The 57671-nt window shown below is 41.4% G+C and carries 53 protein-coding genes, 14 tRNA genes, 3 rRNA genes and 3 pseudogenes (1 of these 73 only partly in view); 58 read left to right on the top strand and 15 right to left on the bottom strand.

The features are described from left to right. From ndoA to QFZ72_RS00545, 10 genes are all read left to right on the top strand, one after another. On the top strand, positions 1-322 hold the 3' portion of the coding sequence (gene ndoA, locus QFZ72_RS00590; protein ID WP_029286376.1) for a type II toxin-antitoxin system endoribonuclease NdoA. It extends 29 nt beyond the left edge of the window; only the last 322 of its 351 coding nucleotides appear in the window; its start codon lies beyond the left edge, outside the window; it ends in the stop codon at positions 320-322. Positions 323-462: 140 nt separating this feature from the next. Then, positions 463-1299: an STAS domain-containing protein gene (locus QFZ72_RS00585; protein ID WP_307428195.1), complete on the top strand. Its 837-nt coding sequence runs from the start codon at positions 463-465 to the stop codon at positions 1297-1299. Continuing rightward, positions 1296-1661: an STAS domain-containing protein gene (locus QFZ72_RS00580; protein WP_307428193.1), complete on the top strand. Its 366-nt coding sequence runs from the start codon at positions 1296-1298 to the stop codon at positions 1659-1661. Before QFZ72_RS00585 ends, QFZ72_RS00580 begins: the two co-directional genes overlap by 4 nt. Before the next feature lie 2 nt (positions 1662-1663). Further along, the gene (locus QFZ72_RS00575; protein WP_070878720.1) at positions 1664-2065 is read left to right on the top strand and encodes an anti-sigma regulatory factor; all 402 of its coding nucleotides are present in this window, start codon (positions 1664-1666) and stop codon (positions 2063-2065) included. Between the two features lie 11 nt (positions 2066-2076). Further along, positions 2077-3087, top strand: a complete 1011-nt coding sequence (locus tag QFZ72_RS00570) for a PP2C family protein-serine/threonine phosphatase (protein WP_307428191.1) — start codon at positions 2077-2079, stop codon at positions 3085-3087. Between the two features lie 62 nt (positions 3088-3149). Continuing rightward, on the top strand, positions 3150-3482 hold the full coding sequence (locus QFZ72_RS00565) for an anti-sigma factor antagonist (protein WP_307428189.1): 333 nt from the start codon (positions 3150-3152) through the stop codon (positions 3480-3482). After that, complete coding sequence (gene rsbW, locus QFZ72_RS00560; RefSeq protein WP_307428187.1) at positions 3479-3961, top strand: anti-sigma B factor RsbW; 483 nt, start codon at positions 3479-3481, stop codon at positions 3959-3961. The genes QFZ72_RS00565 and rsbW overlap by 4 nt, the downstream gene beginning before the upstream one ends. Continuing rightward, positions 3927-4715: an RNA polymerase sigma factor SigB gene (gene sigB, locus QFZ72_RS00555; RefSeq protein ID WP_070878724.1), complete on the top strand. Its 789-nt coding sequence runs from the start codon at positions 3927-3929 to the stop codon at positions 4713-4715. Before rsbW ends, sigB begins: the two co-directional genes overlap by 35 nt. Beyond that, a complete protein-coding gene (locus QFZ72_RS00550; RefSeq protein ID WP_307428182.1) occupies positions 4715-5314 on the top strand; it encodes a PP2C family serine/threonine-protein phosphatase in 600 nt (199 codons plus the stop codon). The genes sigB and QFZ72_RS00550 overlap by 1 nt, the downstream gene beginning before the upstream one ends. An 87-nt stretch (positions 5315-5401) precedes the next feature. Continuing rightward, positions 5402-7564, top strand: a complete 2163-nt coding sequence (locus QFZ72_RS00545; RefSeq protein ID WP_307428180.1) for a Tex family protein — start codon at positions 5402-5404, stop codon at positions 7562-7564. A 195-nt stretch (positions 7565-7759) separates the two neighbouring features. Here QFZ72_RS00545 and cmpA read toward each other — a convergent pair whose 3' ends face one another. After that, entirely contained in the window at positions 7760-7873 is a 114-nt protein-coding gene (gene cmpA / locus QFZ72_RS00540) for a cortex morphogenetic protein CmpA (protein WP_087946367.1), read from the bottom strand. Positions 7874-7976: 103 nt separating this feature from the next. On the opposite strand from cmpA, the gene QFZ72_RS00535 reads away from it, so the two are divergent. From QFZ72_RS00535 to tsaD, 23 genes are all read left to right on the top strand, one after another. Beyond that, on the top strand, positions 7977-8423 hold the full coding sequence (locus QFZ72_RS00535; protein ID WP_307428176.1) for a SprT family protein: 447 nt from the start codon (positions 7977-7979) through the stop codon (positions 8421-8423). 142 nt (positions 8424-8565) lie between these two features. Further along, positions 8566-8640: transfer RNA gene (locus tag QFZ72_RS00530), tRNA-Asn, on the top strand. Between the two features lie 6 nt (positions 8641-8646). Beyond that, a tRNA-Ser gene (locus QFZ72_RS00525) sits at positions 8647-8737 on the top strand. A 17-nt stretch (positions 8738-8754) separates the two neighbouring features. Then, a tRNA-Glu gene (locus tag QFZ72_RS00520) sits at positions 8755-8826 on the top strand. 26 nt (positions 8827-8852) lie between these two features. After that, positions 8853-8928, top strand: a tRNA-Val gene (locus tag QFZ72_RS00515). 8 nt (positions 8929-8936) lie between these two features. Then, positions 8937-9012: transfer RNA gene (locus QFZ72_RS00510), tRNA-Asp, on the top strand. Between the two features lie 6 nt (positions 9013-9018). Beyond that, positions 9019-9093: transfer RNA gene (locus QFZ72_RS00505), tRNA-Gln, on the top strand. A 28-nt stretch (positions 9094-9121) separates the two neighbouring features. Next, positions 9122-9197 (top strand) — tRNA-Lys (locus tag QFZ72_RS00500). Between the two features lie 15 nt (positions 9198-9212). Beyond that, positions 9213-9296: transfer RNA gene (locus QFZ72_RS00495), tRNA-Leu, on the top strand. 18 nt (positions 9297-9314) lie between these two features. Beyond that, positions 9315-9400, top strand: a tRNA-Leu gene (locus QFZ72_RS00490). An 88-nt stretch (positions 9401-9488) separates the two neighbouring features. Beyond that, positions 9489-9565 (top strand) — tRNA-Arg (locus tag QFZ72_RS00485). 18 nt (positions 9566-9583) lie between these two features. Then, positions 9584-9660 (top strand) — tRNA-Pro (locus tag QFZ72_RS00480). 14 nt (positions 9661-9674) lie between these two features. Further along, a tRNA-Gly gene (locus QFZ72_RS00475) sits at positions 9675-9748 on the top strand. A gap of 93 nt (positions 9749-9841) precedes the next feature. Beyond that, positions 9842-11379 (top strand): 16S ribosomal RNA (locus QFZ72_RS00470). Positions 11380-11612: 233 nt separating this feature from the next. Beyond that, positions 11613-14543 (top strand): 23S ribosomal RNA (locus tag QFZ72_RS00465). 92 nt (positions 14544-14635) lie between these two features. Continuing rightward, positions 14636-14751 (top strand): 5S ribosomal RNA (rrf, locus tag QFZ72_RS00460). Together the 16S, 23S and 5S rRNA genes with 14 tRNA genes alongside form the textbook arrangement of a ribosomal RNA operon. A 24-nt stretch (positions 14752-14775) precedes the next feature. Further along, positions 14776-14852 (top strand) — tRNA-Met (locus tag QFZ72_RS00455). 3 nt (positions 14853-14855) lie between these two features. Next, positions 14856-14931 (top strand) — tRNA-Asp (locus QFZ72_RS00450). A gap of 275 nt (positions 14932-15206) precedes the next feature. Continuing rightward, complete coding sequence (thiL, locus tag QFZ72_RS00445) at positions 15207-16190, top strand: thiamine-phosphate kinase (RefSeq protein ID WP_307428172.1); 984 nt, start codon at positions 15207-15209, stop codon at positions 16188-16190. A 9-nt stretch (positions 16191-16199) separates the two neighbouring features. Further along, entirely contained in the window at positions 16200-16673 is a 474-nt protein-coding gene (gene tsaE / locus QFZ72_RS00440; RefSeq protein ID WP_307428169.1) for a tRNA (adenosine(37)-N6)-threonylcarbamoyltransferase complex ATPase subunit type 1 TsaE, read from the top strand. Further along, a complete protein-coding gene (gene tsaB / locus QFZ72_RS00435) occupies positions 16654-17343 on the top strand; it encodes a tRNA (adenosine(37)-N6)-threonylcarbamoyltransferase complex dimerization subunit type 1 TsaB (RefSeq protein ID WP_307428165.1) in 690 nt (229 codons plus the stop codon). Before tsaE ends, tsaB begins: the two co-directional genes overlap by 20 nt. A gap of 13 nt (positions 17344-17356) precedes the next feature. Further along, complete coding sequence (gene rimI, locus QFZ72_RS00430) at positions 17357-17818, top strand: ribosomal protein S18-alanine N-acetyltransferase (RefSeq protein WP_307428161.1); 462 nt, start codon at positions 17357-17359, stop codon at positions 17816-17818. Continuing rightward, positions 17815-18834 (top strand): tRNA (adenosine(37)-N6)-threonylcarbamoyltransferase complex transferase subunit TsaD, encoded by a 1020-nt coding sequence (gene tsaD / locus QFZ72_RS00425; RefSeq protein WP_307428158.1) that lies wholly within the window; start codon positions 17815-17817, stop codon positions 18832-18834. The genes rimI and tsaD overlap by 4 nt, the downstream gene beginning before the upstream one ends. Positions 18835-19068: 234 nt before the next feature. On the opposite strand, the gene QFZ72_RS00420 is transcribed toward tsaD, so the two are convergent. Next, the gene (locus tag QFZ72_RS00420; RefSeq protein ID WP_307428155.1) at positions 19069-20985 is read right to left on the bottom strand and encodes an ABC-F family ATP-binding cassette domain-containing protein; all 1917 of its coding nucleotides are present in this window, start codon (positions 20983-20985) and stop codon (positions 19069-19071) included. A 153-nt stretch (positions 20986-21138) separates the two neighbouring features. Here QFZ72_RS00420 and moaC point away from each other — a divergent pair, with 153 nt between their 5' ends. Genes moaC through tatC form a run of 4 tightly spaced genes read left to right on the top strand, consistent with a single transcriptional unit; the run spans position 21139 to position 23254 of the window. Further along, positions 21139-21654 (top strand): cyclic pyranopterin monophosphate synthase MoaC, encoded by a 516-nt coding sequence (gene moaC, locus QFZ72_RS00415; protein WP_307428152.1) that lies wholly within the window; start codon positions 21139-21141, stop codon positions 21652-21654. Next, positions 21651-22292 (top strand): redox-sensing transcriptional repressor Rex, encoded by a 642-nt coding sequence (locus QFZ72_RS00410; RefSeq protein WP_223439035.1) that lies wholly within the window; start codon positions 21651-21653, stop codon positions 22290-22292. Before moaC ends, QFZ72_RS00410 begins: the two co-directional genes overlap by 4 nt. Before the next feature lie 17 nt (positions 22293-22309). Beyond that, positions 22310-22486, top strand: a complete 177-nt coding sequence (locus QFZ72_RS00405; protein ID WP_223439036.1) for a twin-arginine translocase TatA/TatE family subunit — start codon at positions 22310-22312, stop codon at positions 22484-22486. An 18-nt stretch (positions 22487-22504) separates the two neighbouring features. Then, a complete protein-coding gene (gene tatC / locus QFZ72_RS00400) occupies positions 22505-23254 on the top strand; it encodes a twin-arginine translocase subunit TatC (RefSeq protein ID WP_307428144.1) in 750 nt (249 codons plus the stop codon). A gap of 26 nt (positions 23255-23280) precedes the next feature. Here tatC and QFZ72_RS00395 read toward each other — a convergent pair whose 3' ends face one another. Then, entirely contained in the window at positions 23281-23478 is a 198-nt protein-coding gene (locus QFZ72_RS00395; RefSeq protein WP_307428140.1) for a YdiK family protein, read from the bottom strand. A 2-nt stretch (positions 23479-23480) separates the two neighbouring features. Further along, the gene (locus QFZ72_RS00390) at positions 23481-24212 is read right to left on the bottom strand and encodes a CPBP family intramembrane glutamic endopeptidase (protein ID WP_307428138.1); all 732 of its coding nucleotides are present in this window, start codon (positions 24210-24212) and stop codon (positions 23481-23483) included. Between the two features lie 295 nt (positions 24213-24507). Between QFZ72_RS00390 and groES the strand changes: the two genes are divergently transcribed. Both groES and groL read left to right on the top strand, forming a co-directional pair. Further along, positions 24508-24792 (top strand): co-chaperone GroES, encoded by a 285-nt coding sequence (groES, locus tag QFZ72_RS00385; protein WP_133313877.1) that lies wholly within the window; start codon positions 24508-24510, stop codon positions 24790-24792. Positions 24793-24845: 53 nt separating this feature from the next. Then, on the top strand, positions 24846-26474 hold the full coding sequence (gene groL / locus QFZ72_RS00380) for a chaperonin GroEL (protein ID WP_307428133.1): 1629 nt from the start codon (positions 24846-24848) through the stop codon (positions 26472-26474). A 104-nt stretch (positions 26475-26578) separates the two neighbouring features. Here the strand turns inward: groL and QFZ72_RS00375 are convergent, their stop codons facing one another. Together QFZ72_RS00375 and QFZ72_RS00370 are read right to left on the bottom strand one after the other, a co-directional pair. Then, positions 26579-27739 carry a site-specific integrase gene (locus QFZ72_RS00375; protein ID WP_307428130.1) on the bottom strand — a complete coding sequence of 387 codons (1161 nt, stop codon included), beginning with the start codon at positions 27737-27739 and terminating at the stop codon, positions 26579-26581. A gap of 18 nt (positions 27740-27757) precedes the next feature. Continuing rightward, positions 27758-28240 carry a helix-turn-helix domain-containing protein gene (locus QFZ72_RS00370; RefSeq protein WP_307428127.1) on the bottom strand — a complete coding sequence of 161 codons (483 nt, stop codon included), beginning with the start codon at positions 28238-28240 and terminating at the stop codon, positions 27758-27760. 203 nt (positions 28241-28443) lie between these two features. Between QFZ72_RS00370 and QFZ72_RS00365 the strand changes: the two genes are divergently transcribed. The 3 genes from QFZ72_RS00365 (at position 28444) to QFZ72_RS00355 (ending at position 32194) form a co-directional block, all read left to right on the top strand. Next, positions 28444-28746, top strand: a complete 303-nt coding sequence (locus tag QFZ72_RS00365; protein ID WP_307428124.1) for a MerR family transcriptional regulator — start codon at positions 28444-28446, stop codon at positions 28744-28746. Between the two features lie 156 nt (positions 28747-28902). Then, on the top strand, positions 28903-31317 hold the full coding sequence (locus tag QFZ72_RS00360; protein ID WP_307428122.1) for a DUF927 domain-containing protein: 2415 nt from the start codon (positions 28903-28905) through the stop codon (positions 31315-31317). Positions 31318-31651: 334 nt separating this feature from the next. Then, on the top strand, positions 31652-32194 hold the full coding sequence (locus QFZ72_RS00355; RefSeq protein ID WP_307428119.1) for a hypothetical protein: 543 nt from the start codon (positions 31652-31654) through the stop codon (positions 32192-32194). Positions 32195-32790: 596 nt separating this feature from the next. Here QFZ72_RS00355 and QFZ72_RS00350 read toward each other — a convergent pair. Next, positions 32791-32931: pseudogene (locus QFZ72_RS00350) on the bottom strand (MocR-like pyridoxine biosynthesis transcription factor PdxR); the annotation flags it as partial. Between the two features lie 57 nt (positions 32932-32988). On the opposite strand from QFZ72_RS00350, the pseudogene QFZ72_RS29365 reads away from it, so the two are divergent. The 5 genes and pseudogenes from QFZ72_RS29365 to QFZ72_RS00330 form a co-directional block, all read left to right on the top strand. Continuing rightward, positions 32989-33111, top strand: a pseudogene (locus tag QFZ72_RS29365) (aminotransferase class I/II-fold pyridoxal phosphate-dependent enzyme); the annotation flags it as partial. Between the two features lie 769 nt (positions 33112-33880). Next, on the top strand, positions 33881-34885 hold the full coding sequence (locus QFZ72_RS00345; protein ID WP_307428116.1) for a LacI family DNA-binding transcriptional regulator: 1005 nt from the start codon (positions 33881-33883) through the stop codon (positions 34883-34885). A gap of 231 nt (positions 34886-35116) precedes the next feature. Next, complete coding sequence (locus QFZ72_RS00340) at positions 35117-36676, top strand: sugar ABC transporter ATP-binding protein (RefSeq protein WP_307428113.1); 1560 nt, start codon at positions 35117-35119, stop codon at positions 36674-36676. 1 nt (position 36677) lies between these two features. Further along, positions 36678-37661: an ABC transporter permease gene (locus tag QFZ72_RS00335; RefSeq protein WP_307428110.1), complete on the top strand. Its 984-nt coding sequence runs from the start codon at positions 36678-36680 to the stop codon at positions 37659-37661. A 105-nt stretch (positions 37662-37766) separates the two neighbouring features. Continuing rightward, positions 37767-38741, top strand: a complete 975-nt coding sequence (locus QFZ72_RS00330; RefSeq protein WP_307428108.1) for a sugar ABC transporter substrate-binding protein — start codon at positions 37767-37769, stop codon at positions 38739-38741. Positions 38742-39189: 448 nt separating this feature from the next. On the opposite strand, the gene QFZ72_RS00325 is transcribed toward QFZ72_RS00330, so the two are convergent. Beyond that, positions 39190-39372, bottom strand: a complete 183-nt coding sequence (locus QFZ72_RS00325) for a sugar phosphate isomerase family (protein ID WP_373464651.1) — start codon at positions 39370-39372, stop codon at positions 39190-39192. 199 nt (positions 39373-39571) lie between these two features. Between QFZ72_RS00325 and QFZ72_RS00320 the strand changes: the two genes are divergently transcribed. From QFZ72_RS00320 to QFZ72_RS00290, 7 genes are all read left to right on the top strand, one after another. After that, complete coding sequence (locus QFZ72_RS00320; RefSeq protein ID WP_307428105.1) at positions 39572-41032, top strand: CoA-acylating methylmalonate-semialdehyde dehydrogenase; 1461 nt, start codon at positions 39572-39574, stop codon at positions 41030-41032. A gap of 73 nt (positions 41033-41105) precedes the next feature. Further along, entirely contained in the window at positions 41106-41924 is an 819-nt protein-coding gene (iolB, locus tag QFZ72_RS00315) for a 5-deoxy-glucuronate isomerase (RefSeq protein WP_307428102.1), read from the top strand. Positions 41925-41949: 25 nt separating this feature from the next. Next, positions 41950-42933, top strand: a complete 984-nt coding sequence (gene iolC, locus QFZ72_RS00310) for a 5-dehydro-2-deoxygluconokinase (RefSeq protein ID WP_307428099.1) — start codon at positions 41950-41952, stop codon at positions 42931-42933. Positions 42934-42962: 29 nt separating this feature from the next. Further along, positions 42963-44873: a 3D-(3,5/4)-trihydroxycyclohexane-1,2-dione acylhydrolase (decyclizing) gene (iolD, locus tag QFZ72_RS00305; RefSeq protein ID WP_307428097.1), complete on the top strand. Its 1911-nt coding sequence runs from the start codon at positions 42963-42965 to the stop codon at positions 44871-44873. 16 nt (positions 44874-44889) lie between these two features. Beyond that, a complete protein-coding gene (gene iolE, locus QFZ72_RS00300) occupies positions 44890-45783 on the top strand; it encodes a myo-inosose-2 dehydratase (protein ID WP_307428094.1) in 894 nt (297 codons plus the stop codon). 63 nt (positions 45784-45846) lie between these two features. After that, positions 45847-46719: a class II fructose-1,6-bisphosphate aldolase gene (gene fba / locus QFZ72_RS00295; RefSeq protein ID WP_307428091.1), complete on the top strand. Its 873-nt coding sequence runs from the start codon at positions 45847-45849 to the stop codon at positions 46717-46719. Positions 46720-46732: 13 nt separating this feature from the next. Next, complete coding sequence (locus QFZ72_RS00290) at positions 46733-47122, top strand: tautomerase family protein (protein ID WP_307428088.1); 390 nt, start codon at positions 46733-46735, stop codon at positions 47120-47122. A gap of 258 nt (positions 47123-47380) precedes the next feature. Here QFZ72_RS00290 and QFZ72_RS00285 read toward each other — a convergent pair. The 5 genes and pseudogenes from QFZ72_RS00285 to QFZ72_RS00265 all read right to left on the bottom strand — a co-directional run. After that, positions 47381-47452: pseudogene (locus QFZ72_RS00285) on the bottom strand (recombinase family protein); the annotation flags it as partial. Between the two features lie 504 nt (positions 47453-47956). Beyond that, positions 47957-48286 (bottom strand): hypothetical protein, encoded by a 330-nt coding sequence (locus QFZ72_RS00280; protein ID WP_307428086.1) that lies wholly within the window; start codon positions 48284-48286, stop codon positions 47957-47959. Then, on the bottom strand, positions 48250-49077 hold the full coding sequence (locus QFZ72_RS00275) for a Gfo/Idh/MocA family protein (protein WP_307428083.1): 828 nt from the start codon (positions 49075-49077) through the stop codon (positions 48250-48252). Before QFZ72_RS00275 ends, QFZ72_RS00280 begins: the two co-directional genes overlap by 37 nt. A 109-nt stretch (positions 49078-49186) precedes the next feature. Further along, positions 49187-49603, bottom strand: a complete 417-nt coding sequence (locus QFZ72_RS00270; protein ID WP_307428079.1) for a MarR family winged helix-turn-helix transcriptional regulator — start codon at positions 49601-49603, stop codon at positions 49187-49189. A 183-nt stretch (positions 49604-49786) separates the two neighbouring features. After that, on the bottom strand, positions 49787-50143 hold the full coding sequence (locus QFZ72_RS00265) for a winged helix-turn-helix transcriptional regulator (RefSeq protein ID WP_307428076.1): 357 nt from the start codon (positions 50141-50143) through the stop codon (positions 49787-49789). Between the two features lie 204 nt (positions 50144-50347). On the opposite strand from QFZ72_RS00265, the gene QFZ72_RS00260 reads away from it, so the two are divergent. The 4 genes from QFZ72_RS00260 (at position 50348) to QFZ72_RS00245 (ending at position 54518) form a co-directional block, all read left to right on the top strand. Then, positions 50348-51022 (top strand): nitroreductase, encoded by a 675-nt coding sequence (locus QFZ72_RS00260; protein ID WP_307428074.1) that lies wholly within the window; start codon positions 50348-50350, stop codon positions 51020-51022. A gap of 280 nt (positions 51023-51302) precedes the next feature. Further along, positions 51303-52346, top strand: a complete 1044-nt coding sequence (locus QFZ72_RS00255) for an LLM class flavin-dependent oxidoreductase (RefSeq protein ID WP_307428072.1) — start codon at positions 51303-51305, stop codon at positions 52344-52346. 84 nt (positions 52347-52430) lie between these two features. After that, on the top strand, positions 52431-53582 hold the full coding sequence (locus QFZ72_RS00250; protein WP_307428069.1) for an NtaA/DmoA family FMN-dependent monooxygenase: 1152 nt from the start codon (positions 52431-52433) through the stop codon (positions 53580-53582). Positions 53583-53687: 105 nt separating this feature from the next. Further along, entirely contained in the window at positions 53688-54518 is an 831-nt protein-coding gene (locus QFZ72_RS00245; RefSeq protein WP_307428066.1) for an NAD(P)H-dependent flavin oxidoreductase, read from the top strand. A gap of 251 nt (positions 54519-54769) precedes the next feature. On the opposite strand, the gene QFZ72_RS00240 is transcribed toward QFZ72_RS00245, so the two are convergent. Both QFZ72_RS00240 and xylE read right to left on the bottom strand, forming a co-directional pair. Continuing rightward, complete coding sequence (locus QFZ72_RS00240) at positions 54770-55774, bottom strand: LacI family DNA-binding transcriptional regulator (RefSeq protein ID WP_307428063.1); 1005 nt, start codon at positions 55772-55774, stop codon at positions 54770-54772. 252 nt (positions 55775-56026) lie between these two features. After that, on the bottom strand, positions 56027-57454 hold the full coding sequence (gene xylE, locus QFZ72_RS00235; protein WP_307428061.1) for a D-xylose transporter XylE: 1428 nt from the start codon (positions 57452-57454) through the stop codon (positions 56027-56029). Positions 57455-57671 lie beyond the last annotated feature (217 nt).

The following is a 57671-nucleotide window of genomic DNA, read 5'->3' as shown; positions in this document are numbered from 1 at the left end:
TGCTGATTTATCACCCGTTGTTGGCTCTGAGCAAGGGGGCGTCCGTCCAGTGCTGATCATCCAGAATGATATCGGAAACAGGTTCAGTCCAACGGTCATCATAGCAGCTATTACTGCTCAAATTCAAAAGGCGAAATTGCCTACTCATGTAGAAATTGATTCCAAGCGTTATGGGTTTGAACGTGATTCTGTTATACTGTTAGAGCAGATTCGTACGATTGATAAACAGAGATTGACTGATAAGATTACACACTTAGATGATGAAATGATGGATAAAGTGGACGAAGCTCTGCAAATAAGCTTAGGACTCATTGATTTTTAAAACTGAAAAAAGGTATTTTTTAGGAAGTTGCTCCCGTTAAGCAACTTTTTTTTATTTTATTGACATAAATCGGTATAATGTAAAGTGGAATAACTTGTTTACTTTATTACCCATAAGGATAAGAGGGGGATAACTGGCACATGAAGGATGCATCTAATCCAGTACTCGATTTTGTTCTGGCTCATCAAAATGAGATCCTGAATGAATGGAAAGACAGTCTGAAAGATCTTGGAGATCAGAAGTACACTAACATCCTTTCAGATCAAGTATATTTAAATACTTGCAATGAATATCTTCAAATCTTAATCAGCTATATGAAAAAACCGGGAAGCGACCTGACTGAAAAGGTTTCTGACTATGCTCACAGGGTCGTTCAATTAGGCTGGAGCTTAAAGTATATATCTGAAGGATTAAAGGAGCTGTCTTTAATTATCTTTACAAAAATGACGGACGGCCTTCCAGAAGCTGAAAAAATGAAAATTGTGTGGGAGTTTGACAAGTCGCTTTCCCCTATTAATAATGAGTTAATTCATCAATATGCAGAATCATGGGAGCGGACAGTTTCTCTGCAGAAGATTGCCTTGCAGGAATTATCGGCACCGCTCATTCCGATTTTTGAAAACATTACAATTATGCCTTTAGTTGGTACAATTGATACAGAGAGAGCAAAGCAAATCATGGAGAACCTGCTTACAGGTGTTGTGAAGCACCGCGCGGAAGTGGTTTTAATTGATATTACAGGTGTTCCGGTTGTGGACACAATGGTTGCGCATCATATTATTCAGGCATCAGAAGCTGTCCGCTTAGTAGGAGCAAAATGCCTGCTTGTGGGAATCAGACCTGAGATTGCTCAGACAATTGTGAACCTTGGCATCGATTTAAGCCAGGTAATCACGAAGAACAGCCTTCAAAAAGGAATGGAAGCTGCACTTGAAATGACGAATCGACAAATAGTAGAAATGGGGGATTCGCAATGAGAACTCCAAGAATACCGATTTTAAAACTTTATAATTGTCTGCTTGTATCCATTCAGTGGGAACTTGATGATCAGACTGCCCTGCAATTTCAGGAAGATCTTCTTCATAAAATCCATGAGACGGGCGCAAGCGGTGTTGTCATAGATTTAACCTCCGTAGATGTAATTGATTCTTTTATCGCCAAGGTTTTAGGTGATGTTATCGGCATGTCGAAATTAATGGGAGCTAAAGTTGTTTTAACAGGCATTCAGCCTGCAGTAGCAATCACCCTCATTGAGCTTGGCATTCACCTTGCTGGTGTACAAACCGCGCTTGACCTGGAAAAAGGACTTGAAACATTACAACAGGAGCTGGGGGAATAAGCATGGATAACCAATCCTGTGTAAAAATCATTACGGAGTGGGACATTGTTGCTGCGCGGCAGCTTGGACGCAATGTTGCAAAAGAACTCGGGTTTGGTACTGTAGACCAAGCGAGGATTACAACAGCTATTTCCGAATTAGCCCGTAATATATATTTGTATGCTGGACAAGGTCAAATTTGCATTGAGCAGATCAGCGAATTCAGTAAAAAAGGTTTAAAAATAATAGCCATTGATAACGGACCAGGAATACCAGATATCCGAAAAGTGATGGAAGACGGCTTTTCAACATCTGGTGGGTTAGGAGCCGGATTGCCTGGAGTAAAACGCCTGATGGATGAATTCAGCATTAATACCGTTTTGGGAGAGGGAACGGATATCCAAGCAGTCAAATGGCTTCGCTAGGGGGAAGCTAGATGGATTTTAAGGAAGTCATTGAATCGAAATATCAGGAAATACTGAGTCATTATATGCAAGAATTAACAGAAACGGCTTTGTACCAGGGGCAAAAGTTCAGCAGAAAAGCGATTGAGGAACAAGTACCCCCTGAGGAAATTATCAGTCTTCACCGTAAAGTGCTCCAAGATTTATTTCCTGATGTACATCAAGATGTTTTGCACTCTTTGGACTTTCTATTAGAGGTCATGATGGGGTATGGACTGGCCTATCAGGAGCATCAAAGCCTGCGGGATCAGCAGCAGGAGATAAAGTCTGAGATTCAAGTAGCCTTGAATGTTCAGCAAATGCTTTTAGAAACGTCAGTGCCGACAGTTCCAAATCTTGATATTGGTGCAATCAGTGTTCCTGCAAAGCATATGAACGGGGATTACTATCATTTTGTTTATGATGAAGAAAGCGTAAGTATTGCCATAGCGGATGTAATCGGGAAAGGAATTCCCGCTGCACTCTGTATGTCTATGATTAAATATGCAATGGACAGCTTGCCGGAGTCCCGTAAATCTCCAAGCCGTGTTCTTGAAAATCTGAACAGGGTTGTTGAGCATAACGTAGACCCGAGCATGTTCATTACAATGTTTTACGGTATGTATGATACGGATACACATGAGTTTGTCTATGGATCAGCGGGCCACGAGCCTGGATTTTATTACAGTGCTAAAGAGGACCGTTTTCATGATATGAACACAAAAGGTCTGGTCCTTGGTATTGATCAATCCATAAAGTACAAGCAATACAGCAGAATCGTGGAAAAAGGCGATATGATTGTTTTGCTTTCCGATGGTGTAACCGAGTCAAAAACAAATGAAGAAGAGTTCATTGAACGTGATTTTATTACGGACCTCATTAAAAAATACAGTGATTTGAATGCTCAGGGTATTGTAGATAATATATATAAAGACTTTTTACAGATGCAGGACTTTGAACTGCGTGATGATTTTACGCTAATTATTTTAAAACGCGAGGTTTAACTTGTAAAAAAAGTGGGTATTTGTTTTACTAGCTTACAAGTAAACTTACTGGGGTGATATTGATGAATTTAAATATAAATGTTAATCGATCAGAGGAACATATTCAAATAGATTTAGCTGGAGAAATTGATGCATACACTGCGCCGAAATTAAGAGAAGAACTAATGCCGCTTGCAGAAGAGGGAAAACCTGTCATGATCGTAAGCCTTAAGGATGTCTCTTACATGGACAGTACAGGGCTTGGCGCTTTCGTTGGTTTGCTTAAAGCTGTGAGGAAAAATGAGGGCGATTTAAAACTTGTTAATTTATCCGCTCGTTTGGAAAGACTATTCAACATAACGGGTCTAAGTGATATTATTGACATTTCTTCTAAATCAGAAGGTGGGGTTCGATGAAACAGTTAGTGGATTACATCGAGGTGAAAATACCTGCTAAACCGGAATTTGTCGGCATTGTCCGTTTGACTCTTTCTGGTATCGCTAGCAGAATGGGTTACTCCTATGATGAAATTGAAGATTTAAAAATTGCGATCAGTGAAGCATGCACAAATGCTGTGCAGCACGCTTATGAGAAAATCGAAGGCGGAGAAGTCATGATCGGCTTTGGTCTTTACGATGACCGTCTTGAAGTAATGGTGTCAGACAGCGGTCAAAGCTTCAATTTTGAACAAAAGAAAAACGAACTGGGTCCTTATTCGGCTGCAAACCCTGTTGACCAACTTCCAGAAGGAGGGTTGGGGCTCTACTTGATGGAAACGCTTATGGATGAAGTTCATGTACAGATCGATTCCGGCGTTACCGTCTTTATGACAAAGTATTTAAACGGGGAGCGAGTAGAACATGACACAACCATCCAAAACTACGAAGCGAACTAAAGAAGAAATAAATGAATTGATTTTCGATTTTCAGCACAACCAAAATGAAGATGCTCAGCTTTTTCTTGTGGAATATTACAGCGGGCTAGTTGAAACACTGGCTAAGAAATATTCAAGAGGCAAAAGCTTTCATGAAGACTTAAAGCAGGTGGGCATGATTGGCTTGCTTGGGGCGATCCGCCGCTATGATCCTGAATTCGGAAAAACGTTTGAAGCCTTTGCCATTCCGACTGTCATCGGTGAGATCAAGCGATTCCTGCGCGATAAAACATGGAGTGTTCATGTTCCAAGAAGAATTAAAGAGCTTGGACCTAAAATAAAAATGGCTGTAGACGAATTAACAAATTCCCTTCAGCGCTCACCGCTTGTTCACGAAATAGCAGACTACCTTGAGGTGACAGAGGAAGAAGTGCTTGAGACGATGGAGATGGGCAAAAGCTATCAGGCTTTATCTGTCGATCATTCGATTGAGGCTGATTCCGACGGCAGCACAGTGACAATTCTTGATATCGTAGGATCAAAAGAAGAAGGATACGAGCAAGTGAATCAAAAGCTTATGCTTGAAAGTGTTCTTCACGTTCTGTCAGACCGTGAAAAAGAAATTATTCATCACACATATATTTTAAATAAGAGTCAAAAGGAAGCGGGAGAAATTCTTGGGATTTCTCAAATGCACGTATCTAGACTTCAAAGAAGAGCGATTACGAAGTTAAAAGAAGCACTTTCGGCTGACTTATCAATGGGGCAGCATTAATGATTCAAATTGAAGAAAACAATCGTGTCTATGCATATGCTTATCAAATGCAAAAAGAAGGTAAAACTTTATGCGGGGACAGTTTCTTAATTAAAGCAACTGAAGACTATTTCATATGTGCTGTTGCAGATGGTCTTGGCAGCGGTGAACGAGCTTATGAATCGTCTTCTGCCATTAAAGATGTCGTTGAGGAATTTCATGCAGAGGACGTTGGACTGCTGATCGAGAAATCAAATGAGGTATTAAAAAATAAACGCGGAGCAACTGTTGCTATTTTTAAAGCGTATTTTAAACAGAATCAATTAACATTCAGTTCTGTTGGAAATATCCGATTTGTCCTCTATTCTCCTTCAGGCACATTCGTCTATCCTCTTCCTGTTCTGGGCTATATGTCAGGTAAACCTCAGAAATTCCGTGTTCAATCCTTTCCATACGATATTGGTGCAAAATTCATTATCCATTCAGATGGACTTAACATTCCTGCTGTAAAATCACTGCTTAAGGATCACCGGACAATTGAAGATATTTCAAATCAGCTTGAACCTTATACTAAGTCAAGGGCGGATGATTTAACCTATGTAGTCGGTCAGCTATTCTAGTTGACGGCTTTTTTATTTTGATCATTTTTTAAAGTCCGTGTCTTTTGGTAAAATGTTTCTAAGTCTTTATTTTGGGGAGGTAAAAGAATGGCAGAGAAGACAGAGCGCATTATGAAAACAATCAGTGCGGATTTATCCATTACATATAAACAGGTATCGAATGTTATAGCTTTATTAGAAGATGGCAACACAGTTCCTTTCATTGCAAGATACAGAAAAGAACAGACAGGTGCATTAGATGAGGTGCAAATCCGTGATATCTCGGAAAAGTGGCAGTATACGCAAAACCTGGAATCAAGAAAGGAAGAAGTCATCCGTTTAATTGATGAACAGGGAAAGCTTACAGAAGAGCTTAAAAAAGAAATAGAAAATGCATTAAAACTTCAAAAGGTAGAAGACCTCTATCGTCCATATAAACAAAAACGAAGAACCAAAGCAACGGTTGCCAAAGAGAGAGGATTAGAACCTCTTGCAGAGTGGATAAAGGGACAGCCTTCTAAAGGGTCGCTCAAGGAAAAAGCGCTCGAGTATGTAAACGAGGACCAGGAGGTTTTGACTGCAGAAGATGCAATCGAAGGCGCAAAGGACATTTTAGCTGAGTGGATTTCAGATGAGCCTTCCTATCGTCAATGGATTCGTGAGCAAACCTTCCGAAAGGGAAAAATCATCACATCTTCAAAGGATGAAGAAAAAGATGAGAAGAAAGTGTATGAAATGTACTATGAGTACGAAGAGCCGATTCAAAAGGTTGTCCCGCACCGGGTCCTTGCAATGAATCGCGGGGAAAAAGAAGGAATCCTGAAAGTATCCATTCAGGCTCCGGCAGACCAGATCACTACCCATATTCAAAGAAATGAACTGAAAAATCAGCACACAGTGGTGAAGGGTGTCTATATTGAAGCAATTGAGGACTCCTATAAACGATTAATTCAGCCGTCAATTGAACGTGAAATCAGAAAAGAATTAATGGAGAAAGCGGATGATCGTGCGATTCATATTTTCTCTGAAAATCTGCGTAACCTTTTGCTTCAGCCGCCATTGAAAGGCCGTGTCGTATTAGGGATTGACCCTGCTTTCCGGACGGGATGTAAGCTTGCAGCTGTCGATGAGACCGGAAAAGTCCTTGAAATAGGTGTCATCTACCCTCATCCTCCGGTCAATAAAGCTAAAGAAGCAAAACAAAAATTAATCAATGTGATCAAAAAAAATAACATCGAGCTGATTGCGATTGGGAACGGAACGGCTTCAAGAGAGACAGAACAATTTGTTGCAGATCTCATTGATGAACTAAAATCAGATCTTGCCTACATCATCGTAAATGAAGCGGGGGCAAGTGTTTATTCTGCATCTGACCTTGCCCGCGAGGAATTTCCTGAGTTCCAAGTGGAAGAGCGAAGTGCAGTTTCCATCGCAAGAAGATTGCAGGATCCGCTTGCAGAGCTAGTTAAAATTGATCCTAAATCAGTAGGAGTAGGACAATACCAGCATGACGTCACACAGAAGAAGTTAAATGATTCTCTGACTTTCGTTGTTGAAACAGTTGTTAACCAGGTAGGAGTGAATGTCAACACAGCATCATCATCACTCCTGCAATATGTAGCCGGCTTGAGCAAAGCTGTTGCGGTCAACATTGTGAAGCAGCGGGATGAAATTGGAAAGTTCCAGGACAGGAAGCAATTAAAGAAAATACCTAGACTTGGGGCAAAAACGTTTGAACAATGCATAGGTTTCCTGAGAATACCTGACGGAAAACATCCGCTTGACTCAACAGGCATTCATCCTGAGAGCTACAAAGAGGTTGAAGAGCTCCTTAAAATGCTCGGACTAACCCTGAATGATGTCGGAACGGAGCAGCTAAGAGAAAAAATAGCGGATATTCATATTAAAGAAACCGCAGAAGCTATCGATCTTGGAGAGCTTACACTGAAAGATATTTGTGATTCTCTAGTTCGACCTGGACGCGACCCTCGTGATGAAATCGCCAAGCCGCTGCTTAAAAAGGGCGTCTTGAAACTCGAGGACCTTCAAACAGGAATGGAACTTCAGGGCACTGTGCGCAATGTTGTGGATTTTGGCGCTTTTGTTGACATCGGCGTAAAACAGGACGGGCTCGTTCATATTTCAAAGCTTAGAAACTCTTTTGTCAAACATCCTCTCGATGTAGTTTCAGTAGGTGACGTTGTTACGGTTTGGGTGGACTCTGTAGATGCACATAAAGGCCGTGTTGCCTTGACGATGATAAACAGTTAACGATAAACACTGCTTACGGGCAGTGTTCAAGTAGCTGTATATTTTAAATATAGAGTTCTGGGACCTTAAAAGGCGTTTTGGCTAAATGATTTCTCATTTTGGCTAATAAATCTCGAAAATCAGCTATAAAAGATGAAGTTTTCGCTAATAAAAGTCTGTTTTCCGCTAATTGAACTTAAAAAAACCCAACACTGCTCATGAGCAGTGTTTTTTTCTATAGAAATACCAGCATTGATTCAGCATTTTTATTTGATACCGATCCTTTTCATAAAAAGCACGCTGCATTTGGTTTTTTAACCATGAAGGCATTGCTCGTTCCTCCTTATTGTTTATAATGGAGTATGTGTATTACTAACTATATGCGGGCGCAAGATGTCCTGTTCGGAGATACAAACTATGCGGGGTGTAACCGATGAATGAAACAGAGCTTCAGGAACTGACAGAATCTATTTCAAAAACTTACTTTCACAAAAAGTTCCTACATAAAGCTTTCTTTAACAGCCGGCTGCGGACAACAGGCGGCAGATACCTTTTAAAAAGCCATAACATTGAGATTAACCCTAAGTATTTAGCTCAAGGATTAGAAGAAGTAATTGGCATAATCAAACATGAACTTTGCCACTATCATCTTCATTTAGAAGGCAGAGGATACAAACACCGTGATCCTGAATTTAGGGAGCTGCTTTCTAAAGTGGATGCGCCCAGATTCTGCAAACCTCTGCAGACGGCTGCCAGAATAAAGAAGACAATAGAGTATCAATGTACAGCCTGCATGTTCATTTACAAACGGCACAGAAGAATGGATACTTCCAAGTATGTATGCGGAAAGTGCGGCGGGAAAATAAAACTTGTTTCATAAATAAAAAAGGGGTTGACTCATTATACAAAGCTGTGATAAATTATAAAAGCCGTCGTAAGAGACGCAAATGATTATTAAAAAGAAGGCTTGACAGCTTGTACGAATCTTCATATAATTAAAGAAGTCTGTCATGACTAATTATTCCGCAGTAGCTCAGTGGTAGAGCTATCGGCTGTTAACCGATCGGTCGTAGGTTCGAGTCCTACCTGCGGAGCCATATTATGGGGAAGTACTCAAGTGGCTGAAGAGGCGCCCCTGCTAAGGGTGTAGGTCGCGTAAGCGGCGCGAGGGTTCAAATCCCTCCTTCTCCGCCATTATTTTTTTGTCTTTTGGCCCGTTGGTCAAGCGGTTAAGACACCGCCCTTTCACGGCGGTAACACGGGTTCGAATCCCGTACGGGTCATCGCTTTAAATGCATATAAATGATTGGGAGGATTAGCTCAGCTGGGAGAGCATCTGCCTTACAAGCAGAGGGTCGGCGGTTCGAGCCCGTCATCCTCCACCATCATATTTGGTCCCGTGGTGTAGCGGTTAACATGCCTGCCTGTCACGCAGGAGATCGCCGGTTCGATCCCGGTCGGGACCGCCATTTTATTGGGCTATAGCCAAGCGGTAAGGCAACGGACTTTGACTCCGTCATGCGCTGGTTCGAATCCAGCTAGCCCAGCCATTTGTATTTTAAATGCGAATATAATTAAGTGCCATTAGCTCAGTCGGTAGAGCATCTGACTTTTAATCAGAGGGTCGAAGGTTCGAGTCCTTCATGGCACACCATTTTAACTAATGTATGCGGGTGTGGCGGAATTGGCAGACGCGCTAGACTTAGGATCTAGTGTCTTTGACGTGGGGGTTCGAGTCCCTTCACCCGCACCATACATTTTTTATCTTTTCGCGGTCGTGGCGGAATGGCAGACGCGCTAGGTTGAGGGCCTAGTGGGGGCAACCCCGTGGAAGTTCGACTCTTCTCGGCCGCACCAAAAGAGTTTTAAAAAACCTCAAAAAAGTTGTTGACAAAAAGAACGCAACTTGGTATTATATTTAAGTCGCTTCATTACATTAATAAGTGCGCCCGTAGCTCAATTGGATAGAGCGTTTGACTACGGATCAAAAGGTTATGGGTTCGACTCCTATCGGGCGCGCCATTCTATATATAATGTGTCCGGGAAGTAGCTCAGCTTGGTAGAGCACTTGGTTTGGGACCAAGGGGTCGCAGGTTCGAATCCTGTCTTCCCGACCAGACAAATACTTTTCGCGGGTGTAGTTTAATGGTAAAACTCTAGCCTTCCAAGCTAATGTCGTGGGTTCGATTCCCATCACCCGCTCCAATTTTAAAAATGATCTTTGAAAACTAAACAAAACCAAAAGCGTACCAAACGTTTTAAATTTTTGAAGTCAGCAACAAATTGAGTCACAAATTTTCTTCGGAGAGTTTGATCCTGGCTCAGGACGAACGCTGGCGGCGTGCCTAATACATGCAAGTCGAGCGGACCTCTTAGGAGGTCAGCGGCGGACGGGTGAGTAACACGTGGGCAACCTGCCTGTAAGACTGGGATAACTCCGGGAAACCGGAGCTAATACCGGATAGTATCTTGAACCGCATGGTTCAAGTTGGAAAGACGGTTTCGGCTGTCACTTACAGATGGGCCCGCGGCGCATTAGCTAGTTGGTGAGGTAATGGCTCACCAAGGCAACGATGCGTAGCCGACCTGAGAGGGTGATCGGCCACACTGGGACTGAGACACGGCCCAGACTCCTACGGGAGGCAGCAGTAGGGAATCTTCCGCAATGGACGAAAGTCTGACGGAGCAACGCCGCGTGAGTGATGAAGGTTTTCGGATCGTAAAACTCTGTTGTTAGGGAAGAACAAGTGCGAGAGTAACTGCTCGCACCTTGACGGTACCTAACCAGAAAGCCACGGCTAACTACGTGCCAGCAGCCGCGGTAATACGTAGGTGGCAAGCGTTGTCCGGAATTATTGGGCGTAAAGCGCGCGCAGGCGGTTTCTTAAGTCTGATGTGAAAGCCCCCGGCTCAACCGGGGAGGGTCATTGGAAACTGGGAAACTTGAGTGCAGAAGAGGAGAGTGGAATTCCACGTGTAGCGGTGAAATGCGTAGAGATGTGGAGGAACACCAGTGGCGAAGGCGACTCTCTGGTCTGTAACTGACGCTGAGGCGCGAAAGCGTGGGGAGCGAACAGGATTAGATACCCTGGTAGTCCACGCCGTAAACGATGAGTGCTAAGTGTTAGAGGGTTTCCGCCCTTTAGTGCTGCAGCTAACGCATTAAGCACTCCGCCTGGGGAGTACGGTCGCAAGACTGAAACTCAAAGGAATTGACGGGGGCCCGCACAAGCGGTGGAGCATGTGGTTTAATTCGAAGCAACGCGAAGAACCTTACCAGGTCTTGACATCCTTTGCCACTTCTAGAGATAGAAGGTTCCCCTTCGGGGGACAAAGTGACAGGTGGTGCATGGTTGTCGTCAGCTCGTGTCGTGAGATGTTGGGTTAAGTCCCGCAACGAGCGCAACCCTTGATCTTAGTTGCCAGCATTCAGTTGGGCACTCTAAGGTGACTGCCGGTGACAAACCGGAGGAAGGTGGGGATGACGTCAAATCATCATGCCCCTTATGACCTGGGCTACACACGTGCTACAATGGATGGTACAAAGGGCTGCGAGACCGCGAGGTTTAGCCAATCCCATAAAACCATTCTCAGTTCGGATTGCAGGCTGCAACTCGCCTGCATGAAGCTGGAATCGCTAGTAATCGCGGATCAGCATGCCGCGGTGAATACGTTCCCGGGCCTTGTACACACCGCCCGTCACACCACGAGAGTTTGCAACACCCGAAGTCGGTGGGGTAACCGCAAGGAGCCAGCCGCCTAAGGTGGGGTAGATGATTGGGGTGAAGTCGTAACAAGGTAGCCGTATCGGAAGGTGCGGCTGGATCACCTCCTTTCTAAGGATATATGAGGACGCTTTTGGTTTTTGTTTGGTTTTGAGAGATCATTCTCTCTATGATAGAAGACAAATCATCTGATTTGTCGGTTGTTCTTTGAAAACTAGATAACGTAATTGATAACAAGTAATTCACTGAGATTTACGCTTACCATAATTAGTGATTTTCTAGACATTTATGTCTAAACAAACAACGAAATGCGAAACGCATCTGATGATGCGATTGACCATTTAGGTTAAGTTATGAAGGGCGCACGGTGGATGCCTTGGCACTAGGAGCCGATGAAGGACGGGACTAACACCGATATGCTTTGGGGAGCTGTAAGTAAGCTTTGATCCAGAGATTTCCGAATGGGGAAACCCACTGTTCGTAATGGAACAGTATCTTTATCTGAATACATAGGATAATGAAGGCAGACCCGGGGAACTGAAACATCTAAGTACCCGGAGGAAGAGAAAGCAAACGCGATTTCCCAAGTAGCGGCGAGCGAAACGGAATTAGCCCAAACCAAGAGGCTTGCCTCTTGGGGTTGTAGGACACTCTATACGGAGTTACAAAGGAACGGGGTAGATGAAGCGACCTGGAAAGGTCCGTCAGAGAAGGTAATAACCCTGTAGTCGAAACTTCGTTCCCTCCAGAGTGGATCCTGAGTACGGCGGGACACGAGAAATCCCGTCGGAAGCAGGGAGGACCATCTCCCAAGGCTAAATACTCCCTAGTGACCGATAGTGAACCAGTACCGTGAGGGAAAGGTGAAAAGCACCCCGGAAGGGGAGTGAAAAGATCCTGAAACCGTGTGCTTACAAGTAGTCAGAGCCCGTTAATGGGTGATGGCGTGCCTTTTGTAGAATGAACCGGCGAGTTACGATCCCGTGCAAGGTTAAGTTGATGAGACGGAGCCGCAGCGAAAGCGAGTCTGAATAGGGCGTTTCAGTACGTGGTCGTAGACCCGAAACCAGGTGATCTACCCATGTCCAGGGTGAAGTTCAGGTAACACTGAATGGAGGCCCGAACCCACGCACGTTGAAAAGTGCGGGGATGAGGTGTGGGTAGCGGAGAAATTCCAATCGAACCTGGAGATAGCTGGTTCTCTCCGAAATAGCTTTAGGGCTAGCCTCAAGTATGAGAGTCTTGGAGGTAGAGCACTGATTGGACTAGGGGCCCTCATCGGGTTACCGAATTCAGTCAAACTCCGAATGCCAAAGACTTGCTCCTTGGGAGTCAGACTGCGAGTGATAAGATCCGTAGTCAAGAGGGAAACAGCCCAGACCACCAGCTAAGGTCCCAAAGTATACGTTAAGTGGAAAAGGATGTGGAGTTGCTTAGACAACCAGGATGTTGGCTTAGAAGCAGCCACCATTTAAAGAGTGCGTAATAGCTCACTGGTCGAGTGACTCTGCGCCGAAAATGTACCGGGGCTAAACGTATCACCGAAGCTGTGGACTGTTCTTACGAACAGTGGTAGGAGAGCGTTCTAAGGGCGTTGAAGCTAGACCGTAAGGACTGGTGGAGCGCTTAGAAGTGAGAATGCCGGTATGAGTAGCGAAAGAGGGGTGAGAATCCCCTCCACCGAATGCCTAAGGTTTCCTGAGGAAGGCTCGTCCGCTCAGGGTTAGTCGGGACCTAAGCCGAGGCCGAAAGGCGTAGGCGATGGACAACAGGTTGATATTCCTGTACCACCTCCTCACCATTTGAGCAATGGGGGGACGCAGGAGGATAGGGCAAGCGCGCTGTTGGATATGCGCGTCCAAGCAGTTAGGCTGAGAAGTAGGCAAATCCGCTTCTCATATAAGGCTGAGCTGTGATGGCGAGGGAAATTTAGTACCGAAGTTCCTGATTCCACACTGCCAAGAAAAGCCTCTAGCGAGGTGAGAGGTGCCCGTACCGCAAACCGACACAGGTAGGCGAGGAGAGAATCCTAAGGTGAGCGAGAGAACTCTCGTTAAGGAACTCGGCAAAATGACCCCGTAACTTCGGGAGAAGGGGTGCTTTTTAGGGTTCATAGCCCTGAAAAGCCGCAGTGAATAGGCCCAGGCGACTGTTTAGCAAAAACACAGGTCTCTGCGAAGCCGCAAGGCGAAGTATAGGGGCTGACGCCTGCCCGGTGCTGGAAGGTTAAGAGGAGAGGTTAGCGCAAGCGAAGCTTTGAATTGAAGCCCCAGTAAACGGCGGCCGTAACTATAACGGTCCTAAGGTAGCGAAATTCCTTGTCGGGTAAGTTCCGACCCGCACGAAAGGCGTAACGATCTGGGCACTGTCTCAACGAGAGACTCGGTGAAATTATAGTACCTGTGAAGATGCAGGTTACCCGCGACAGGACGGAAAGACCCCGTGGAGCTTTACTGTAGCCTGATATTGAATTTTGGTACAGCTTGTACAGGATAGGTAGGAGCCTTGGAAGCCGGAGCGCCAGCTTCGGTGGAGGCATTGGTGGGATACTACCCTTGCTGTATTGAAATTCTAACCCACAGCCCTGATCGGGCTGGGAGACAGTGTCAGGTGGGCAGTTTGACTGGGGCGGTCGCCTCCTAAAATGTAACGGAGGCGCCCAAAGGTTCCCTCAGAATGGTTGGAAATCATTCGCAGAGTGTAAAGGCACAAGGGAGCTTGACTGCGAGACCTACAAGTCGAGCAGGGACGAAAGTCGGGCTTAGTGATCCGGTGGTTCCGCATGGAAGGGCCATCGCTCAACGGATAAAAGCTACCCCGGGGATAACAGGCTTATCTCCCCCAAGAGTCCACATCGACGGGGAGGTTTGGCACCTCGATGTCGGCTCATCGCATCCTGGGGCTGTAGTCGGTCCCAAGGGTTGGGCTGTTCGCCCATTAAAGCGGTACGCGAGCTGGGTTCAGAACGTCGTGAGACAGTTCGGTCCCTATCCGTCGTGGGCGCAGGAAATTTGAGAGGAGCTGTCCTTAGTACGAGAGGACCGGGATGGACGCACCGCTGGTGTACCAGTTGTCTTGCCAAAGGCATCGCTGGGTAGCTATGTGCGGAAGGGATAAGTGCTGAAAGCATCTAAGCATGAAGCCCCCCTCAAGATGAGATTTCCCATCACGCAAGTGAGTAAGAACCCTGAAAGATGATCAGGTTGATAGGTCTGAGGTGGAAGCGCGGTGACGTGTGGAGCTGACAGATACTAATCGTTCGAGGACTTAACCACAGTCTAATAAAGTGTATAACCTAAGTGAAACTTGTTATCAAACGTTATTTAGTTTTGAAAGAATAACATTCTTTCTAATCAATTGCATATTGTCTGGTGATGATGGCAAAGAGGTCACACCCGTTCCCATGCCGAACACGGAAGTTAAGCTCTTTAGCGCCGATGGTAGTTGGGGGTTTCCCCCTGTGAGAGTAGGACGTTGCCAGGCAGTATCAATTATTTATATTATTGTCGCGGGGTGGAGCAGTCTGGTAGCTCGTCGGGCTCATAACCCGAAGGTCGCAGGTTCAAATCCTGTCCCCGCAACCAAATGGTCCCGTGGTGTAGCGGTTAACATGCCTGCCTGTCACGCAGGAGATCGCCGGTTCGATCCCGGTCGGGACCGCCATTACTAAATAAACGACAACGAAACTACGTGTTTCGTTTTTTTTATGCATTTTTTAGGGTAGACTGTTAAAGAAACTTGGACAAACTAGTTAGATGCGATACACTTGATAACAGGGATCGATCCTTAGAGCTGCAGGGTTCTAAGGTTTTTTTATAAGGCTTTTCAGAACTGGTTTTAATTATTACTTACATAGTTTGAATGGAAGATTTTTTTCACAAGTAGCAGACTGTCCAAAGCTACATCTGACTTTTATGACAGAAAAGGCGGTGCAGCAAATGACCATTGAAGATGAATTTCATTTTATAGATAAAATTAAGCAAAGAAAGAATCGTCAGCCCCAATTGATAGAAGGCATAGGGGATGATGCTGCCCTTTATAAAGCAAAACCCGATTATTTGGAAATTGTTTGCGCAGATACAATGGTTGAAGGTGTTCATTTTCTGAAGGATGTCTCTTCCCCAATGGATATTGGCTATAAGGCTGTGGCTGTGAATATTAGTGACGTAGCAGCTATGGGCGGTGTTCCAAAGTACTATCTCGTTACCATTGCAGTGCCAAGAAACTGGTCTGAAGCAGAATTAGTGGAGATCTATGCAGGGATGGATGAGATTGCTTCTTTATACAATATGGATCTTATCGGAGGGGATACGGTTTCAACCTCAGATAAACTTGTTATTACCGTTACGGTTATTGGAGAAGTTCAGCAAGATAAACAGCGGTTAAGGAAGGATGCGCGTCCAGGTGATGCCGTTTTTGTAACAGGAACAGTTGGAGACTCAGCTGCAGGGCTGCAGATTCTGCTTGGGAACCTCTCAGTTGATGTAGACAATGATTCTGCATTTCTTGTGAATCGCCATAAGCGTCCAATGCCCCAAGTTAAAGCAGCGCAGCTCATGTCTTCTGCTGAGCGCATTTCATTGAACGATATCAGTGATGGTCTTGCAAGTGAACTAAATGAATTAAGCGAGGCAAGCTGTGTTAAAATGATCATAGAAAAAGACCGTGTTCCACTCAGTGATTCCCTGCGTTCTTTAAATTTTGAGCAGCATGATGAGTGGATTTTATATGGGGGAGAAGATTTTGAACTAGTAGGCACGGTTCCTCCCCAAGCATTTGACCTTCTACAAAAGAAGTGCAGCGATGAAGGGATTTCTTTAACGAAGATCGGGCATGTAGATGCAGGTTCATCCGAGGTCCTGCTAATCCATAATGGAAAGAAAACAAAGCTCAAAAAATCTGGATTTAATCATTTTAAGTAAGGTGAGTATATGACGAAGCATACAGTGAAAACAAATAGCCCTGATGAAACAACGAAACTTGCTGTCAGGCTAGGTGAACTTGTGAAGCCTGGAGATGTCATTACATTAGAAGGCGATTTGGGAGCCGGGAAAACTACGTTTACAAAGGGTTTAGCCAAAGGAATGGGGATCCGGAAAAACGTAAACAGCCCGACATTTACGATTATGAAGGAATACCGGGACGGGAGACTGCCACTTTATCATATGGACGTATACCGGATGGAAGACAGCCATGAGGACTTAGGTTTTGAGGAGTTTTTTGAAGGAGATGGCGTCACTGTTGTTGAATGGGCACATCTTATTCAGGAGCAGCTTCCTCCCGATCGTCTTGGTATTCGCATCCTTCGTGTGGACGACGAATCCCGTGAAATTATCTTTGTACCTATCGGGAATCACTATTTAGGTTTATATAAGGAGCTTATAGATGAAAGCAATAGCGATTGATACGTCCAATTTGACGCTTGGTGTTGCCATAGTGGATGACACCAAAGTGATCGGAGAATATGTAACAAACATTAAGCAGAATCATTCGGTCCGGGCGATGCCGGCGGTTGAATGGCTTATGCAGGAATGCGAAATCAAACCTGATGAGCTCGATCGTGTCATTGTTGCGGGAGGGCCTGGATCTTATACCGGCCTCCGAATTGGTGTCAGCATAGCTAAAACGCTTGCGTGGACGTTGAATATTCCGCTTGCCAGTGTTTCAAGTCTTGAGGTCCTTGCAGCTGGCGGAAGCTATTTTAATGGCTATATCTGCCCGGTTTTTGATGCACGGCGCGGTCAGGTGTATACAGGGCTGTATGAGTATGCAGATGGGGAGCTTTTTAATAGAAGAAATGATCAAAATCTCCTGCTGTCTGATTGGCTTTTAGAATTAAAAAAGGAAGAGAAGCAAATTCTTTTCATCGGGAATGACGTTAGCCTGCATCAGGAGTCAATCGTTGAAGTCCTGGGGGATCAGGCAGTGTTTGCTAGTATGACCGAGCATAATCCAAGACCGGCAATGCTTGGTAAAATCGGCTTGATGAAAGAGCCTGAGGATGTACATACCTTCGTGCCGAACTATATCCGTTTAGCAGAGGCAGAAGTAAAGTGGCTCGAACAACAGAAATAAGTGGGTGAGAAGGTTGAAGCAGGAACAGGATACAATCAAGATTCGGCTTATGAATGTAGATGATATTGATGCTGTTTATGAAATAGAAACACAATCCTTTGCAACACCTTGGCTGAAGGCATCCTTTCACAATGAATTAACTCAAAATCATTTTGCTAAATATCTTGTTGTAGAATTTGATCAAAAGATTATCGGGTATTGTGGACTTTGGATCATTATGGATGAGGCTCAAGTAACGAACATCGCCGTTTTGCCCGGTTTCAGAGGGAATAAGATTGGAGAAACTTTGCTGAAACAGGCAATCGGAATGGCAAAGGAGTATGGTGCAGGTAAAATTTCTCTAGAAGTAAGAGTCTCAAATCATGTAGCGCAATCTTTGTACACCAAGCTCGGTTTCCAGCCCGGCGGGATTAGAAAACGGTATTATACAGATAACGGGGAAGATGCGTTAGTAATGTGGGTGAATTTAAAATGACAGAAAAAGATCAATATATATTAGGAATAGAGACAAGCTGTGATGAAACGGCCGTATCTATTGTGAAAAACGGGCGGGAAATCATTTCGAATGTTGTCGCTTCTCAAATTGAAAGCCATAAACGTTTTGGCGGTGTTGTACCTGAGATCGCATCGAGACATCATGTTGAACAGCTGACACTTGTGCTTGAAGAAGCGATGCAGCAGGCTGAAATGACATTTAAAGACCTGGATGCCATCGCCGTTACTGAAGGGCCGGGTCTTGTTGGAGCGCTTTTGATAGGAGTCAATGCAGCAAAAGCGCTGGCATTTGCCCATCAGATGCCATTAATAGGCGTTCATCATATTGCAGGGCATATCTACGCTAACCAGCTGATCTCTGAACTGCAGTTTCCTTTGCTGTCGCTTGTTGTATCCGGCGGACATACTGAACTTGTTTTTATGAAAGAACATGGATCGTTTGAAGTAATAGGAGAAACGCTTGATGATGCCGCAGGAGAAGCGTATGACAAAGTGGCAAGAACTCTCCATCTGCCTTATCCGGGTGGGCCTCATATAGACCGGATGGCAGCGGAAGGATCTCCAGTCATCAATTTACCTAGAGCCTGGCTTGAGCCGGATTCTTACAACTTTAGCTTCAGCGGTTTGAAATCAGCTGTCATCAATACTCTTCATAATGCAGAGCAGCGAGGTGAAGTGATTGATCCTCATGATTTAGCCGCAAGCTTTCAGGCAAGCGTCATCGATGTTCTTGTCACTAAAACAGCATCAGCAGCTGAGAAATACCAAGTAAAGCAGGTCCTTCTTGCTGGAGGTGTAGCAGCAAATCGCGGTTTAAGAGCAGCTTTAGAAGAGAAGTTTAAAGAATTTCAGGGCGTAGAATTACTGATTCCGCCATTATCTCTATGTACAGACAATGCTGCCATGATTGCTGCTGCAGGGAGTGTCCTTTTTGAAAAAGGCCATAGAGGCAATTTGAGAATGAATGCGAATCCTGGACTGGAATTACCGAGTTAATATGGTGTATTAACATGTTATCCACACGCTGTCTAATAACCTTTTTCCGCTTTTAGAAAAGCTTGTTGAATAAGCATTGGATAACCTGTGGACAATGTGGATAAAAGAACTCTATCTTGTGGATAATGTGAATAAAAGAGTGGAAACCCTATAAAATAAGATTTTTTAGTGTGGATAACTAAAAAACTCAGTGCCATAATAGGCACTGAGTTTTTTAATTTGTGTACAAAGCTGTTAATCCTCCTGAAGCTGTTCCCATTCATTCATTAGATTTTCGAGTTCTTCTTGATAACCTCCGTTTTCCGTGTTGATTTCCTGTACCTTAGTATGATTTTGATAAATCTCCGGATCACATAACAGCTCTTCATTCTTCTCGATCTGCTGTTCAACGAACGAGATTCGCTCTTCTACTTCCTGCAGTCTTCTTTGTTTTTGTCTTGCCAGTTTTTTCGCTTCTTTATCTTGTTCATAGGATAGCTTATTTTGATTTTCTTTCGGCTTCAGATCAGGGACCGCATCAAGAGCTGCAAGCTCCAGCTGTTCTGCCTTTTTAGATTGATAGTAATCATAGTCCCCCAGGTATTCATTAACGCCGCTTGCTGAAAGTTCGTATACTTTTGTAGCAATGCGATTAATGAAATATCTGTCGTGGGAGACAAATAGTATTGTGCCAGGGTAATCAATCAGGGCATTTTCCAGCACTTCTTTGCTGTCCAGATCGAGATGGTTTGTCGGCTCATCAAGGATAAGCAGATTTGCCTTTTGAAGCATTAGCTTAGCAAGAGCTAATCTTGCTTTTTGCCCGCCGCTTAAAGTAGAAACATTCTTTAAAACATCGTCACCAGAAAAAAGAAAATTGCCGAGCACAGTCCGGATTTCTTTTTCATTCAGCATCGGATATTCATCCCACAATTCATCAAGCACACGTTTATTCGAAGTTAAATTCGCCTGCTCCTGATCGTAGTATCCAATCTTCACGCCTGACCCTATTTCAAATGCTCCTTTTAATGGAGCCATCTTATCAATGATTGTTTTTAAAAGCGTCGATTTGCCGACTCCATTTGGGCCGACAAGAGCAATGCTGTCACCTCTTGATATGGAAAAAGAAACGTTTGAAATGATTGGGTCTGAGCCATTATAAGATACAGCAATATCCTTTGCTTTCAGCACATCGTTGCCGCTTTGCCTTTCAATATCGAACCGGAAGTGAGCTGATTTCTCGTCGCCCTGCGGCCTGTCCATCAATTCCATGCGGTCCAGTTTTTTTCTCCGGCTTTGAGCGCGTTTTGTGGTAGACGCTCTGGCCATATTTTTCTGGATGAAATCTTTTAATTTTGCCACTTCATCCTGCTGTTTTTCGTACAATTTTAATTCGCGCTCAAAGTTTTCAGCGCTTTGCTCAAGGTAGCGGCTGTAGTTGCCGGTGTATTTGATGCTTGTATTCCTGGAGATTTCGTAGACCTGGTTCACTACTTTATCAAGAAAATATCGGTCATGGGAAACGATTAATATCGCTCCGCTGTAGCTTTGAAGATATTGCTCAAGCCAGGACAGCGTTTCAATATCCAGGTGGTTTGTCGGCTCATCCAGAACTAATAAGTCAGGACTTGTCAAAAGCAGCTTTCCAAGGGCAAGACGCGTTTTCTGGCCTCCGCTCAAACGCTGGATAGGAGATGAGACATCGAATTCAGCAAATCCGAGACCATGAAGAACAGAACGGATATCTGCCTCATATTGATAGCCGCCTTTTTCTTTAAACTCAATTTGCAGACGGTCGTATTCTTTTAAATATTGTTCAAATTCCCGCTCTGCGGGATCAGTATTTGCCATTTTTTTTTCAAGATCACGCATGGATTGCTCCATATCTTTTAAAAACTGAAACACAGAAACCATTTCATCCCAAATAGATAGAGTAGATTCGAGACCTGTATCCTGCGCAAGGTACCCAATCGTTACACCTTTTGGCTTAATGATCTCTCCGGATTCGTAAGAAAGCTGACCCGCAATAATTTTGAGCAGGGTTGATTTCCCGGCCCCGTTCCGTCCGACAAGGGCAATTTTATCCCGTGTTTGAACTTCAAGTTTGATATTCGATAATATAAGATCAGCTGCAAAATATTTCGTCAGCTGGTTTATTTGTAGCAAAATCATGTATTTTCACCTCAGGCTATGATAATTTAAGTGTAGCTTATCGAAGAGTGAGCCGCAATGATTGTACCTTTTTGGGTGCGAACATTTGTCACAATAAGTAAAAAGACAGATTAGTAAAAATAGTGTATAGTCTAGTATGAGGAGCGTTAAAAGATGTCAAATTTTACTCATTTTAACCAGCAGGGCAGAGCCAAAATGGTTGATATATCGAATAAACATGATTCTGTGCGCACCGCTGTTGCTGTTTCAAGCGTTGTTATGAAGGAACATGTCTATGAACAAATCGTAAATCACAAGCTTCAAAAAGGAGACGTGCTGGCGGTCGCACAGGTGGCCGGCATAATGGCTGCTAAAAACACATGGAATATCATTCCAATGTGCCACCCGATCCCGCTCAAGGGAATCGATATTGAGTTTGAATGGAAAAAAGAGAACGGACTTTTCCATCTGATGATAGCCGCAGCTGTGAAAACAACAGGAAGTACAGGTGTGGAAATGGAAGCGCTAACTTCTGCTTCAGTCTGCGCCCTGACCGTGTATGATATGTGTAAAGCACTGGATAAAGGGTTAATCATCGGACCTGCCTATCTGTCTGTAAAAACAGGCGGGAAAAGCGGGGATTATACACGAGATGAACCTGTAGCTTTGAATGTGGGGGATAGAATGTGAACAACATTGAACAATCGAAAATTCCGCAAGCTACTGCTAAGCGCTTGCCTTTATACTATCGTTTTTTAAAGAATCTGCATGCATCAGGCAAGCAGCGTGTCTCTTCTGCAGAGCTGAGTGATGCTGTGAAAGTGGATTCTGCCACGATCCGCAGGGATTTTTCCTACTTTGGAGCCCTTGGGAAAAAAGGATATGGGTATAATGTTAATTATCTACTTTCTTTTTTCAGAAAAACGCTCGATCAGGATGAGGTGACGAAGGTTACCTTAATTGGTGTCGGTAATCTCGGCACAGCCTTTTTGCATTATAATTTTACGAAGAACAATAATACGTTAATCTCACTTGCCTTTGATGTCGACGAGAAGAAGATCGGCACTGAAATCGGCGATGTTCCCATTTATAATTTGGCTGATCTTGAAGAACACCTGCCTGAGGATGTGACCGTGGCTATTTTAACGGTTCCGGCACAGGCTGCCCAGCCCATTACGGACAGGCTGATTGCAAAAGGAATTAAGGGAATTCTTAATTTTACTCCTGCTAGATTAAATGTACCGGAGGAAATCAGAATTCATCATATCGATTTAGCAGTAGAGCTGCAATCGCTCGTGTACTTTTTGAAGCACTATCCTAACGCTTAGGAATTGAGGTGAATGATATGCCGAATATCGGTTTTGGAAGTTTGCTGCTGATCGTTTTTGCAGCACTATTAATCTTTGGGCCAAAGAAGCTGCCTGAGCTTGGTAAAGCAATTGGCAACTCATTGCGGGAATTTAAGCATGCAACGAAGGGTCTAGCGGACGACGATGAAGATAAAAAGAAAGAAGAGAAGTAAGATAGGATGAAAGCTGTCATGAAACAAAACGAAATGTCGGTTATCGATCACATTGCAGAGCTTCGGAAAAGGCTGATCATTACAGTCTTTTTCCTTTTCCTCTCTGTGATTGCCGGCTTTTTATTAGCAAAGCCGATTATCATCTATTTACAGCATACGAATGAAGCTCAGAGTTTAACGCTGAATTCATTCCGAATGACCGATCCGCTTATGGTCTATATGCAATTCGCGTTTATCATTGCCTTTATTATTACATCGCCGATCATTCTCTATCAGCTATGGGCATTTGTAAGCCCAGGCCTCTACGAAAAGGAAAGGCGGGTCACGCTGAGCTATATTCCAATTTCAATTGGACTTTTTCTCACAGGCATAAGCTTCTCGTATTTTTTGCTCTTTCCATTTGTCGTAGATTTCATGGAGCGTATGTCCGATGATTTAGAGATTAATCAAGTCATTGGAATCAACGAATACTTTCAGTTTTTAATTCAGCTGACAGTGCCATTTGGACTGCTGTTTCAGCTCCCGGTTGTCATTATGTTCTTAACGAGGCTCGGCATCGTAACACCGATGTTCCTCGTGAAAACCCGAAAATATGCGTACTTCATTCTGCTTGTTATTGCAGCGTTAATTACACCGCCGGAGCTTGTCTCGCATCTAATGGTTTCCGTGCCTCTGTTTATCCTGTATGAAATAAGTATTGTGGTCTCAAGGTTTGCTTACCGCAAGGCGCAGCGGATTCAGTTTGAAGAAGCAAATAAAGAAGGGTGATCCTGTCTGCAGGACCACCCTTCTTTCTATTTTTTCTTCGCTTTGACTTTGAAAGTGAGATTAAACATTCTAAATGCGACTCCAAGATCAAACGTCGCGATTAGCATTAGCAGGATTGTCGGAAACGACCAGATCCCGCTTTCTGAACTGTTTACGGCGAGATAGGTAAAAAGAATACCCATCGCCAAGTAAAAGATCCCCATTGAAATTGGGCTTGTTCTCATGCTTACATGCCTCCAAAAATAAATTGCATTTGTTCTGCCTGTTTCAGCATTTCCTCAAGCTGTTCCCGGTTCGATTGCAGAATGACAACAAACGTATTCATCGCAACATGGGCAAAAATAGGAACCAGGAGGCGCTTTGTTTTTACATATAGAAAAGCAAACACAAACCCCATTGATCCATAAAGAAGTAGATGCTGAGGTTCACCGTGAACTAGTGCGAATACAATCGAACTGATGAGTGCCGACAAAAAGAAATGAATGCGCTGATACAAAGCGCCGAATAAAATTTTTCTGAAAATAATCTCTTCCAGGATAGGACCTATGATGGAAGTAACGACTATGAGCAAAGGCGTAACCTTCAATACTTCCATTATGACTTTCGTATTTTCTGATTCGCCTTCAATGCCAAATACCTGAATCTCAATATTGGCTGCGATCACCTGAACAGAAAGTGCCATAAACACACCTCCGACAGCCCATAAGATAGAAGGACCGGCGGGAGCGGCATCGCCCCTGAGTTCATTGCTTTTAAAGTGGCTGCGGAGCAGAAGCAGAACGATTACAAAGGCAGCTGCAAAGCTGAACACCGTCCAATAGCCTGATGCTGTAATCTGCGCCATGCGGAGCGATTGATCCTCTCCGACGCCAAGCTTAAGCAGAAGAGGAATGCCGAGAATGCCTGAAAACTGCATGACTATATATGTCAAAATAATAAGCCAGTATTCTTTCTTCAATTGAACGACTCCTTTAACGTGCCGGATGGTTTAAGTCAGTAATAGCAAATTTTCAGCTAGGCATAATTGTACCATAAATCAGGCATGATGTAGGAAGATAACGCCTATAGGGTATGCAGGAATGGCTATAAACATGTGAAACCGGCATAAAGAAAAGGATTTCAATTTTTTTTAACATATTACTTGAATTTGAATGAGAGATTATATAATATAATACTTGTGTTAGCACTCAAGACATATGAGTGCTAATAAAATGAAAATTTAAATTAATGAAATCTTGAGGAGGTTGTTTCACTTGTTAAAGCCATTAGGTGATCGTGTCGTAATTGAGCTTGTACAATCTGAAGAAAAAACTGCTAGTGGGATCGTACTGCCGGATAGTGCCAAAGAAAAACCGCAAGAAGGCAAAGTAGTGGCAGTAGGTACTGGTCGTGTGCTTGACAACGGTGAGCGTGTTGCTCTTGAAGTTGCAGAAGGCGATCGCATCATCTTCTCAAAATACTCTGGTACAGAAGTAAAATATGAGGGTTCTGAATACTTAATCTTACGCGAAAGCGACATTTTAGCAGTTATCGGCTAATTTATAAAATTTCCAATATCATAGAAAACATCATTCTTAGGAGGTAATGGAACATGGCTAAAGACATTAAATTCAGTGAAGACGCTCGCCGCGCAATGCTGCGCGGGGTTGATGCACTCGCTAATGCAGTTAAAGTTACGCTTGGACCAAAAGGACGCAACGTGGTTCTTGAAAAGAAATTCGGTTCTCCGCTTATTACAAATGACGGTGTGACAATTGCAAAAGAAATCGAGCTTGAAGATGCATTCGAAAACATGGGTGCAAAGCTTGTTGCTGAAGTTGCAAGCAAAACAAACGATGTTGCCGGTGACGGAACAACAACTGCAACGGTTCTTGCTCAGGCAATGATCCGCGAAGGTCTTAAAAACGTAACAGCTGGTGCTAACCCAATGGGTATCCGCAAAGGTATTGAAAAAGCTGTTATTGTTGCAACGGAAGAATTAAAGGCTATCTCTAAACCAATCGAAAGCAAAGAATCCATTGCTCAAGTAGCTGCGATTTCTTCTGCTGACGATGAAGTTGGCCAATTGATTGCTGAAGCTATGGAGCGCGTTGGAAACGACGGCGTTATCACAATCGAAGAATCAAAAGGCTTCACTACTGAGCTTGAAGTGGTTGAAGGTATGCAATTCGACCGCGGATATGCATCTCCTTACATGGTAACTGATTCAGATAAAATGGAAGCTGTCCTTGACAACCCATACATCTTGATCACAGACAAAAAAATCACAAACATCCAAGAGATCCTGCCTGTATTAGAACAAGTTGTACAACAAGGCAAGCCTCTATTATTGATTGCTGAAGATGTTGAAGGTGAAGCACTTGCTACATTAGTAGTGAACAAACTTCGCGGAACATTCAATGCAGTAGCTGTTAAAGCTCCAGGATTCGGCGACCGCCGTAAAGCAATGCTTGAAGATATCTCAGTACTTACTGGCGGAGAAGTGATCACTGAAGATCTAGGCTTAGATCTTAAATCAGCGAACATCGCTCAACTTGGCCGCGCTTCTAAAGTTGTAGTTACAAAAGAAAATACTACAATCGTTGAAGGTGCTGGAGAGTCTGACAAAATTGCAGGCCGCGTAAAACAAATCCGTGCTCAATTAGAAGAAACAACTTCTGAGTTCGATAAAGAAAAATTACAAGAGCGTCTAGCTAAACTAGCTGGCGGTGTAGCAGTCATCAAAGTTGGTGCTGCAACTGAAACAGAATTAAAAGAGCGCAAACTACGCATTGAAGATGCACTTAACTCTACTCGTGCTGCAGTAGAAGAAGGCATCGTATCAGGCGGTGGTACTGCCCTTGTAAATGTATACAACAAAGTAGCATCAGTAGAAGGCGAAGGCGATTTCGCAACAGGCGTAAACATCGTATTGCGTGCTCTTGAAGAGCCAGTACGCCAAATCGCACACAACGCTGGTCTTGAAGGCTCAGTTATCGTTGAGCGTCTAAAGCATGCTGAAGTAGGAACTGGCTTCAACGCTGCAACTGGCGCTTGGGTAAACATGATCGAAGCTGGTATCGTTGACCCAACAAAAGTAACTCGTTCAGCTCTTCAAAACGCTGCATCTGTAGCGGCTATGTTCTTAACAACTGAAGCAGTTGTTGCTGACAAGCCTGAAGAAAATGCTCCTGCAATGCCTGATATGGGCGGCATGGGTGGTATGGGCGGCATGATGTAATCATCGCCTAGAACCCTTGGTATATAGGGGTTTGTAAGGTGGATATTAGTGAAATGCTAACTTTTTGCTAACTTTCAATTTTTGAGACAACTTTACTTCACCAATTAGAGGAGACCTTTCGTAAGTTCACTGAACTTATGGGAGGTCTTTTCTTCGATATTTTTTGTCATATGAGCGTAAATGTTCATCGTTGTGTTTATATCTGAATGCCCTAATCTTTCTTGAATCTCTTTTACGCCTGCCCCAGCTTCAATGAGAAGGGATGTATGAGTATGTCTAAAGCTGTGAGGGGTAATATGCTTGTCTACATCCAAATGCTTCATTAAACGCTTTAAACGCAATACCATTTGCTTCATAACCCTCGGATGACCGATGTTTTCTGCAAAAATGAAATCTTGATCCTCATATACTAACCGTTGTTTCATTTTCAATTCCATCTGCTCACGCTTGTGTGCTTTGAATAAGGCGACAAGTCCATCGTCAATCATTATTGTGCGGATTGACTTTTTTGTTTTTGGGGTTAGGAGTTGATAACCTGTACATTTGTTATTTGGATTATAGTAAGTCTTTGTGATTCTTATTGTTTTCTTGGTAAAGTCCAGGTCTGTCCATTTTAATGCTACCATTTCTCCTAAACGCATACCGGTATATGCCAAAGTAGCAAAACATAGATAGTCTAGATATAATCCATGGTCTTTTGTGATACGTAGAAAGGTTTTCAGTTCATTTAACTCAAGAAACTTTTCCTTAACCTCTTCTTCCTCGATATCCTCAACAGTCACATGCTTTTTTGGCATGACAAAACCATAGGTTGGATTTGTCTTTATCAAGTCTTGCCTGATTGCATGCTTGAAGATCATGTTTCCCGTCGTATGGATACTGTCAATATAGTTATGGCTAAATTGTTTGCTTAATTCATCTATGCGAGTTTGGTACATATGCCTTGTAATCTTTTTCAAAGGAGTATTTTGCCACGAATATATAAGGTGTTTCATCGCTATCTTGCGCGCTCGAACGCTACTGATTTTTACTTGGTGTCCATAATAGCTTAACCATTCAGTAGCAAATTCTTCAAAGGTTATGTTGCTTTCCTGAAACACTCCACCGTTTGCTATAGCATCTTCTACCTTGTTAGCAGCAAGTTGAGCCTCTTTTTTTGTTTTAAAGCCGGATTTAGTAATTTGTCTCCTTTTGCCGGTCACTGGATCTTTTGCGACGTTAACCATGTAAGCCCATTTGTCACCACGTTTTAAAATGTGCGCCATTAATTCACCTCCCTTCAATTAATCATCTAGCAGCAATTCAAGCATTGTTTTAACTTTTTCAATTTCAATTCTAGTTAATACGCGATCTTTATAAAAAATATCATTGGTATCTTGTGTTATCAAATGATGTAAATTAAAGAAATTGCTCTTCAATTCTTCTTCAGTGTATCTCACATATTTTTCCGTACCATTTTCATCTGTCTTTTTATATACAGTTTTCACATTAAAACAAATATTTGTGAATTCTACCTCGTTGGTTGTAGTGAATTCGTTTGATGTTGCCATATAGCCAGCAGCTCTCATCAATATGAAATAATCAACACCTAAACCATTCGCGATTTTTTTAATCATGTCAGGTTGTGGAGTATCCCTTGAACCATTTTCAATTTGTGAAATGTAAGATTGGGAAACGCCAGATTTTTTGCTTACAGTATTAATGGTCATCCCATTATCCATTCTTATTTCTTTTATTTTTTTACCGAATGGACTAATTGCTCTCATTATTTACCCCCCCTAATAAAAAAGTATAAAACCGTTATTTAATAAAACCTTCCATCAAAGAAAGATAACACAATAACACACAAGTGAAATAATTTTATACACACTTGCAATAACATTTTGGTTATTATATCATGTTTAGTAACAATCTGTTAAATGATTTTTTATTACGTTTAATGATTGTAAAGATAGAAGGAGGAGTAGTTATGATTACTTTAGAGATTAACCAAGAACAGTTGAAAGAGTTGTATCTTAAAAAAGTGGAAGAGCGTCTTGAGGAACTTGAGGCAGAGGTGTTTTTTATGAATTCTAAACAACTAACGTCATATCTCAATATGTCTTGGAATTCAATTTGTACGCACCTTTTATACGAAAAGAACTTTCCTAAAATTCGTCTCGGGAGTAAATGGTTGTTTAAAAGAAAGGATGTTCAAGAATATATGGAAAAATACTACGATAATGTGAGAAATAATGGCGGAGATATTCTGAAATATAAAAGGAAAGGATGAATGTTGTTGTGAGGAGAAACATAAAACCTGATGCAAAGAAAAAAAGCCCATTAACTCATTGGGGTGAGTTAATAGGCATGAAAGAACATTACACTATTATTTTAAATCGGATCACTCTTTTTATCAATCAAATATGTGAAGCAAGGGGGGATTATCATGTTACACAACTCTTACGTGCGAGAGGTTGAAATGATATTCCCAAACACGAAAATCATTAAATGTCAGGGTTACTCGAATGGAAATAATCATTACAGTACAGCGAAAAAGCCACTTGGCTCTTATATTAATAGAGAGAGCTTAACTGAAACAGAGATTAAATACCATCTTGCAAGGGGAGGGTGGATCGGTGCTCTAATACCAAATGGATTTATCGTTATTGATGTCGATGATGTAGAACACGGTTCTTATCTAATCAAACTTTTAAAGGGAGAAAGAGTTCAACATCACTTAATTAGGACTCCGCGAGGCTATCAGTTCGTGTTTAAGGCGTCATCAACATCAAACAAGCAAGTTAAAATGATTAGTCGATTTTTTACATCAATCGGAATACTTATTGATACACGTGTTGGAACAACTAATAGCTTTATTGTGTTTCCGAGCCAGAATACAGAAAAACGCTTTATTGTTGAGGTTGCGGAAGATTTAGACGAGCTCCCCGTTTACTTAAGACCAGTATGGAATGCTCAGAAAACCAAAGACTATCACTTTGCGATTCCAATGGTAAATGGGTCTCGTAACCAATCACTGTATGACCTTGGAAGACGACTTAAATCTATAGATGTTCCATTAGATCAAGTCAAAAAAAGCATGCTATTAATCTATAAATATTTCTGTATTGACAAGGATCGAAGTTATACATGGGAGGACGTTATGGCCTCAATCGATAGCATTGCTAAGTTAGAACAAACTTCAAGAAAAAAGGAAGAACCTATAGAAATAAACAATATCAGCCAAGCATTTGAATCTAGGCTTCCTGAGCCTTATCTAAAAAAAGAAGGTTCACTCTACAAAAAAGAAATGAAAAAGATTGATGGTAAATTACAAGAAGTTAGCATTTTTGTGAGTCGGAATGTACCTTACATTACTAAGTACTTAGAGAATCTAGAGAGAAGCGAAATATACTATGAAATTTGCTGGAATAACATGGGGAGAGAATTTAAGGAAACAGTTGCAGCCAGCACAATTGCTTCAAAACGTGAGATTCTCTCTCTAGCCGATAAAGGACTAAGTTGCAATGACTCTAATTCCAAACATTTAATAGAATACTTTGATCTGTTCATAGCAAAAAATGATATTCCAACTGTGCAGATTGTTAATAGGCTTGGGAAGATTAAAGAAAAATTCATTCACCCAGTAATATCAAATGAGATTCAGGTACTACCAAATGATGGGGGAGAACTTCAACTCTATGAATCTTTTAAGGTAAAGGGGACTGTTGATAGTTGGATAAAAAATGTTTTTAATTTGGTTAAAAATCATCCGAAAGCAGTTCTTCCTATCCTTTCTTCATTTGCTTCTGTCATTTTGCACGAATTTGATATGAAACCGATTGTTATTGATGTATCAGGGGCATCAAGTAGTGGGAAAAGTGGCATTCTTAGAATGTGTGCATCTGTATGGGGTGATCCTGAAAGATATCTTGGAACATTTAATACTACACTCGTAGCTGTTGAAAGAAGATCTACCTTTTTAAACTCATTTCCTCAAATCCTAGATGATTCAAACGGTGCGAGTGAATCTAAAATGATACAACCAATGATCTACCAGTACGTTAATAATACAGGAAAGCAAAGAGGAAGCTTGAATGGCAGTCAATACACGGATTCATGGAATTCTTTAATGATTACTTCTGGAGAGAATGAGATCGTAACATATGCAAACGCTCAAGGAGTTCCTGCCCGCGTTATACTAATTTCAAACTTTTCATTTGAAGGAGAAGACCATGATTATTTGGGGAAAGTGTATGATTCATTTCGAGAGAATTTCGGAGCAATCGGAATAGAGTTTTTAAATAGATGGCAGGAAAATCGAGAGCACTATATGAAGTATTTTAAAGCATATGAAAAACAATTTTTAGAAATTAGTTGTGATAATAATATTTTAAAGCGGTTATCAAGACATTACTCATTCATTGTATTTACAGGAAGAGTATTAAATGAGATGTTTAAAAACAAATCTATTGGAATAAATTTGAGGGATTTAGAAGAACTCTTTGTTGAAATGTCTAAAACAAATAAGGCAATTGACTTGCCAATTGTGGAACTACAAAATGCCTTGGAGGATATTGATGCAAATCGCAATAAACTGTACGCAGATTACGAGCCTCAGGGAACAATCAACGCTTTTTTCCATAATGGAGATTTTTACTTTGCACCTGCTTATTTAAAACAACGGTTAGGTCTCAACGAAAAGCAAATTCGCTACCTATGGATGAAAAGAGGACTGACTGACACATTTATCAATAGAGACAATGAAGTCGATTACAAAGTCATAAAAAAAAATAAGCGATCGTTTAGAGGCGTATTAGTGAATAGGGAGATCATTGAGCAATTGGGATTTAATTTCAGTTAAACGGATTGAATGATTGGATGGGGTTACAATGGCTACACATAGTTACAAGTTAATGTAACCCCTTAAGTATTGATAGACCGTGGATTGAAGCCGTTTATATAAGATAGTTACAAGGGTTACAGAGTTATATATTTAGTATATTAATCTAATGTAATTTTATTATTAGTTAATAGTCAGGTATGTAAAAATATATGTAACTCTGTAACTGGACAGAATAACACCAGTTAAACAGTTATACAGTATGGGATTATAGTGTTACATAGCGCTGTAACTGAAAAGGAAATAATGTAACTGTTTTTCTTCTTATTTATTTAAAATGACAAGGGGGAAACTAATGAATAAGAATAAAGAAGATAATTATAAAACAGTTAGGATTAACCCAAAGGAATATCGTTTTCTAAAAGACTGGGCATATTTTGGTGAATCTACAATTATAGATAGAATTTCGTTTCTAATTAATAACTACAAAAAAGATCTTTTATTAGAAAAAGAGAACACAGTAAAATCAATATACTTTCTCAACAAAGAACATAAAGATAGATTTATAGCATATCTAATGATATTTCCTTTCCATTCGTATGAAAATAATTATTTACTAGCTTTTTACACTAATGCAGCAGTAAATATTTCCAATGAAGGAATTATAGAACCTATGAGTTGGACAGGGGAATGGAATGAGGGAAAAACAATGTTCACTCAAAGTCAAAAATTTTTAGAAATGGGAAAAGAAGAGCAACAATTTGTTGATTTTGCTAAGACTCTCTATGATCATCCAGATCCAGCTAACATCATCAAAAAGCTTGCTGATATTGAACCAGCCAATTTACCTTTAGCACAAGCAATGATTAGACTTAGTTTAAATGGGTTTGGAATGTAAAAGGAATAGGTTTATAGAAAAAGGGGTGCATAGGACGACGTAAGGAGTTGTCTTTGATTCTTTACAGCATCGAGATATCGTTGCTTTGTAAAACCAATAGAAAGGGACTGTTCTCGACCTGTGCCACTGACTTAGTGTAGGCCTGGTAAGGGGGAATGGGGGTGTTCTTCCTATTCATTCAAAGATTTTGAAGTCGATGGTTTGATATCTCTTTTCTTATCGGATCTGACTTTTCTTTTGGTTGTTTGAATTCCCTCTTGCGTGACCAAAATGTGACCAGAGCATGACCAGAATTTTTGTGGGGACACAATACACTTGTTGTACGTAAATAGAAAATGAATTTGAGATGTTGATGGTATGCCAAATAATAAAAAAGTAACAGTAGCGCGAGCTTTAGTGAATTTTACCCTTTTGGTTAGTAACCAAAAGGGTAATTTTTTATGGAGTAGTAGTATACGGATAGTATCGAATAACAAAATGGATGTTAAATGTTGAACGGGTGACACCAGATTGAGTATAGGAAGCAGTACAGAATTCATAAAGGCGCCTATGCTTAGTATTTTTATTAGACATAAGCTACAATTACGGGGTGTTTTTTATAACCAAGCCTTTTTTAGGAGCTCCACGCCAAGCTTGATTTCCTCACAAGAAAGATTACTAAAACCAAGTTTAATAATGGGTTTATCGGTATTGTTTTTAATAAAGTAGAGTGAGGTAGGATACACTTTAACACCATGTTGAGCAACCCGCTATAAAATCTACAATTTCAAATTTTAGTGGGAAAGTCATATTGATCAGTATTAAAAGAGCAATTCGATCAAAATATATCCATTATTGGTGAGCAGTCTGGATTGTATTTATTAATCAAAGTACATCTGAAACGTTCAGAAGAATGGCTAATAGAGCGAGCTTCCTTTCAAAAAGAGTGCTGCTTATCGGAAGACACTGAAAAAATCCATTTCAATAAAAAAGAAGCTGATTACCTACCATATGTAGATAGTCAGCTTCTTTTCGTTGCGATATGTTGATAGAAGCACCTGTTAACTGTTTAAAGCAAACACTTTTTCAGTGGCCTCGCTTATCGGCAGCGCTCTTTTTAATTATTTACAAAAGAAGAGCAGGATAACGGCTTGTCCGTCTAGACAAGCCTAAATACAAATCAGTTAGTACTGTTTGCTAAATAACTGGTAATATCAATTAATTAATCTCGCTAGAAAAAGATGAATCAAACACAAAAATATTGTTGACAACTATATTGTTTGAATATACAATCTTCTTAAGGAAAGTACTTTCCTTAGTTACCTGTCAAACTAGTTTCCCATCAGATTAACAAGCCTAATATTAGACATTTTATTTCGATTTTTATAAACACCTGTAGGAAACATCTTTCCGAAATAATAAAAAACGGCATGGAAGTAAACTGTTTTTTTGAAAGCGCTACAGAAACAGCTATCACGATGCTTTCTAGGGGGGATAAATCTTGTTCAATAAAAAGAATTTGATTCTTTACAAGAAGCATAACTGTTGATATTTAGATAAAATTAAAATCTCTTTCTTTTTGTATGCATATATAGATAGCATTCATATAATGAATGGTTTTCTCATCGAGAGCGAGTTTTTCTCTATAAGTAAAATATGTTAAAACGGAGCGTGAGCTATTGAGAGAAAAAAGAGGGGAAAGAGACGATGAAATTGACAATTTATGATGTAGCTGAAAAAGCAGGGGTATCTATTTCTACTGTTTCAAAAGTGCTTAATAATACAGGAAGCCTTGCAGCTAAAACAAGAAAAAAGGTTAAGGAGACGATGCAGGAATTAAATTATCAGCCCAGTGTTGCAGCATCCGTAAAAAAGCGTATTCAGATGATTGGACTTTTGATACCTAACATTGCAAATCCTTTTATGGCAGAAGTAGCACGCAGCATTGAAAACCATTTAAAGCGGCATGGTTACAGCCTCATGGTCTACAGCACGGACAATGACCTAAAAAACGAAGTGGAGTATATTTCAATTCTGAAACAAAAATATACGGATGGCATCATTGTGGCAACGGGTTTGAAAAAAGAAAAGGTAATTAAAGATTTGATCAAGACTGATCTGCCTATCGCATTACTTTCTAGGGATGTACCTTCTCTAGCAATAGACACTGTGCTTGTAGACGATTATTTAGGCGGGTATGAAGCAACAAACTACCTAATTAGCCTTGGTCATAAAAAAATTGCCATGATTACGGAAGACACGACTTTTTCTAATTTACGAGCGAGAGTGCAAGGCTATAAGAAAGCGCTCGAAGGAGCTGGACTGAACTATGACGAAAGTTTGGTGCTGACTAATAATACCTCTCTTGATGAAGGCAAAAAATCAACGTTAACCCTTTTGAAAAAGTCTAGTCCGCCAACGGCCGTTTTTGCTTCCACTGAATTCTTGGCGATTGGCGCCCTGCAGGGTGCGCACGAATTAAATGTAAAAGTGCCAGATGAGCTATCTATTGTGGGATTTGACGATACAGTGTTGTCTGCAATCTGTGAGCCGCCCCTAACAACAATTGCGCAGCCAATTGAGGAGATGGGGAAAAAAGTAGTTGAACTGTTAATTGAAGAAATTGCAAAAAAGAAAGAATCAAAACAGCGTGTTGTACTGTCTCCTAAATTGATTGTGCGAAATTCCACCGCAAAGAAAAGTAACATTTAATAGCTGTTTCCTACAGCTCTAATCAGGACACAGCTAGAACAGGGTGTCAATCGGGCTACCTGGTAGAAGAAAGAACTCATCTCGTTCGAAATCTGCTAACTTGCTTTTGAATGAAATGGCCTCAGTTTTTACAAATAATTTGATTAAGTGTTTTCCTTGATTTTTCGGGAATGAATTACTCCTGATTTAAATGTAAGCGAATACAATCAAGATGATTATGGAGGGAATGGTATGGCTACTCTGCTAGAGCTTAAAAACATTTGCAAAGGTTTTTCGGGAATTCCTGTGTTAAAAAATATTAATTTGGATGTGAAATCAGGGGAGGTTCATGTTCTTTTAGGCGAAAATGGTGCCGGGAAATCTACGATTATCAAAATCATGACCGGCGCCTACCAAAAGGATGAAGGCGACTTGCTTTGGGAAGGAAAAAAAGTAAACATTAAAAAACCATCTGACGCCATGGATATTGGCATTGCCACCATTTATCAGGAGTTAAACCTTGTTCCTGAACTGCCGGTTTATGAAAACATCTTTTTAGGAAGAGAGTTGAAAAGAAAAGGCAAGTTTTCCTTTTTGAATCGAAAAGAAATGATTAACCGGTCGAAGAACATCTTAAAAAGGTTAGGTCAGAATATCGATCCCGAATCGCTTGTTTCCAGTCTTGGTATTGGCCAGCAGCAACTGATCGAAATAGCGAAAGCGTTAACAATTGATACGAAATTAATCATCTTGGATGAACCGACTTCAAGCTTGAGCGCATCAGAAGCAGAACAGCTGCTGAACACGATTATGGAACTTAAAAGACAGGGAATCGCGATCGTGTATATTTCCCACCGGCTAGAAGAGCTTAAACAAATCGGGAACCGAATTACAATTCTGCGGGATGGATCAGCAGTGGCAACCCGCCAAGTAAGTGAAACGAGTATCGATACCATGATTGAATTAATGGTTGGCCGTGCATTAGAAGACAAGTTTCCAAAAGGCAATTTCCGACTAGGTAAACCGGGCTTCAGAGTTGAAAATTTAAGGCTGAAAGGGTCTGATAAGGCCATCAATTTCACAGCGAATCAAGGACAAATTTTAGGGATTTCTGGGCTTGTCGGTGCCGGCCGTACAGAGCTTCTTAGAGGGATCTTTGGTGCAGATCCAATCGACTCAGGTGCGGTACATATTTTTGGAGAAAAGATGAAAATTAAGTCTCCTAAAGACTCCATTAACGCTGGTATGGCGTTTATTACAGAAGACCGAAAAGGAGAAGGTCTTGTTCTAGATCAATCTCTCAAATTCAACATGTCCCTTGCCAGCTTGAAAAAATTCAAAAAAGGGCTATTTATTCAAAATCATGAAATCATTGACAAGTCCGATATGTATGTTCGTGAACTTCAAATTCGGCCAAACGATATTCAAAAGCACGCACGCAAACTAAGTGGAGGAAATCAGCAGAAAGTAGTAATCGCTAAATGGCTGTCGACAGAAGCAAAAGTTTTCTTTTTTGACGAGCCGACTCGTGGAATTGACGTTGGGGCAAAAACGGAAGTATACCGCTTGATTAATTCTTTAGTAGCAGATGGAGCCATTGTTATCATCGTTTCATCAGAACTTCCTGAAATCTTAGGGGTGTGCAATCGAATTCTCGTCATGTGTGATGGTGAAATTACGGCTGACCTTTTAAAAGAAGAAGCCAGCCAGGAGTTAATTATGAAAGCGGCTACAGGGAAACTGACGGAAGAAGACCTTTGTGAAGACCAAAAGCCTACAAAACTCGAAAAAATGGTTATAGGAGGGAAATAAAATGGCAGAAGTAGCAATAGAAAAAAAGAAATATGAATCAAAAAAGATTTCTAAGGGACTTTTAGGAAAATTCGGTTCGCTAATAGGGCTCATCTTGCTGGTCGTCATTCTATCCGCATTGAATAGCGAGTTTTTAACCACGTACAACATCATGAATATTGCCGGTCAGTCCTCCATTAATGCTTTATTAGCACTTGGATTACTTTTACCCATTTTAACAGCAGGCATTGACTTGTCCGTTGGCGCTATTCTAGCTCTTTCTATCATGCTAATGGGCGTTGTTGTAGTGAATATGGGGCTTCCTCCGGTTGTGGGAATACTGGTTTGTTTGTTTGTAGGTGCGCTCTGCGGGTATTTTAATGGACTGATGCTGACAAAGCTGCGTTTGCCACACCCATTTATTGCAACGCTTGGCACAATGAATATTGCACGCGGTATCGCGTTAATCGTTACAGGTGCCGCACCGATCGTCGGCTTTCCATATCTTATTCAATTTGTTGGGAACCAGTCAATCGGTGTTATTCCTTATAGCTTTATCTTGGTTATTGTCATGTGCGTTATTCTTCATTTGTTTTTAACACGCACGATGACAGGGCGTTATATTTACGCGATTGGCGGCAACAAGGAAGCGGCTCATTTATCAGGGATTAAAGTGGATCGCGTCTTAATTACTGTCTATGCCATCAGCGGTTTTATGGCAGGACTGGCAGGATTGGTTATGGTAGGGCGTGTGAACTCCGCTTTTCCACTTGCTGCTCTTGGTTTTGAGTTAGATGCGATTGCAGCCGTTATTATCGGTGGAGCCAGTTTCTTTGGCGGAGTAGGAACCGTTTGGGGAACATTAATTGGTGCTTTGATTATCGCCATCCTTCGTAATGGCCTCAATTTGATGAACGTTGCAGCAGATATGCAAATGGCGCTTATCGGGTTTGTTATTATTGCCGCTGTATATATAGATGTTCTTCGCCAGCGTGGCAATAAATGATGATTTAGGGGCTTGATTCACCAATCGATAAATATTTTGAATATTCTTATTTTTTAGGGTGGAATATTTGTTTTATAAAACTAACCAAAAAGAGAGGTTTTTTAAATGAAAAAGTTCCTTGTGGCTCCAATACTGTCGGCTTTAGTAATGTCTTCTTTAACAGGATGCGGGAAAGAAGCAGCTTCACCGGCAAGCGGCTCTTCAGATGGATCAGGAGAACAGCCGAAAGTAGCGGTCGTCCTTCAGTCTTTGACAAGTGAATATTGGAACTTTGTGCAAGCTGGTGCGGAGCAGGCGTTTGAAGATTACAATGTAGACGGAACAATTTTAGGCCCTTCTTCCGAATCGCAGGTTATGGAACAAGTAAACATGATGCAGGATGCACTGAATCGAAATCCAGGCGCACTGGTTGTTTCAGCAACCCAGCCGGACACGGCAGCGTCTACATTTGAGCAATACAAACAAAAGAATATTCCGGTTCTTTTAATCAATCAGGATGTAGATTGGGCAGACAAGGTAACATTTATTGGCACTGACAATGAAACAGCTGGAGAAAAAGGTGGAGAACTGTTAGCGTCTAAACTGAAAAAGGGAGATGAAGTCGCCCTAATTGGCGGAGCATTAGGAAACAAAGTACATGATGACCGTTTAGCTGGTGCAAAAAAAGCATTGGAAGCGGCAGGCATGAAAGTGATCGCTCAACAGCCGGCGGATAGTGATAAAGCAAAAGCCATGACGGTTGCAGAAAATATTTTACAAAGCCATAAAGGTGTTAAAGGAATGTTTGTCAGCAGTGATGACATGGCAATGGGTGCATTGAGAGGTGTACAAGCTTCAGGATCTAAGATTCCTGTTGTTGGTTTGGATGGAACCATAGAATCTGTTGAATCTGTTAAAGCTGGTGAGCTTGCAGGAACAGTGGCTCAAAACCCTTATGACATGGGCTATAATGGAGTAGAAAACGCAGTAAAAGCGATCAAGGGAGAAAATGTAGAAAAACGAATTGATACAGGTGCTGATGTAATTACAAAGGAAAATGCAGAGGAAAAGCTTAAGTTTTTAAAAGAAATTTCTAAATGAATTTTACATTTCTAACTTTTATCCGAAATCAAAGGTATTAAGCAAAAGATAGTATCTATTTAAGAAATAACTTTCCTTTGAAGAAAGAGGGTAATGATCTTTTGATAAGTATTGAGGGATACATTATTAGACCGGATTTCTCACTTTTTTTCACCCATTAAGGAAAGTTCTTTCCTTGGTAGGTTACTTAAATTATTAGAAAAGTCACCTTTAATCCCGGCTTCTAGAAAAAATATTTAATGAATAAAAGCTATTCAGGTTAAGAAGGAGATTCCACAAAACAAGATGATGAATTAATCAGTACACACTACTTCGATTTTATTTTCATTTAAATAATCTTGATACTTCTCCGGCGGAAGTTAATAAGACAATCGATATCACTTAACTGGCAATAGGTTGTCAATCCATATTTCCCATTTTTATCGTGATCAATCACTAAAAACACTTTCTAACTTCGACCTACGACAGTTTGTTTTAATTCTGTCTCCAACGGCGATGAATTTGTTATACCATTTGAAAGAGAAACACCCGTAGAAGCCATAAAAGCTTTGGTGATGTTATCCGTTTTAAGAGAGTCAATGTTCTGAGGCTGTTCAAGTGAATTTGTTTTTCGTTCCAGAATACCGCCTATTATAATAATTTAAATTTTCATATGGAATAGCTCGGGTGATAAATTCAAGATTATTAGTGACGATTGTAATATTTTTATCATTCAAGTAATCAAACATTTCCAATGTGATCGGTCCCATTTGATTATATTTTTTATGGACTTGCACTGTAGAGCTTGTCTTGTAAATTATAAAAAACTGAATTTTTAAGGAGGAAGTATAATGATAACTCAAGTGAAAAAATTGCAAAACTACATAAACGGTGAATGGGTCGAAGCGTTAGCCGGCCAAATCGAAACGGTTGTGAACCCGGCAACGGGTGAAGCGATTGCGGAAGTGCCGATTTCCACAAAAGAAGATGTAGAGCGCGCGGTGCAGGCAGCAAGTGAAGCGTTCCAGAAATGGTCACAGACAGCTGTGCCGAAACGCGCGCGCGTCTTGTTTAAATACCAGCAGCTTCTTGTGGACAACTGGGAAGAGTTGGCGAAGCTGATCACGATTGAAAACGGCAAAAGCTTGTCAGAAGCCATGGGCGAAGTACAGCGCGGGATTGAGTGCGTCGAATTTGCAGCAGGTGCACCGACACTTATGATGGGCAGCCAGCTTCCAGACATCGCGACAAACATTGAATCAGGCATGTACCGCTACCCGATTGGTGTTGTCGGCGGCATCACGCCATTTAACTTTCCGATGATGGTTCCTTGCTGGATGTACCCACTGGCAATTGCGTGCGGTAACACATTCGTGTTGAAGCCATCTGAGCGTACTCCGCTTTTAGCAGCAAGACTTGTAGACTTGTTTAAAGAAGCAGGCCTTCCAGACGGTGTCCTGAATATCGTCAACGGCGCACATGATGTTGTAAACGGGCTGCTTGAGCATCCAGAAGTAAAAGCGATTTCCTTTGTCGGCTCACAGCCGGTTGCAGAATATGTATACAAAACAGGCGCGTCGAATTTGAAACGTGTACAGGCGCTTGCAGGAGCGAAAAATCACTCGATCGTCCTGGCGGATGCGAACCTTGATCTGGCCGTGAAAGAAGTCACAGCTGCCGCCTTCGGTTCAGCTGGTGAGCGCTGCATGGCCGCAGCGGTTGTCGCAGTAGAAGACAGCATAGCTGATGAATTTATCGCGAAGCTGAAAGAAGCAGCGGACAACATTAAAATTGGTAACGGCTTAGATGACGGTGTATTCCTTGGCCCGATCATCCGCGAAAATGCAAAAGAGCGCACAGTGGGCTACATTGAAGCCGGTATCGAGCAGGGCGCGACCCTTGTGCGTGACGGACGTGAAGACGAAGCTGCAAAAGGGGATGGTTACTTCCTTGGTGCGACGATCTTCGATAACGTGACACAAGAGATGGCAATTTGGCAGGATGAAATTTTCGCACCAGTTTTATCGATCGTCCGGGTAAAAGACCTGGCAGAAGGTGTTGAAACAGCGAACGCTTCTACTCTTGCGAATGGTGCCTGCCTGTATACAGACAGCGCTGCAGCGGTACGCCAGTTCCGTGAAACGATCGATGCGGGCATGCTTGGCATTAACGTCGGTGTACCGGCACCAATGGCCTTCTTCCCGTTCTCAGGCTACAAAAATTCATTCTACGGTGATCTTCATGCGAACGGTAAAGATGGTGTTGAATTCTTTACACGCAAGAAAATGGTCACAGCACGTTACGTGAAGTAATCTTGAATCCGCTCCGCTGTCTGGATTGATCCGGACAGCGAGGCCATTCAAACAAAAATCAGGAGGTACATAGATGAGTCGCTTACTCCAGAAACCAGCAAAAAATAAACTGTCTGAAGGCGTCACGATCGTTCATGACGTTACACAAGAAAATTCTCCCCTTGAATATGTCGGATTTAAAGTCATTGATCTGGCTCCCGGCGCCACTTATACCGAATCACTTGCTAAGACTGAGTGCTGCATTGTTGCCCTGACTGGCAACATTCATGTAACAGAGGGAAACGAAGAGTTCCGAGACCTCGGTACGCGGCGTGAAAATGCGTTTGAGAAAGTACCGACAGACAGTGTATATGTGTCTAACGATAAAACATTCCACGTAGAAGGCGCAACAGCTGCCCGCGTAGCACTTTGCTACTCACCATCTGCCGAGCAGCTTCCCACATGCTTGATAAAAGCATCAGATGTAGGGGTTGAAAACCGCGGCATCTTAAGCAATAAACGAATGGTTCACAACATTTTGCCTGAGTCTGATTCGCGTGCCAACAGTCTGCTTATCGTAGAAGTGTACACAGAAAGCGGCAACTGGTCGAGCTACCCGCCTCATAAACATGATCAGGACAATTTGCCGGATGAGTCATTCCTAGAAGAATCGTACTACCATGAAATGAATCCGCCTCAAGGCTTTGTTTTTCAACGTGTGTACACAGACGACCGGTCCATTGACGAAACAATGACCGTTGAAAACGGCGATGTGGTTTTGGTGCCGGCGGGATACCATCCAGTCGGCGTACCAGATGGCTACGAGTCTTACTACTTGAATGTTATGGCTGGCCCGACACGCATTTGGAAGTTTCATAATGACCCGGATCACGAGTGGATTTTAAAGCGTTAACATAAAAGAAGGAGCTGTTAACCCGATGAACTATACATTTAATAATGAAAAAGAATTAGACTTAATTGCAATTGGTCGTGCGTGCATTGACTTGAATGCGAACGAATACAACATGCCAATGGAAGAAACAATGACGTTTACAAAGTATGTTGGCGGCTCGCCAGCAAACGTGGCAATCGGAAGCGCGAAATTAGGCTTGAAAGTTGGATTTATCGGCAAATTGGCGGATGACCAGCATGGACGCTTTATCGAGCAATATATGCGCGGAGTAGGCATAGATACGTCCGATATGGTTACAGACAAAGAAGGCCATAAGACAGGCCTTGCGTTCACTGAAATTTTAAGCCCGGACGAGTGCAGTATCCTGATGTACCGCGACGATGTAGCAGACTTGTATCTTGAGCCATCCGAAGTAAGGAAAGAGTCCATAAAGAAAGCAAAAATTCTGCTTGTATCGGGTACAGCACTCGCAAAAAGCCCGTCACGTGAAGCGGTTCTGAAATCAGTCAGCCTGGCGAAAAAACACGATGTGAAAATTGTCTTTGAACTCGACTACCGTCCGTACACATGGCAGTCACCGGAACAAACAGCGGTTTACTACTCACTTGTTGCCGAACAATCCGATATTGTGATTGGCACACGTGATGAATTTGATGTAATGGAAAATATCCAGGGCGGCGATAACGTTGAAACGATTCGTCACCTGTTTGAACATTCCGCTGATCTTGTGGTGATTAAGCATGGTGTTGAAGGCTCATACGCTTATGCAAAAACAGGCGAGGTCTTCCGTGCCCAGGCATATAAAACGAACGTATTGAAAACATTTGGCGCCGGTGATTCCTACGCATCCGCCTTCCTTTACGCTCTTGTAAGCGGGAAAGATATTGAAACCGCTTTAAAATACGGGAGTGCTTCCGCATCCATCGTAGTCAGCAAACACAGTTCGTCTGATGCGATGCCGGTCGTTTCTGAAATCAAGCAGCTGATTGCAGCCGGCGTGCATGTATAAAAAATGAGATATTAAGGAGTGAGCAACGGATGAAAACCATTCGATTAACAACCGCGCAAGCGTTAATAAAATTTTTAAATCAGCAATACATTCACGTTGACGGGGAAGAGTATCCATTTGTTGAAGGGATGTTTAACATATTCGGACACGGCAACGTGCTTGGAATTGGCCAGGCGCTTGAACAAGATGCAGGCCATCTAAAAGTGTACCAGGGAAAAAATGAGCAGGGAATGGCACATGCAGCGATCGCCTACAGCCGTGAAATGCTGCGCCGCAAGATTTATGCAGTGACCACATCAGCCGGACCTGGTTCAGCCAACTTGATTGCAGCAGCGGGAACTGCCTTTGCGAACAATATTCCGGTTCTGCTGCTTCCAGCAGATACATTTGCCACGCGCCAGCCGGACCCGGTGCTTCAGCAGCTGGAGCATGAGCACAGCACGGCCATTACCACAAACGAAGCGTTTATGGCGGTTTCCCGCTATTGGGACCGCGTCACACGCCCAGAGCAGCTCATGTCCGCTTTGATCCGTGCCTTTGAAGTGATGACAGATCCGGCCAAATCAGGTCCGGCAACGATCTGCATCGCACAGGATGTCGAAGGGGAAGCGTTTGATTATGACGAGCGTTTCTTTGACAAACGTGTTCATTATTTGGACCGCAAGCCGGCCGTAGAGCGCGAGCTTCAAGGTGCAGCGGAACGCATTAAAGAAAGCAAAAAGCCGGTTATCATCGTCGGCGGCGGCGCCCGCTACTCAGGTGCACGCGACATTTTAAAACAAATCTCTGAAAAACATAATATTCCGCTTGTGGAAACACAGGCTGGGAAATCAACCGTAGAAGTATCGTTTGAAAATAACCTGGGTGGTCTTGGCATTCTCGGTACAGCTGCAGCGAACAAAGTGGCCCGCGACACAGACCTGGTCATCGGAATCGGTACACGCTACACAGACTTTACAACATCATCGAAAACACAATTTGATTTCGAACAAACATCCTTTTTAAACATTAACGTCAGCCGCCTTCAGGCTTATAAATTAGACGGTTTCCAGGTCGTGGCAGACGCCAAAACAGCGCTTGAACAGCTGGCACCGCTTTTAGAAGGCTATGAAACAGAATTTGGCGAAACATTTAGAGGCTGGAAGAGTGAGTGGCTTCAGGAGCGTGACCGCTTGGCGAATGTGGCCTTCCAGCGTGAAAACTTCTCACCAGAGATTAAAAACCAATTCTCTCAAGAAGTGCTGAATGAATATGCAGACGTGCTTCAAACGGAATTTGCCCAGTCGGCAGCGCTTGTGACGATCAATGAAACAGTAGCGCCAGACAGTGTAGTAATCGGCTCGGCCGGATCCCTTCCAGGCGATCTGCAGCGCTTATGGCATTCCGATGTACCGAATACGTACCATTTGGAATACGGCTATTCGTGCATGGGTTATGAAGTAGCTGGCGCACTGGGTGCGAAACTTGCCCATCCGGACCGCGAAGTATATGCGGCTGTCGGCGACGGAAGCTTCCTGCTTCTTCACACAGAACTTGTGACTGCACTTCAATACGATAAAAAAATCAACATCCTGCTGTTTGATAACTCCGGCTATGGCTGTATTAACAACCTGCAGATGGAAAATGGAAGCGGTTCTTACTTCTGTGAATTCCGTACACATGACAACCAAATTATGAACATCGATTATGCGAAGGTGGCAGAAGCCTACGGAGCGAAGTCATACAAAGCGAATACGGTAGAAGAATTAAAAGCAGCGCTTGAGGATGCGAAAGGGCAGTCGGTTTCGACATTGATTGATATGAAGGTGCTTCCGAAAACGATGTCTAATGGGTATGATGGCTGGTGGAACGTCGGCGTAGCCGAAGTGTCTGAGTCAGAAAGCGTTCAAAAAGCATATGCCGCAAGAGCGAAAAAATTAGAAACAGTAAAGACGTATTAAGAGGAGGCCGCACACGATGCAGGACATTTTATGGGGAATTGCCCCGATCGGCTGGCGCAACGATGACATTCCAGAAATCGGCGCTGGGAATACTTTATCTCATTTGTTAAGCGATATCGTTGTAGCAGGATTTCAAGGGACAGAAGTGGGCGGCTTCTTCCCTGAAGCTGCCGTGTTAAAAAAGGAACTGGCGCTGCGCAACTTAAAAATTGCCGGACAGTGGTTTTCTAGCTTTATCATTCGCGATGGCATCGAAAAAACATCCGAAGATTTTCATGCTCACTGCGCGTATTTAAAAGAAGTGGATGCGGCAGTCGCGGTTGTATCTGAACAGACATACAGCATTCAAGGCCTCGATAGAAACGTTTTTAAAGAAAAACCTTATTTTACTGACGACGAGTGGAAAATGCTTTGTGGAGGATTAAATGAGCTTGGCAAAATTGCGGATGAATATGGCTTGAAGCTTGTTTTCCATCATCACATGGGTACTGGCGTACAAACGCTTGAAGAAATTGACCGCCTGCTGGCTGAAACCGATCCAAATCACGTCCATCTTTTGTATGATACAGGCCACATTTTCGTTTCAGACGGCGACTATATGGCCCTGATTAAAAAACATATGAACCGCATTAAGCACGTTCACTTTAAAGATGTCAGACAGGCTGTGATGGACGAATGCAAACAAGAAGGAAAGTCATTTAGAGAATCGTTTTTAGCGGGCATATTTACGGTACCGGGTGATGGAAGCATTGATTTTAGACAGCCGTTTGACGTGCTTGAGGAATATGGCTACACAGGCTGGATCGTTATCGAGGCAGAACAGGATCCAGCTGTTGCTCACCCTCTGGAATACGCACTTATCGCCAGAAAGTATCTAGATAGTACATTAATTAAATTGGTGCAGAACTAAAAGTAATATAGGTTGCGAAGAGAATCTTTAGCTATTAACGAGGCGAAAGGAGAGATTCATTACATGGCTTTGGTTGCAATGAAAGAGATGCTAAAAAAAGCAAAAGAGGACAGATATGCAGTAGGACAGTTTAATATCAATGGTCTTGAATTTGCTCAGGCCTTTTTGCTCGCTGCAGAAGAGGAACAAGCACCGATCATTTTAGCTGCGTCGGACCGGCTTGTTGATTATCTCGGAGGCTTCCACACGATATCCTCAATGGTCAATGCGTTAGTCGAAGAACTAAATATTACTGTTCCGGTTGCGCTTCATTTGGATCATGGCATGAGTATTGAACGCTGCAAGCAGGCGATTGATGCCGGATTTACGTCAGTGATGATCGATGGATCACATGGTTCGATTGAGGCAAACATTGCGATGACAAAAGAAGTAGTGGCCTACGCCAAAGTCAAAGGCGTTTCGGTCGAAGCCGAGGTCGGTACAGTAGGCGGCCAGGAAGACGGGTTGGTCGGCGGCATTCAGTATGCGGATATCAATGAATGCATCCGCATTGTCGAAGAAACAGGCATCGATGCATTAGCTGCCGCTCTTGGCTCCGTTCACGGACCGTACCAGGGTGAGCCGCAGCTTGGTTTTGAAGAAATGAAGGAAATCGCGGATAAAACAGAAATTCCGTTAGTGCTTCATGGCGGAACAGGTATTCCATTGCATCAGCTTCAGTGTGCAATTGAACTGGGTCACGCTAAAATTAATGTGAACACGGAAAATACTCAAGCTTGGACAACCTCCATTCGTCGTACACTCAATGAAAATCCGGATGTGTATGAGCCGCGTTTGATCTTGCTGCCGGCGATTGAAGCGGTGAAAGAAGCGGCCAAAACGAAAATGAAAGAATTTGGGACAAGTGGACGAAGTATTACAATAAAAATAGGATAACGGAAGGTGAAACATGCCATTACTGCGGTTTGATGTTATAGAAGGAAGAACAGAAGAAGAAGTAAAGAATCTACTTGATGCCGCACATCGTGCTATGCTTAAAGCGTTTGAAGTGCCCGAAGGTGACCGCTATCAGATTGTGCATCAGCATCCTGCGCATGAAATGACTATGGAAGATACAGGACTGGGGTTTGAACGTTCTAAAGATGTGGTGTTGATTAGCATTACCAGTAAACAGCGGACAGAAGAACAAAAACAAAACTTGTACAAATACATGGTCGAAGAGTTACAGAAAAGTTGTGGTATTGATCCAAAAGACGTAATGGTTTCCGTTATGATCAATGGAGATGCTGACTGGAGTTTTGGATTTGGAAAAGCACAGTTTTTAACAGGAGATCTTTAAGATTGATTTCAGAGTTAGTGGAATGTATTTAACGACACTGAAATTTTATTAATTTATTTAATATTTAAATAGGCGATCTCCGAACGGCATGATCTATCAGATCTTTCCGTCAGGATACCCGCTTTAATTCTAATGCAGGACAAAGCCCGAGAATAAGTAGGGTAAATGACGGCTTTGCTTTTTTTTGAGCTGGGAAAGGTAACAATAAGGACAAACATGCAAGAGACAGCCTTCAGCTTTTCGGAAAGTTGCCTCTTGCTGCGTTAACGCATCCATCTGCAAATCTAAATTTTGTAATCCTGTTGACACACGTGCATATCCAATTAACACCAAAATCACTCTTTTCAATTTTTCCTTTGAATTCATTGTAACATAAGGTATATTTCAATAGGTTAATGGACGTAGAATACTGAACAGGGTTTTATGACGTTTATGGTAATAAAAAACGTCCTTTTCAAACCGAACAGCAACGTGTTCAGAAAAGGACGAGTTTTGTAACAAATAATAGCATCTATGATTATCAAAAGGTTGTTTTTTGATAAAGTTGTTTTTAGCAGCATAAATGTCTTTTTTATAATTATTTATGAATTGAAATAACTGATAGCCAATAAGTGCTCTATTAACTTTGTTCAGCAATCGGTCCATAATCTGGAATAACTTTTTATTAACAAATTGCTATTATGATATGTAGATAAAGTTAAGAAATTTTGTACTTAAAAGTTGTAGGTTAGTTAGAATAAAGAGAAAAAAGACTGAAAAAACTACCCAATGTCACCTGGGTAGTTTCTCTATCTTACATTTCTATTGATATCATTTTAAACTAAATTAAAAGGTTTATTCTAATTTCTGTTCCGTTCCTGTGCGTGAAGATGTTTCAAGTGTATCAAGAAGCTTGTGATGAGCCAGAGCATGAGCGAAATCAGGCGTAAAGTGTGTGCCTTCACGAATATCCTTCGCAAATTGCGCATACAGTCTTCCCGTATTGCTCGCTAAACCAGCTGGTACATTTTGAGCCAGTTCATAATAAGAAGAGGGAATGACCATCTCACTGACCGTTTTATCTTCCTCACGTCCACCTTCGAGTTTTAAATCAGCTAACTGAAGGTGTCCAGTTGGAGCTGTTAAAATCAAGTCTCCTTTACTTCCATTAATTTCCCAACGCATATTCTCTCCACGAGAGCTACCTCCTCGGTAAAATACAGAGATAGCTTCGTTACTGTACCCATAATAGAAGCATGTTTCGGTGAAGTAAAAGGAATCATTTTATTTTCTTCCATCAACAGAACTTCTGATTGATTTGCTACAAGGTTAGCTGAAACACTTGTAAAATCACCAAGCATGTAAGATAGAGCATCTAAAGCATGAAGAACTGGAACCGATAGAACCGTTACGCCGTTAGTTGCGTCATACATATACGCATTGTTACGGTCTGTTACGTTTCCCCAACCAAAGCCTGATCCCACGAGCGTAGATCCTTGCACATCGCCAATATAACCATCCGCAATTAAATTACGGATATAACGAATAGCAGGGTGGAAACGGGCTTGTAAGCCTACAGCAGTATGAACACCAGCTTTTTCAGCACGTTTAGCAAGATCTTCTGCTTCTGCTAGACCATTACCAAGTGGCCATTCTGAAAACACCATTTTACCTGCATCTAGCGCAGCAGAGATTAGTTCATGATGATAAGGGACCTTTACTGTTACGACGACTAAATCCACATCTGGGTGATTAACCAAATCCTGATGATTATCAAAAGCTGGTACTCCAAATTCTTTTTCAGCTGCTTCTGCAGATTCACGGCGACTCGTACTTACTGCTCTCAGTTCATAATCTTCAGATAGGGCCTTAATGGCTGGGATATGTGCGTTTACTGCCCAACCAGGATTTAACGGGCTTGCTCCAATAATTCCTACACCAATTTTCTTTATACTTACTTGTTTTTCAGTTGCCATGTTAACACTCCTTTTAAATTATTTATAACCTTGTTTTTAATAAATTATATAAGTCTTTCATAAACTAACATTTAGTTAGCTTGCTAATTAAATGACTAAAAAAGAGAAGTTAAAAAAGGTTCTCCTCCATTTGTTTCATAAGTCCTCTTAATAACAAACGCTCCTCAGGTACAATACCTGCTAACAACTTGTCTTGTTGTTTTCTCCATCTTTCATAGACCGGTCCCTCTAGATCTCGACCTTCAGGAGTTAAATAAACTCTGCTAATTCTGCCATCTTTCTCATCACGTTGACGATAAACTAGTCCTTTTTGTTCAAGAGCTTTCACCATATTTGTTACAGTAGGTGGTTCACATTTTAAGTGTTCACATAATTGAACTTGCGTAAGTCCATCATTTGTCCATAGTTTGCATAACAAATTGTCCTGCCCAACATGAAGGTTTACATCTTGTAACAATTTGTTGTAGTTTCGGCGCATTTGAGCTGATATTTTATCAAGAAGTTCTCGAATTTCATCTTCAATCATATAGATCATTCCTTGTTGTAAATTAATTAGCAGCCTAACTATATCACTTTCTTATTTTTTTAGTCAAATATTAAATAATAAAGAATGTAATCATGGTATGTGCAAACTAATTACTTTTTTTCTTTCACAAATAAAATAGAGTTCCAAAGATACTATAGTAGTTACACGATCTTTTTTAGGTTTTTATTCTTTTTCTCCAAATTTTTTTCCGAATTCTTCCATTAAATCGATAATAGGAATCAATGCCTTCCCTTTTGATGTTAATGAATATTCAACACGTGGAGGAACCTCTGGATAAACTTCACGCTTAATTATACCATCTGCTTCTAGCTCTCGAAGTTGCTTTGTAAGCGAACCTTGAGAGATATTGTCCAAAAAGGATTTAATTTCACTGTAGCGACGTTTCTTATTCTTTAAAAACCAAAGGATTAAATATTTCCAACGTCCAGAGAGTATGTTTTGTGTATAAGCAATACCATACATTTCTCTTTCTTCTCGTATAAAATCTCTTTCAAATCCATCTTTACAAATTCTCGCCATCCTTACACCTCTCTTATCTACCCATAAGTACAAAAAAGTGTACTACGGCAATTTAAAATGCCCTCTTCCAAAAGATGAGCAATGATTTTATTCTAGTGTATGTAACAAAAATACACATTACGATTTAATCATATCCAAAACAGTATATGTTTATCACAAATCAATATCTAGGGAAATATTGAAAAGCAAGAGGAGGTCATACTAATGCCAACTAAATCTTTTCAAGAAGTTGTACGCTCTCGACAATCTGTTCGTCAATTTCTCTCTACACCTCTTAAAGAAGAAGTTATTCGTGAGATTCTCGAAGATGCTCAGTATACACCATCGAATTGCAATACGCAGCCTTGGAATGTCCATATTGTTTCAGGTGATAAGAAGGATGAATTGAGTAAAGCTTTGATACGTGCGAATGAGGAAGGGAATCATACACCAGATTTTACATTTGATATGAACGCTTTTTACAGTCAATATGGTGAACGCAAAAATGGGCATGGAAAAGCTGTTTATGAATCACAAGGAATAGCACGGGGAGATTACAAAGGTCGCAAGCAGTCAGCAGCACAAAATTATAATTTTTTCAATGCACCCCATGCTGCTTTCTTATTCATGCCTTCATTCGGAGATAATGTGCGTGTTGCATCTGATATTGGCATGTATGGTCAGTCATTTCTACTAGCGCTCGAGGCACGTGGGATAGGTAGTATTCCCCAGACAGCATTAGGCTTTTTCGCTGACACTGTACGAGACGTTCTTGGTGTATCTGATGACCTCAAGTTATTATTTGGGATATCTTTTGGTTATCCAGATAAACAGGCAGCAGTAAATAGTTTTCGTATGGGGCGCGATCCAATTGAGAACAGCGTGACCTTTCACTGTTAAACAGTATCTGTTAATTTGTTATAGAATGAACAGGTTTCTTGTTCAATCTTAACAAACGAGGTTCAAAAAATATAGATAGTCAAGCGTTTATTCAACGTATCTTGGCTATCTATATGTCCCAATGTAGAGAATGAAATATCATACTTTTAAAGGGCTTGTACTAGATCCCTTATCATATAAATTGGATATGGAAAAAAAGCCGAAAAATGTTCTTTATATATTTTTTTAACTAAATGATTAGCCGGCTAATTATTTATTGAATTGAAAGGAGTTTTATAAAATGTCAAATAATCATTCTTATAATCAGTTAAAGTTATCCATCTTAGATTTCGTCCATGTTTATCAGGGCAGTAACCCTACTGAAAGTCTAAAGAATTCAACAAAGATGGTGCAATTAGCCGATAAGTTAGGGTATACCCGATACTGGTTTACTGAGCACCACAACACTACTAGTCAAATCAGTACATCTCCTGATTTGTTAAGTGTACATGCAGCTTCACACACGAAAAATATACGTGTAGGTTCTGGGGGAATTATGTTACCTAACCATAGTCCCTTTAAAGTCGTAGAAAACTTTACCTTACTTGAAGCTTTACATCCTGGACGGATAGATCTTGGAATAGGAAGAGCGTCAGGAACAGACGGATGGACTGCATGGGCCTTACAGCGTTCACGGGAAGCTCTTGCCGCCAATGATTTCCCAGAACAGTTAGATCACTTACTTTCATTTTTTTCGCGAGACTTTCCAAGGACTCATCCTTTTAGCAACATTACACCTCCAGGTGATCAATCGTTAGTGCCTGATATGTATATGTTGGGATCTAGTGAAGGCGGTTTACAGTTTGCCGTAGAAAAAGGGCTTGGTTTTGTATTTGCAGCCCATTTAGCACCTCAGTTAGCAATTCCAATCCTTCGGTCATATCGTAAAGACTTTACGCCATCTTTGTATATGAAGGAGCCAAAAAGTATATTAGCTATTGGTGTTATTGCAGCAGAAACAGAGGAAGAGGCAAAATATTTGGCAGGTCCAGCAGAGTTAACGTGGGCAAGAATGAGAACTGGTTCATCTAATTTATCATTTCCAACGTTGGAAGAAGCCCAGGCCCATATCTATACACCAGAGGAAGAGGCAGCTCGAAATGCTAATAAAGATCGGTTTGTGATTGGGAGCGTCAATGACGTAGCTCACCAATTAAGGCAGATGGCAAAAGCAGCCCTAGTTGATGAAATCATGATAGCTGATTTTTATCCTAGTCAAGAAAGCCGACTAAAAGGATACCAACTACTGGCAGAAGAATTTGATCTTACCTCTATAAATAGGTAAAGAGAATAAAAAAAGTGGCACCCTACGTCCAATCGTGGAAAACGTATCATTCATTTTACAGTAAATAGAAAGAAGAGGGTATAAATGACAAATAAAAAACAGCTTAAAATTGGATCTATTATTGATGGAGTCGGTTGGAATTATATGGGTTGGCGTCATCCGGATATGCCCGCCAATGCTAGTGAAAATGTAGATTATTATGTACAAAAAGCTCAAAGAGCTGAAGAAGGTAAGTTTGATATGGTCTTATTGGCTGATGTCAGCCATATTGGACCTGGTATGATTCCACATTACTTGAGTATGTTTGAAGGCGTAAGTATTCTGTCTGCGCTTAGCATGGCTACCACTCATATTGGCCTTACCGCAACCATTGCTACCTCTTATGCAGATCCATTCACTGTGGCTCGACAGATGGCTTCTCTTGATAAAATTAGTAACGGTCGAGCAGGATGGAATGCGATTACTTCTAATCCAGGAGGGTTAGCAAATTATAGCCGAACACATCTTTCTAAATCGGACTTATATCCAATGAAAAAAGAATTTTTGGAGATTGTGGAAGGGCTATGGGATTCATATGAAGATGATACTTTTATACGGGATAAAGAAAGTGGAATATTTTTCAACCCAAGAAAAATGCATCCCCTAAATTATAGAGGTAAGTTTTTTTCGGTGGATGGTCCATTAAATATTAGTCGTTCTAGACAAGGAAGACCTGTCATTTTCCAAGCTGGTACTTCATCAGAATTTATGGATATTGCATCGAAACATGCTGAAGGAGTATTGGTGAATGGCGACAACCTTGAATATGCGAAGAACTTCAGTAAGGAGATAAAAAGAAGGGTAGTCGTAGAAGGGCGTTCACCAGAAGATTTTTTAATCATGCCTACGCAGAATCCAATTGTCGGCAGGACAGAAAAAGAAGCTGAGGAAAAGTTCCAAGAGTTACAAAGATTAATGCCTGTATATAGAATACAAAGACCATTATTTTTCGGTTCAGCCGAGAAAGTAGCCAATCAAATTCAGGAATGGCACGAGGCAGGTGCGATGGATCTTTTGCTGATAAGACAGGAGCATCCTTCAGGATTTGATGACTTTATTGATTTAGTCGTTCCTATTTTACAAGAAAAGGGGATTTTTCGTAAGGAATATGAATCAAACACTTTACGTGGTAATTTGGGTTTATCTTATCCAGAAAACAGATATGAAAAATCAACCAGAAAAGAACTGGAAAATTAGTATATACACGTTTTATTTGGCAGAAAACATAAGGGATTTATATATTATCACATATTTAAATGAAGAAATATTATATTATGGTTAATTAAAAGGAGATTGTTTAATATGAAAAATCGAATTACAGAACTACTTGACATAGAGTATCCAATTATTTCAGCAGCAATGACATGGGTTACTTCCGCAGAATTTGTGGCTGCAGTTTCTAACGCAGGAGGAATGGGAGTATTGGGACCAAATGCTGGACAAACAGAAAAATCTTCAAGTCCAGAAGATACTGCTGAAAGACTTAGAAAAGAAATACAAAAAGTTAAACAACTGACTGAAAAAAATAGACTAAAAGAGCACCATATTAATATTATTTATAGAGATCTTAGTCCTACTGTGCAAAAGTTAGTAGAAGCTGGAAAATCGGGAGTGGATGCTCTTATTGCAACAGGTTATGAAGCTGGTGGCCATATGAGTGACTACAAAATCAGTACTCTTTCATTAGTACCTCAAGTAACTTCTTTGGTAAACATTCCTGTCATTGCAGCAGGTGGTATCATTGATGGAAAAGGAGCTAAAGCTGCTTTTGCTATGGGTGCAGAAGGTGTATATATGGGTACACGTTTTATAGCCACAAAAGAAAACCCTGCAAGAGATGCTACAAAACAAGCAATACTAAATGTGAATAGTGAGGAATTTATTGAATTTAAATCAGGTATCGGACATTTAAGAACAATCCCTACAGAAGCTGGAAAAAAAGCCTTCGAACTTATCAATCAAGGGAAACCAGATGAGGCCTACAAATATTATGGAAATGGTTTTAAAATTGGTATGTTAGATGGGGATTTAGTTAATGGTACTATAAGCCTATCTGAAGCTGCAGGTGGAATAAAAGAAATTAAGACTTGCGCCGAAGTTATTAATGAAATAATGAGTACCCTTGAAAAATAATAGTTTAAGTTCCTTTTTCAATAAAAGGGAACGATTGCTAAACAATAAGCAGTTGCTTTTTTACTAAACAGATCAGAATAATTCTATAAATGATTGGATGTAAATTATTAAGAAACCCAGCTAATCTTCTCATGTGAAGGTAGCTGGGTTTTTAAAGTTGGATGTGCAAAATAACACTTAAAATAAGTGCGAATTACCGGTCAAAGTGACACATATTCCTAATAAATCTAGGGAGGCCGTCGAAAAGAAAATTAAAAAATTTTTTTCTTTGCAGTAGAATTTCGCACAATCAATTTAGGAGATAATATCACGCGCTGTTTTGATTCCTTCTTTTTTTCAATTTCTTCTACTAATAGCTCAACTACCTTTTTTCCCATCTCCTCAATTGGCTGCGCAATTGTTGTTAAAGGTGGATCACATATTGTTGATAAAACGGTGTCGTCAAACCCTACAATGGATAGCTCATCTGGTACTTTTATATTTAGCTCGCGTGCTCCCTGCAGTGCGCCAATCGCCAGAGTTTCAGTAGAAGCAAAAATACCCGTTGGCGGACTAGACTTTTTTAAAAGGGTTAACATTGATTTTTTGCCTTCATCAAGAGAGGTATTATTAGTCAGCACCAAACTTTCGTCATAGTTCAGTCCAGCTTCTTCGAGCGCTTTCTTATAGCCTAGAACCCTTGACTGGATAATTGAGAATGTAGTGTCTTCCGTGATCATGGCAATCTTTTCGTGTCCAAGTTCAATTAGATGCCTTGTGGCTTCATAACCACCTAAATAATCGTCTACAAGCACAGTGTCTATTGCTAGAGAAGGTACATCTCTCGAAAGCAAGGCGACAGGAAGGTTAGTCTTGACGAGTTCTTTGATAGACTTCTCTTTTTTCAAGCCCGTTGCGACAATAATCCCCTCTGTGTACTTTTGCTTTAAAATCGAAATATATTCGATTTCATTTTTAAAATCATTATCCGTACTGCAAATCATCAGACTGTAGCCGTGTCGCTTTAAATGGTTTTCAATGCTGCGTGCTACTTCTGCCATAAAAGGATTTGCAATGTTAGGTATCAAAAGTCCAATCATCTGAATACGCTTTTTTACGGATGCTGCAACACTGGGCTGATAATTTAATTCCTGCATCGTCTCCTTAACCTTTTTTCTTGTTTTATCTGCAAGGCTACCCGTATTATTAAGCACCTTAGACACCGTTGAAATAGATACTCCTGCTTTTTCAGCTACATCGTATATTGTCGGTTTCATAATTTCTTTCCTCTCTTTTTCCGTTCAGCACTTAAAACTATTTTAACCTATTTCTATAGAAGGTTAAACACGGGACTATTGATGAGAAAGCAATCATAATTAAACTTTTTAATGAGTATTCTCTTTTCCTATCATCATAAAAAGAAGCGCTTTCCTTTTACCGTAGGGCAAAAAGAAAGCGCGCTTTGGACAAACTGACTGTCATTCAAATTGTTTCATCTTACATGTTTTTGGCGGTGTGACCGTATGCACTTATAAGTTAATTTTTTTTGTGCGTAAATCGGTATCCGTTCTAGCTGGTGCTGAGTCCCAATGTGTTTCGATTTCTTCGAGTGTTTTTCCTTTTGTTTCAGGGACCCATTTCCATACAAAAACAAAAGCAAGAATACACATCAATCCATAAAAGCTATACGTCATTCCAGCGCTTATTTCCAATAAAGAAGGGAATGTTGCTGATATGAGTAAATTCGCGCTCCAGTTAGCCATTACTATTATTGCCATCACCTGGCCTCTGATTTTGTTAGGGAAAATCTCAGAAGCAAGCACCCATGTTAGCGGCCCCCATGACAAATTGTAAAAAGCTGCGTAAAGCAAGATAAGCACTAATGCGCTTATTCCCATATTGTCCGCAAATGACAAAGCAGCTACTCCTAACATACCGACGGTCATTCCGAATGAACCTAAAAGAAGCAAGCGTTTTCTACCCCATTTGTCTACTGCCAGAAGAGCTATAAAAACAAAAACAAAATTTACGACTCCCAGTAGCACCGTTTGAAGCATTGAAGTATCTGCACTCGCTCCCATATCAGCGAATATACGAGGCGCGTAATACAAAATAACATTAATCCCAACAAATTGCTGGAAAGCAGCTATTAAAATCCCTACAACAATAACCATCTTCCCGTATGAGAAAATATGCCCTTTAGGAGTATCCATCGTTTGTTTTACATCATGATAAATTTCTTTTGCGATTTTCTTCGACCCGTTTACTTTTTCTAAAATGTTTAGCGCTTCGTCATCTCTGTTTTTAGATATGAGATAACGCGGCGTTTCAGGCACTAAAAACAAAAGGAAAAAAAATAAAAGTGCTGGAATTGCTTCGGAAGCAAACATATATCTCCAGCCCAGATCATTGATCCAGCTAGCAATTTGCCCGTCAGCTATTCTCCAATTCACAAAATAAACCAGCAAAGTACCAAAAATGATGGCCAAATTGTTTAATGTTACTAACCGTCCTCTAATGTTGGCGGGAGATGTTTCACTAATATACAGCGGTCCTAGTCCTGATGCTAAACCAACACCTACTCCTCCAATAATCCTGTAAATGTTAAACATGATGAACAGGCCGATAGTTGGCTCACCTTTTTCAAAAAAGAGAAATTCAGGATAAGCAGAAAGAACTGCTGAAATAAAAAATAAAACAGCGGCAACCATTAGTGAATTTCTGCGGCCTATTCGATTAGCCATAAACCCACTGATTAATCCCCCTACAATACATCCGATTAAAGCGCTGGATACAGTCAGGCCATGAAACAGGGTGTTTAAACCAAGCTTTTCTATAAAGTAGAGTTGCAGCGATTGTTCTGCGCCTGATATCACTGCTGTATCGTACCCGAACAACAAACCTCCTAATGCAGTAATAGACGTTAAGTAAATTATGTATTTTATATTTGGCTTCATTTTTTGGACTCACCTTCATCATTAATTTGACAAGAATCATTCAAAATAATTTTAAAAATTCAATAAATTTAATCGGGACATTTAAACTTTTCAAAAATCAAATTAATTGGTTTTTAAATCTTCAGGCCAAACTCTTATTACATTGCTTTTCACAGGGAAGCTTTTAAAAATCAATTTTCTTATCTGGATCCATCAAATTTTTACGCGAATCCAGATA

Origin of the sequence: Bacillus sp. V2I10 (assembly GCF_030817055.1) — a bacterium.
Taxonomy (GTDB): Bacteria; Bacillota; Bacilli; order Bacillales; family Bacillaceae; genus Bacillus_P.
The sequence above is the reverse complement of the archived record's forward strand: the minus strand, read 5'-3'. Positions and strand labels throughout refer to the sequence as shown.

Bases quoted from the DNA above. Each gene is read 5' to 3' on its own strand.
- QFZ72_RS00335 (WP_307428110.1), top strand. From the start codon at position 36,678: ATGGCAGAAGTAGCAATAGAAAAAAAGAAATATGAATCAAAAAAGATT.
- fba (WP_307428091.1), top strand. From the start codon at position 45,847: ATGGCTTTGGTTGCAATGAAAGAGATGCTAAAAAAAGCAAAAGAGGAC.
- iolD (WP_307428097.1), top strand. From the start codon at position 42,963: ATGAAAACCATTCGATTAACAACCGCGCAAGCGTTAATAAAATTTTTA.
- tsaE (WP_307428169.1), top strand. From the start codon at position 16,200: ATGACGAAGCATACAGTGAAAACAAATAGCCCTGATGAAACAACGAAA.
- QFZ72_RS00370 (WP_307428127.1), bottom strand. From the start codon at position 28,240: ATGAGAGCAATTAGTCCATTCGGTAAAAAAATAAAAGAAATAAGAATG.
- xylE (WP_307428061.1), bottom strand. From the start codon at position 57,454: ATGAAGCCAAATATAAAATACATAATTTACTTAACGTCTATTACTGCA.
- QFZ72_RS00240 (WP_307428063.1), bottom strand. From the start codon at position 55,774: ATGAAACCGACAATATACGATGTAGCTGAAAAAGCAGGAGTATCTATT.
- QFZ72_RS00535 (WP_307428176.1), top strand. From the start codon at position 7,977: ATGAATGAAACAGAGCTTCAGGAACTGACAGAATCTATTTCAAAAACT.
- iolB (WP_307428102.1), top strand. From the start codon at position 41,106: ATGAGTCGCTTACTCCAGAAACCAGCAAAAAATAAACTGTCTGAAGGC.
- QFZ72_RS00375 (WP_307428130.1), bottom strand. From the start codon at position 27,739: ATGGCGCACATTTTAAAACGTGGTGACAAATGGGCTTACATGGTTAAC.
- QFZ72_RS00360 (WP_307428122.1), top strand. From the start codon at position 28,903: ATGTTACACAACTCTTACGTGCGAGAGGTTGAAATGATATTCCCAAAC.
- QFZ72_RS00340 (WP_307428113.1), top strand. From the start codon at position 35,117: ATGGCTACTCTGCTAGAGCTTAAAAACATTTGCAAAGGTTTTTCGGGA.
- moaC (WP_307428152.1), top strand. From the start codon at position 21,139: ATGTCAAATTTTACTCATTTTAACCAGCAGGGCAGAGCCAAAATGGTT.
- QFZ72_RS00345 (WP_307428116.1), top strand. From the start codon at position 33,881: ATGAAATTGACAATTTATGATGTAGCTGAAAAAGCAGGGGTATCTATT.
- iolE (WP_307428094.1), top strand. From the start codon at position 44,890: ATGCAGGACATTTTATGGGGAATTGCCCCGATCGGCTGGCGCAACGAT.
- QFZ72_RS00420 (WP_307428155.1), bottom strand. From the start codon at position 20,985: ATGATTTTGCTACAAATAAACCAGCTGACGAAATATTTTGCAGCTGAT.
- QFZ72_RS00275 (WP_307428083.1), bottom strand. From the start codon at position 49,077: ATGGCAACTGAAAAACAAGTAAGTATAAAGAAAATTGGTGTAGGAATT.
- tatC (WP_307428144.1), top strand. From the start codon at position 22,505: ATGAAACAAAACGAAATGTCGGTTATCGATCACATTGCAGAGCTTCGG.
- QFZ72_RS00330 (WP_307428108.1), top strand. From the start codon at position 37,767: ATGAAAAAGTTCCTTGTGGCTCCAATACTGTCGGCTTTAGTAATGTCT.
- QFZ72_RS00255 (WP_307428072.1), top strand. From the start codon at position 51,303: ATGTCAAATAATCATTCTTATAATCAGTTAAAGTTATCCATCTTAGAT.
- QFZ72_RS00265 (WP_307428076.1), bottom strand. From the start codon at position 50,143: ATGGCGAGAATTTGTAAAGATGGATTTGAAAGAGATTTTATACGAGAA.
- tsaD (WP_307428158.1), top strand. From the start codon at position 17,815: ATGACAGAAAAAGATCAATATATATTAGGAATAGAGACAAGCTGTGAT.
- sigB (WP_070878724.1), top strand. From the start codon at position 3,927: ATGACACAACCATCCAAAACTACGAAGCGAACTAAAGAAGAAATAAAT.
- groL (WP_307428133.1), top strand. From the start codon at position 24,846: ATGGCTAAAGACATTAAATTCAGTGAAGACGCTCGCCGCGCAATGCTG.
- QFZ72_RS00545 (WP_307428180.1), top strand. From the start codon at position 5,402: ATGGCAGAGAAGACAGAGCGCATTATGAAAACAATCAGTGCGGATTTA.
- rsbW (WP_307428187.1), top strand. From the start codon at position 3,479: ATGAAACAGTTAGTGGATTACATCGAGGTGAAAATACCTGCTAAACCG.
- QFZ72_RS00245 (WP_307428066.1), top strand. From the start codon at position 53,688: ATGAAAAATCGAATTACAGAACTACTTGACATAGAGTATCCAATTATT.
- QFZ72_RS00585 (WP_307428195.1), top strand. From the start codon at position 463: ATGAAGGATGCATCTAATCCAGTACTCGATTTTGTTCTGGCTCATCAA.
- QFZ72_RS00320 (WP_307428105.1), top strand. From the start codon at position 39,572: ATGATAACTCAAGTGAAAAAATTGCAAAACTACATAAACGGTGAATGG.
- thiL (WP_307428172.1), top strand. From the start codon at position 15,207: ATGACCATTGAAGATGAATTTCATTTTATAGATAAAATTAAGCAAAGA.
- QFZ72_RS00365 (WP_307428124.1), top strand. From the start codon at position 28,444: ATGATTACTTTAGAGATTAACCAAGAACAGTTGAAAGAGTTGTATCTT.
- QFZ72_RS00250 (WP_307428069.1), top strand. From the start codon at position 52,431: ATGACAAATAAAAAACAGCTTAAAATTGGATCTATTATTGATGGAGTC.
- QFZ72_RS00405 (WP_223439036.1), top strand. From the start codon at position 22,310: ATGCCGAATATCGGTTTTGGAAGTTTGCTGCTGATCGTTTTTGCAGCA.
- QFZ72_RS00290 (WP_307428088.1), top strand. From the start codon at position 46,733: ATGCCATTACTGCGGTTTGATGTTATAGAAGGAAGAACAGAAGAAGAA.
- QFZ72_RS00355 (WP_307428119.1), top strand. From the start codon at position 31,652: ATGAATAAGAATAAAGAAGATAATTATAAAACAGTTAGGATTAACCCA.
- QFZ72_RS00570 (WP_307428191.1), top strand. From the start codon at position 2,077: ATGGATTTTAAGGAAGTCATTGAATCGAAATATCAGGAAATACTGAGT.
- QFZ72_RS00580 (WP_307428193.1), top strand. From the start codon at position 1,296: ATGAGAACTCCAAGAATACCGATTTTAAAACTTTATAATTGTCTGCTT.
- iolC (WP_307428099.1), top strand. From the start codon at position 41,950: ATGAACTATACATTTAATAATGAAAAAGAATTAGACTTAATTGCAATT.
- tsaB (WP_307428165.1), top strand. From the start codon at position 16,654: ATGAAAGCAATAGCGATTGATACGTCCAATTTGACGCTTGGTGTTGCC.
- cmpA (WP_087946367.1), bottom strand. From the start codon at position 7,873: ATGCCTTCATGGTTAAAAAACCAAATGCAGCGTGCTTTTTATGAAAAG.
- QFZ72_RS00270 (WP_307428079.1), bottom strand. From the start codon at position 49,603: ATGATTGAAGATGAAATTCGAGAACTTCTTGATAAAATATCAGCTCAA.
- QFZ72_RS00575 (WP_070878720.1), top strand. From the start codon at position 1,664: ATGGATAACCAATCCTGTGTAAAAATCATTACGGAGTGGGACATTGTT.
- QFZ72_RS00280 (WP_307428086.1), bottom strand. From the start codon at position 48,286: ATGCGTTGGGAAATTAATGGAAGTAAAGGAGACTTGATTTTAACAGCT.
- QFZ72_RS00395 (WP_307428140.1), bottom strand. From the start codon at position 23,478: ATGAGAACAAGCCCAATTTCAATGGGGATCTTTTACTTGGCGATGGGT.
- QFZ72_RS00550 (WP_307428182.1), top strand. From the start codon at position 4,715: ATGATTCAAATTGAAGAAAACAATCGTGTCTATGCATATGCTTATCAA.
- QFZ72_RS00260 (WP_307428074.1), top strand. From the start codon at position 50,348: ATGCCAACTAAATCTTTTCAAGAAGTTGTACGCTCTCGACAATCTGTT.
- QFZ72_RS00565 (WP_307428189.1), top strand. From the start codon at position 3,150: ATGAATTTAAATATAAATGTTAATCGATCAGAGGAACATATTCAAATA.